The sequence below is a fragment of the Ralstonia sp. Ralssp135 genome (assembly GCF_047304345.1).
Classification (GTDB): Bacteria; Pseudomonadota; Gammaproteobacteria; order Burkholderiales; family Burkholderiaceae; genus Ralstonia; species Ralstonia chuxiongensis.
Map to the genome: position 1 here is coordinate 1 of NZ_JBGLYZ010000035.1, position 55,777 is coordinate 55,777.

A 55,777-nucleotide genomic window follows, 5' to 3' on the forward strand; every position below is an offset into this window, starting at 1 on the left:
CTCCACCTCCGGCAAGTCAATCCCAAAGTACTCCGCCAACAGCCCCCGCAACGCGCGCCGGTCTTCCAGTTCAAACCTGTGCGGCGTATTCCCGCGCCAGATCGTGGCATCCCGGTTCATCACCGTCACGCGCCCTTCGTCGGTCAATGACCGCATCAGGATGCGGTTCATGAACGGCGACGCCGGATACGTGCTCGTGTAGTGGTTCGCCATTTCGAAATCGATCGGGTAGTCCTGCTCCATCGTGGTAACCCAGGCGTCGACGGGCGTGTCGCTGCGTACCTGGGCGCGGAGTATCCAGCGATCTTCATCGCGCGCCATCCAGTGCAGTTCACCATCGATATTGGCTTGCGTGCCGTCCAGCGGCACAGGCACGCGAGGCGCCAGCCCGCCGAAACCCGGATCGATGACAAAGGTGCCCTCGGGCAGCGGCACCGTCAGGAACATGTGGGTGCGGGGCGCCTCGGGGCGCGGCGTCTGGATGATCACGCGCGACGAGTGGCGCGTGGGCTGAAAGCCAAGCCGCTCCAGCACGGCGGCAAACAACGTGGCGTGCTCAAAGCAGTAGCCGCCGCGGCGTGCGTGAACGAGCTTGTTCTGCAGGCTTTCCAGGTCGATGCGGATGCCGCGCCCGAGCAACACGTCGAGGTTCTCGAACGGAATGTGCCGCATGTGCGCGTGCACCAACTGCGCGAGCGTGTCGTAGCTGGGGCGGGTGCTGCCGCCCCACTGGATGCGGTTGAAGTAGGCATCCAGATTGAGTTGCGATGTCACGTGCTGTCTCCTTGTGCGCCGGGGGCGACGCAACGTCAGCCCTCTTTGCGGCGGCGGAATTGCTGTTCGGTTACGGTGCTGCCCCACTGCGTGCCGGCTTCTTCCTGCGTGAGTTGAAAGCCGAACGATTCGTAGAGGTGGCGGGCGGCATCCAGGCCCTTGAAGGTGTTGAGGTAGGTCTCGTCAAAGCGCTCATCGACAAAGCGCATGGCTTGCGACATGAGCTTACGGCCAACGCCGGTGCCACGTAGTGAATCATCCACGATGAACCAGCGCAGGTGTGCAACGCGCGTGTCCGGGTCGCCGTCAATGGCGAGGGATGCAAGGCTGCGGCCATTTTCCACGCATAGCCAGAGCGCCTTCTTGGCGTCGGGCAGGGATTGCGCAAAGTCGGCCAGCTCCTTGGCGACGCGGCGCTCGAAGAACACGCCAAACCCCCAGTGCTGCGCATAGAACCGGCCATGCAGGCTGGCGATATCGCCAATGCAGCCGGGCACGTAGCCTTGCACGATCTGGGGGCCGGCATCGGCGGGAGGTTGCGCCGGCTTGTGGTCGTTGTCATCAGCCAGCGCGCTGACGTATTGCGACAGCGAAGCGACGAGTCGTTGCTGATCTGCCGGCGTCAGGTGTCGCAGCGCATTGGAGACTTGGCTGGAAGCAAAGGCGTCGATCTTGCGCCGCAGTTGCTGGCCGTCTTTGGTGAGGTGCAGTTCGGAAGATCGGGCGTCGTCTGCGCAGGTGCGGCGTTCGACCAGCCCGGCGGATTCCAGCCGGGTGACCTGACGGCTGGTGCTGGATTTATCCAGCCGCAGGCGTTCGGCCAAGTCGCGTGCCTGGATGCCGGGCGTGCCGGCAATCTCCAGGATCGCGTGCACCGCAGACGGCGGCAGATCGCTTTCAGCCAGCGTGTTGCGCATGAAGCCGAGTTCGCGAACGAGCTTGCGCGAGATCTCCCGCAGTTCGCGGATGGTCTGCTCGCGTGATTGCGTGGGCGCTTCAATGAAATCCACACCGGCCTCGACTAGTTGTTTCGCGCAACCAATATAGTTGCACGAAACAACCTTTTCAAGACTCGGCGGTGCCGTGGCGGGCAGCGCCTAAGAGACTTGTCGCCGGTGCTCAGGCAAACGCAGGCCGACCGGCTCCATCCGACAGACGGAATACCGACACCGCGCGGCGCAGCGTCGTCGCCTGTTCTTCCAGCGATTGCGCTGCCGCTGCAGCCTGCTCGACCAACGCGGCGTTCTGCTGCGTGACTTCGTCCATCTGCGTGACGGCCTGGTTGACCTGCTCGATGCCCCGGCTTTGCTCGGCAGAGGCGGCGGCAATCTCGGCCACGATCTCCGATACGCGGCGGATGGCCTCTTTCACTTCGCTCATGGTCTCACCCACCGCAGCCGCCTGTTGCGAGCCCGCCTGCACCACGGCAACGGAATCGCCAATCAGCCCCTTGATCTCCTTGGCGGCAGAGGCCGAGCGTTGCGCAAGCGTGCGCACCTCGCTGGCAACGACGGCAAAGCCCCTGCCCTGCTCGCCAGCGCGCGCGGCTTCCACTGCGGCATTCAACGCGAGGATGTTGGTCTGGAAGGCGATGCCTTCAATCAGCCCCGTGATCTCGGAGATCTTGCCCGAGCTGGTGCTGATCTGGTCAATCGTGCCGACCATGGCCTGCACGGCCTCGTTGCCCGCCTGCGCGATGGTGCTGGCGCTGGCGGCCAAGCTGTCGGCCTGGGCGGCGTTCTCGGCGTTCTGTTTCACGGTCTCGGTCAACTGCGTCATGCTCGACGCGGTTTCCTCAAGCGATGCGGCCTGCTGTTCCGTGCGGGCAGACAGATCAATGTTGCCGGCTGCAATTTCCTTGGAAGCCACCGTCACGGATTCGGCCGATACCTTGATGCCGCGCACCGTCTCGGTCAACTGTCGATCCATCGAGCGCAGTGCGGCCAGCAGCTCACCAAACTCGCCCTGCGTGTCGATCACGATGTTGTTTTCCAACCGCCCGCCGGCAATGTGATTGGCAACGTCCACCGCGCGGCTCAGCGGGCGAGAGATCGCGCGCAGCAGATACCAGCACATGCCCACGCCCACCGCAAACCCAGCGCACACCAGCACAACAGCCATGGTGAAGATGGAGTGGTAGGTGGCTTCGCTGTCATCGACAGCCAACTTGGCCTGCTGCAGGTTGATGGCAATGTCCTTTGCGAGCAGGTCGCTCACGGCTTGTCCAGAACGGGCGTGGCGGTTGATGATTTGCGCGGCCACGTCGTGCTGGCCTGCCTGCAGCGCTTCAATCGCTTCGTTCGTGGCCGTGTTGAATTGCGGCAGGGCATCGTTGACCTTGCTGGCGACATCGCGTTCCTGTTCGCTCGTCACGCTGGCGGGGTAGTACTGCTTCCACGCGCCATTGATCTGATCCAGATCCGTGCGGATGGTGCGCACGGCCGCTGCAACTTGCGCGGCATCGTCAGTGAAGACCTGCGCGCGCCGCAGTTGCAGGCGTATGTCCAGCTGGGCCGTCCGAAGCTCGGCAAGCTGCGCGATGGGCAGCGTGTTGCTGGTATATGCGGCGTTAATGTTGGCGTTCAGGCGCATCAGGCCGCGTACCCCAAACACACCGGTGGCCAGCAGCAGCACCAGACACAGACCAAACGCCCCGAGCAACTTGAAGCGCACCGAATGCACGATAGACGGCATGATTTCCCCCCGACTTGTTTATCCGGAGGCACGTGCCCCGGATTTATGGATGTTCTACATCTGCATATCGGTAGGCCGCGAAATACCTTAAGTGCGTGAGTCAAAGCGCCCGCATCGCGCCCTGCATCGGTGCATGCATTGGCGGTTCGGGTGCATTGGGGGAGACATTCGAGGGTCGGTCCGTACGTGTGACGGACCGACTGCGAGCAGCACGAGCGCGCGTGCCTAGTTGAACGGCGGCATGGCGTGCGACCGCATGACGATGGCCGACGGCGCTGCGTCCTTGGTCGTTTCATTCGGGCGCCGCACAGGCTTGTGCGGGCTGGACGGCGGCACCGACACCCCGCGTTGCGCGCGCCCCAGAAAACGCTGCATGAGGCAGAACACGCACAGCAACACCCCAATGGCGATGCGCGCCCACCAGGAGCTGAGCGTGCCGTCAAAGGTGATCAATGACTGGATGACGCCCAGCAACAGCACGCCCACCACGCTGCCACTGATGAGGCCCACGCCGCCGGTAAGCAACGTGCCGCCGACCACGGTGGCGGCAATGGCGTCCAGCTCCATGCCCTGTGCATGCAGCCCGTAGCCGGAGAGCATGTAGAACGTGACCAGCACACCGCCCAGTGCCGAGCAGAAACCGCTGAGCACATAGACGAGGATGCGCGTGCGCGCCACCGGCAAGCCCATCAGCAAGGCGGAGCGTTCATTGCCGCCCAACGCATAGACCGTGCGCCCGAAGCGGCTGCAATGCGCGAGCCACGCCGCAGCGGCAAACACCACCAGCGCAATCACCACGCTGGGCGACACGTAGTTGCCGCCGCCCACCTGGATCTTGTATTGCGACAGCGTGGTGTAGATCGGGTCGGTAATGCTGATCGAATCAATGCTGATGAGGTAGCACAGCCCCCGCGCGAGGAACATGCCGCCCAGCGTGACGATAAACGGCTGGATGCGGAACACCTGGATCAGCACGCCCATCATCAAGCCGAACAGGCACCCGACAGCGAGCACCAGCGGCACCACCACGCCAATCGACCAGCCATGATGTTCGACCAGCGCGGCGGAAATCATGGTGGTCAGCGCCACCACCGCCCCCACAGACAGGTCGATGCCACCCGACAGAATGACGAACGTCATGCCGATGGCAACAACCATCAGAAACGCGTTGTCGATCAGCAGATTGAGAAACACCTGCACGCTGAAGAAGCCCGTGTAAGTCACAGACCCAAAGCCGAACAGCAGCGCAAACAGGAACAGCGTGACGTAGAACGGCAAGCGCCGTGGATTGACTCTCATGACTGCGCCCCTGCACGGCTTTGGCGTTGAAAGAACATGCCGCGAAACGCCTCCGATTGCGCCAGGCACACGGCAAACACCACCACGGCTTTCACGACGAGGTTGATCTCGGGCGGCACGCCCATCGAGTAGATCGCATAGGTGAGCGTCTGGATGATGAGCGCGCCGATCACGCTGCCCCACAGGCTGAACTTGCCGCCCACCAGCGAGGTACCGCCCAGCGTGACGGCAAGGATGGCGTCAAGCTCCAGCAGCAGCCCGGCGTTATTGCCGTCCGCGCTCTTGACGTTCGAACAGATGATGAGTCCGGCAATGCCGGCCATGGCACCGCAGAACCCGTAGATGCCAAACAGCAGCGCCTTGGTGTTGAGCCCCGCAAGCCGCGCGGCCACCGGGTTGATGCCGACGGCCTCGATAAACAGGCCCAGCGCCGTGCGATGCATCAACAACAGCAGCAGGCCCAGCACAGCGGCCGCGATGTACAGCCCGAACGGCAGCCCAAACAGATAGCCGTTGCCCACAAAGAAGAACGGCTCGTAGTAGACGGTGATGATCTGCCCGCCGGTAATGAGCTGCGCCACGCCGCGCCCGGCCACCATCAGGATCAGCGTGGCAATGATGGGCTGCATGCCTGCACCGGCCACCAGCAAGCCATTCCACAGGCCGCACACCAGCGCTGCGCCCACGGCAGCCAACAGCGCCAGCAGCAGCGGCACCTTGGTCACATACACGGGCAAGCCGTTCTGCACTACCAACGTGCCGCCGATGAGCGATGCGGCAATGGCACCGGAAATGGCCACCACCGCGCCCACTGAAATATCGATGCCGCCCACGGCAATCACCAGCGTCATGCCCAGGGATATGAGCATCAGCGGCGCGGCACGGTTGAGGATGTCGATCAGGCTGCCGTAGAGGTGTCCGCCGCGGATGTCGAGGTGAAAGAAATGCGGGTTGAACCACGCGTTGAGCAGACACAGCAGGAGGAGCGTCACGCACGGCCAGAACAATCGGTGGCCGGTGAGCGCTCGCAGGTTGGCGGAGTTCATGCGGCGCCTCCGGTGGTGGTGGACTGGGTGGTGGACCGGCTGGCGGGCACGTCGCCGCCGGCAATCACGTGGCACAGGTTGTCTTCGGTCACATCGGGGCCGGCAAGCTCGCCCACCTTCTTGCGATCGCGCAGGATGGCCAGCCGGTGGCTCACACGCAGCACTTCCGGCAGCTCGCTGGAAATGAACAGGATGGCCATGCCCTTGCGGCACTGCGCGGTCACCAGGTCCATGATGTCGAGCTTGGCGGCAATGTCGATGCCGCGCGTGGGCTCATCCAGGATCAGCATGGCCGGGTCGGTCGCCAGCCAGCGTGCGAGCACGGCTTTCTGCTGGTTGCCACCCGAGAGCTGGCCGATCGGCTTTTCAGCGTCGGGCGTCTTGATGCCCAGTTGGGCGATGTACTGGTCGGCAATTTCGCGCTGGCGCTTCTTGGGCAGATAGCGGAACAGCCCACGCTTGGCCTGCAGCGCGAGGATGATGTTCTCGCGAATTGACAGCTCGGCAATGATGCCCTCGGTCTTGCGGTCTTCCGGGCAGAAGCCGATGCCCTGCCGGATGGCGTCACGCGGGGAGCTGAACTGATGCGACTGGCCCTGCACGTTGATCGAGCCCGCATCGTTGCGATCCACGCCGAACAGCAGGCGCGCGGTCTCGGTGCGGCCCGAGCCCAGCAGGCCGCCCAGGCCCAGCACCTGCCCGGGGCGCACGTCCAGATCGAGCGGCTGCACGACGCCACGGCGGCCCATGCCGCGCGCGGTCAGGAACGCTGGCGCGGTGTCATCCACCGGCGGCACCTCGGTGCGCTCGAAGCGGCTTGCATCAATGTCGCGCCCGACCATCTTGTTGATCAATTGCAGTTGCGGCAGATCGCGCGCAGCGTATTCGCCTTCCAGCCGGCCGTTGCGCAGCACGGTAATGCGGTCGGCAATGGCGTAGGTCTGCTCCAGAAAATGCGTGACGAACAGCACGGCCATGCCGCGCGCCTTGAGCGTGCGAATGGCTGCAAACAGGCGCGCCACTTCGTCGTCGTCCAGGCTGGAGGTCGGTTCGTCCAGGATCAGGATGCGGGCTTCGGTGGATAGCGCGCGCGCAATTGCCACCATCTGCTGAATGGCCACCGGATACAGCGACAGCGGCAGCGTCACGTCAATGTGGATGTTCAGATCGGCCAGCAGCGCCTGCGCGGCGCGGTTGGTGGCGCGCCAGTCGATGCTGCCCATGCGCATGGGGAAGCGGCCGATGTGGATGTTCTCGGCCACGGTCAGGTTGGGGCAGAGATTGACCTCCTGATACACCGTGCTGATACCGAGCTTTTGCGCCTCCAGCGGCGAGCCCGGAGCGATGGGCTGACCGCCGAGCAGGATCTCGCCTGCATCGGGCGCCTCCACACCGGTCAACACCTTGATGAGCGTCGATTTGCCGGCGCCGTTCTGCCCCATCAAGGCATGCACTTCACCGGGAAACAAGCGGAAATCGACCCCGGCCAGCGCCTGCACGCCAGGAAAGTTCTTGGAGATGCCGCGCATGTGCAGCAACGCGCCACGGGCATCTGACGCGGCGGCATGATCAACGTGATCCGACATGGATGTCACCTGTTGATGGTGCATGCCGGCAAGGCGGAGTCACCCGCCCTGCCGGCATGCTCCAGTTCAGCAAAGGGCTTGCGAACGCAGCTCAGTACTCACTCAGTACTTGCGGTTCGGAAACTCCTTGGCCGCCACGTCCATCGGGAAGATGCCTTCCTTGGTGACGATGCGCTTGGGCACGGTCTTGCCCGCCAGCACGGCGCGCGCGGTATCCATCAGTTGCGGCCCGAGCAGCGGGCTGCATTCCACCGTGACGTTCAGCTTGCCGGCCATCATGGCTTCAAACGCGCCCTTCACGCCGTCGATGGAGATGATGGTGATGTCCTTGCCCGGCTTGAGGCCGGCCTCTTCAATGGCCTGGATGGCGCCAATCGCCATGTCGTCGTTATGCGCAAACAGCACGTTGATCTTCTTGCCCTCGGCCTTGAGGAAGGCTTCCATCACCTCCTTGCCCTTGGCGCGGGTGAAGTCGCCCGTTTGCGAGCGGATGATCTTGTAGTGCGGATCGGCCTTGATGATTTCCTCAAAGCCACGCTTGCGGTCGATCGCGGGCGCAGAGCCAACGGTGCCTTGCAGCTCGACGATGTTCACGTCGCCGCCCTTGGGCTTGACGTTCTCAAGCAGCCAGCGGCCCGCCTTGCGGCCTTCCTCGACGAAATCCGAACCGATGAAGGTGGTGTAGAGCGAGGGGTCCTTGCTGTCGATACCCCGGTCAGTGAGGATGACCGGAATCTTGGCGGCCTTGGCCTCTTGCAGCACGGTGTCCCAACCGGATTCCACCACTGGCGAGAACGCAATGATGTCGACCTTCTGCGCGATATACGAGCGGATCGCCTTGATCTGGTTTTCCTGCTTCTGCTGCGCGTCGGAGAACTTGAGGTTCACGCCCTGCGCCTTGGCCGTCGATTTGATGGATTCCGAATTGGCGGTGCGCCATTCGCTCTCTGCACCCACCTGGGCAAAGCCCATGGTGAACGACTTGTCAGCCGCGTGAGCCACTGTGGTAAAGCCCGTGACCAGCAGCACGCCGGCTGCGGCCAGGAAGGTCAACACGGTCCGTCTGGCGCTCGCAGCGCTCGTTTTTTCCATCGTTTGTCTCCGTTATGGTGGGACGCAGCCGGTGACTGCCCCCGGGGCTGCGCACGTCGTCTTTGCAACGCGGTACACGAGTCAAATCCGGCATGTGGCGCCCGTCTTCCCTTGCCGGTGATTCGTGGTGAGCCATGGTATTGACTGCCTGACATGACCGTCTAATGTTTTTTTGGGGGCCAACTGATATCGCTTTTGATATCAGACAGGGCGGTTGAACATCGTGCAGCGCACCAAAATCGCGCGCAGCGATGGCAGCCGCGCAGCCTGCTCAGCGAGATTCCGCCAGCGATGCCGCCACGTGCGAGAACGCCACGCGCTGGCGTCGGAAGTCATTGGGCGACAGGCCCTGGCGGCGGCGGAAGACCAGCGCAAAGTGGCTCGCGCTCTCAAAGCCCACCGCGGTTGCGATCTCCAGGACGGACATGCGCGTCTCGGTCAGCAGACGGCTGGCAAGTTGCAGGCGGCGCTCGGTCACGTACTGGTGCGGCGTGCGGCCGCTGGCTTCTTTGAAGCTGCGAGCGAAGTGATGCACGCTCAAGTCAGCAATGTCGGCCATGTCGCGCACGCTGATGGGCTGCGTCACGTTGGCTTCCACAAACTCCATCACGCGGCGCAGGACGTGCGCGGGTAGCGATGCGCGTGTGGCGATCTCCTTGTTGCGCTGCGCGCTGTCGCGGGCCTCTTCCAGATGCGTGCAGGCACGCACGATGATGCGCATGGCGCCACCCATCACCGTGTCGTTCATCCAGGCGCGATCGGTCTTGGATGAAGACAGGCTGCAGAAGACGATCCAGGTGGAGCGCGGCGTCATCTGATGGCGCAATGGTGCGCCCCACACGATGCCGCTATTCAGGTTGAAGCGCGCCAGGTCGGTAAAGAAGGTTTCGATGCGAGGGTCGGCACATACGCGCTCACGCAGGTAAGGGATGTCCCATGCCAGGGGCAAGCCGCAGTCCCCCTGCAGAGCGATGCGCGGGTCGATCTCGAAATGGCGCTGCTCCAGATAGCGCTCTTCCCACCCGGCGGGGGAATTGGTGTTGTAGAGCACGCGTTGCTCGCCCCGCTGCTTGCCCGCCTCGCCGATGTATTCCATCAGGCCAAACGAGAGCCACTCGAAGTCGACGTCGTGCATGGCTTGCCGCAATGTGTCAGCAAAGCCGGCGGAAAAATCTTGCAGGCGTGCGCCCTGGTCCATCACCCGTATCCGTTGTTTTCGTGCGCCGTCTGAGACGCGGCGCTCCGTACATCTGATGCCGGCCCACGTGCACGGCGCGCGGGTGGCCCAAAACAATCTCGCAACTATAGCGGCGGCGTATGCCAGAAACCGAGCATGCATATCGAAAAAGCTTCGTTCCGCTGCATACGTCTGCTTTTTACACTGGGCGCACTTGTTATGACGAGTTCCGTGCCCGATGACGACCTCTAATCTGCACCGCCAACCGGCCCTGCCGCTCTATGAGCGCATCAAGGGCGCGCTGCGCGAGGGCATTCTCAACGGCCACTACGCGCCGGCATCGTTGCTGCCCTCAGAAGCGGCTCTGGGCGCGCATTTCAACGCCAGCCGCATCACCGTGCGTCAGGCGTTGGCCGATCTGCAAAACGAAGGGCTGATCTTCCGCCGCCACGGAAAAGGCTCGTTTGTGAGCCAGCCAAAGGCGTTTCAGAACGTGACGGCGCTGCAGGGCTTTGCAGAGGCGATGTCGGCACAAGGTCACGCCATTCGCAACCGCGTGCTGAAGCTGCAAACGGTGCCTGCGCCAACCGATGTGGCGCAGGCGCTGCAACTGGCCCCCGATACGGCCGTCACGGAATTGCATCGCGTGCGGTTGCTGGATCAGGTGCCGGTGTCGCTTGAGGTGACGTGGCTGCCGGACGCACTTGGCAGCATCGTCGCCCGGGCGGACCTCGTCACGCGCGATGTGTTCCTTGTGCTGGAGCAGGACGCAGGTGTAGCGCTCGGCCACGCCACGCTGGCCCTCGATGCGGCGTTGGCTGACCACGTCACCGCCACCGCAATCGACACGGGCGCAGGCGCAGCGCTGCTGCGTGTGGAGCGCCTGACGCATGACGCACAAGGCACGCCCATCGACTTTGAACGCCTCTATTTTCGCGGCGACGCCTTCCAGTACCGGCTTCGGCTGGACCGGCACGTGGCGGCGCACGCGCAATCCATCCTCCCTTTGCAAGGCACCGTATGAACACGCTGGAACTGGAGTACGACCTCGTCGTCGTAGGCGGCGGCACGGCCGGCCCGATGGCGGCCATCAAGGCAAAAGAACGCAACCCCGCGCTGCGCGTGCTGCTGATCGACAAGGCGCACGTGAAACGCAGCGGCGCCATCTCGATGGGCATGGATGGGCTGAACAACGCGGTCATTCCGGGGCATGCCACGCCGGAGCAATACACGCGCGAAATCACGCTGGCCAACGATGGCATCGTCGATCAATCGGGCGTGTATGCCTATGCGCAGCACAGCTTTGCCACCATCGAGCAGCTCGACCGCTGGGGCGTGAAGTTCGAGAAAGACGAAACCGGCGACTACGCCGTCAAGAAGGTCCATCACATGGGCAGCTACGTGCTGCCGATGCCCGAGGGGCACGACATCAAGAAGGTGCTGTATCGGCAGCTCAAGCGTGCACGGGTGGAGATCACGAACCGCATTGTCGTCACGCGTGTGCTGACGGATGCCGATGGGGCGGCCTGCGGCGTGCTCGGTTTCGACTGCCGCACGGCAGATTTTCTCGTGGTGCGTGCAAAGGCCGTGGTGCTGAGTTGCGGTGCGGCTGGACGGCTTGGTTTGCCGTCGTCCGGCTACCTGATGGGCACGTACGAGAACCCGACGAACGCCGGCGATGGCTACGCGATGGCGTATCACGCGGGCGCAGAGCTTTCCAACCTGGAATGCTTCCAGATCAACCCGCTCATCAAGGATTACAACGGCCCCGCGTGTGCGTATGTGACCGGCCCGCTGGGCGGCTACACCGCCAACGCCCGCGGCGAGCGCTTCATCCAGTGCGACTACTGGAGCGGCCAGATGATGTGGGAGTTCTACCGGGAGCTGCAGGGCGGCAAGGGCCCGGTGTTTCTCAAGCTCGACCACCTGGCCGAAGAAACCATCCAGACCATCGAGACCATCCTGCACACCAACGAGCGCCCCAGCCGCGGCCGCTTCCATGCCGGACGCGGCACCGATTACCGCACGCAGATGGTGGAGATGCACATCTCTGAAATCGGCTTCTGCAGCGGGCACAGCGCGTCTGGCGTGTATGTGAATGCGCGAGCGGAAACCACCGTGCCGGGCCTTTACGCGGCGGGCGACATGGCCGCGGTGCCGCACAACTACATGCTCGGCGCGTTCACGTATGGCTGGTTTGCGGGGCAAAACGCGGCGGGCTACATCGCCGCCCGGCAAGCCGACGCCCGCATCGACGACGAACAGATCGCCCGCGAGCGCGCGCGCATCTTTGCGCCGCTGCAGCGCGATCATGGCCTGGCTCCCGCGCAGGTGGAATACAAGCTGCGCCGCATGGTGAACGATTACCTGCAGCCACCCAAGGTCACGCGCAAGATGGAGATCGGCCTGCGCCGCTTCGACGAAATTGCCGAAGACATCACGCACTTGCACGCGCGCAACCCGCACGAACTGATGCGCGCGATGGAAGTCAGCTTCATCCGTGATTGCGCAGAGATGGCCGTGCGCGCTTCGCTCTTCCGCACGGAAAGCCGCTGGGGCCTGTATCACCACCGCGTGGACTACCCCGAACGCGACGACGCCAACTGGTTCTGCCACACGCGCTTGTACAAAGACGCGCACGGCGCCATGGCCAGCCGCAAGCAGGCCATCGAACCGTACGTCATCCCTGTCGACGTGCTCGGCACCGATTCCTACGCGCACCTGCGCATTCCGAAGGCTGCATGACCATGCAACAGACGACCGTTCATTTCACCCACACCCCGCACGACATCACCTCGCGCAGCAGCGCGCCCGTCACCATCGACGAAGCCAAATGCATTGCCGACAAAGGCTGCACGGTGTGCGTCGACGTCTGCCCGCTCGACCTGCTCGCCATCGATCTGACCAAGGGCAAGGCCTTCATGCAATTCGACGAATGCTGGTACTGCATGCCCTGCGAGCAGGATTGCCCGACCGGCGCGGTGAAGGTCGATATCCCGTATCTGCTGCGTTGAGGTGACGATGACGACAACCCTCCTGGCGCGCCTGCACAACGCGGATGCCGCAACCCGCCGCGTTGCCCTCCTCCAGCTTGCCGATGCGGAAGACGCCGACGTCTTGCCCAACGCGATTGCGCTGCTTGCGCACGACCCCGCGCCGGAGGTCCGCCTGGAAGCCGCGCGCATCCTCGCGACGTGGGAGCAGCCGGATACGGTGGCCGCACTCGCCCGTGCGTTGGAAGACGCGGATGCCGCAGTGCGCGACGCCGCAGCACTCGGCCTTGGAGATTTGAAATCGCCCGACTCCGCGGCTGCGCTGTTGCCTTACGTAGACCACGCGAGCGCCTTTGTCCGCGCCGCCACGTTGCGTGGGCTTCGTGAGTTGCGCGTGCCCGAGAGCGAAGCGCCCGCACTGCACGCCTTGCAGGACGCCGACGCCGCCGTGCGCCGTGAGGCCGTAGCGGTGCTCGGCTGGCGCAAGCATGTGGGCGCATTGCCTGCGTTGGCGGAACGCGCGCGACATGACGCAGATGCCGAGGTGCGACGTGCCGCAGTGGGTGCCCTCGGCCTTGCCACCGATGCCGCCGTACTGCCCGCGCTGCTAGATGCGCTGCACGACACCGCCTGGCGCGTGCGCGAGGAAAGCGCAAGCACGCTCGGCAAACTGCGGGCGCTCGCACCTGACTCGCACGTCACGCAAGCGCTGGTCGAGGCGTTGGCCGATTCGTATTGGCAAGTCCGCCTGCAGGCGGCCCGCGCGCTTGGCCGGTGGCGCGCCGCGCATGCCGTCGATGCGCTCGCCGCGCTGCTCGCGCACCCGATCAGCAACCTGCGCAAGGAAGCTGCACTCGCGCTGGGAGAGATCGGCGAAGTCTCTGCCCTGCCCGCCCTACGCAGCGCAGAAACCGATAGCGACCCGGAAGTCGTCAAGGCCGTGCGAATCGCATTGGCACAGATCGAGGGCGCCCGTGCAGCCGCCTGAGCACATCGACAACGACATCGCACAAGGCCGGTTGCGCCTGCACTGGGCGGACGCGGTTGTCGCACTCGACCACGCTGCATTGCGCGAGGCGTGCCGCTGTGCGGAGTGCCAGTTCAAACGCCATCACGGCACGCCGATCAACGTGCCGGCCGACGTGCGCGTCACCACCGTCGCGCCCGCTGGTTACGGCGTGCAACTGGTGTTCAGCGATGGGCATGCGCGCGGCATTTATCCGTGGGCGTATCTGGCGGCGATTGCTGCAACTGCAGTGGCGGGCTGACGTTGGCGGGCTTGCATCCATCAGAAGTTGCCGAACCGGCCAATCCAGGCAGCGACGCCCTTGCTATGCCCCTTGATTGCCGCATCCAGTTCAGCACGCGTGAGCCCATTGGGCAGCGCGTCCGGCGCCAGATCCGTGGCGATCAGCAGGAAAACGTAGTGATGCATGCCAGTGCCCTTGGGCGGACACGGCCCGAGGTAGGCCGGCTTGCCGATGGCGTTCTGGCCCATGCGCAAGGCACCGCCGGTGCCGGCACCTTCCGGCAGGCTCGTCTGGGTCGCGGGAATGCCGTAGGCCATCCAGTGGTTCACGCCCAGGCCGCCCGCGCCCTGCGGGTCGGAGGCGATCAGCACGAGGCTGTTGGTGCCGGTGGGCACGTTGGACCAGTGCAGCGGCGGCGAGATGTTGTCTCCCGTGCAGTTGGCGTTGGCGGGGTTCTTGCCGGCGTATTTGCGGTCCATGACGCCGTTGTCGGCAAACGCGGGCGACTCGACGGTAAACGTGGTGTCAGCCTGCGCATACACATGCGGCACGGCCGACAGGCACGCCAGCGACAACAACGCGCGAAACAGGGTTGGCTTCAAGGCAGGTCTCCTGGCAGGAAGGGCGGCGAACGGGCACCACAATACGCGAATGCGCCGCCCGTGCGCGGGGCATCAACGCACAGATGGACGTCAGATTGCCGTGCGACAATACCGCGCCCCAGCGCAGCGTTTGCCGCGCGCTCTTGCCTGACCTGACCATAGGAGAACCGGACGCATGTTCGGCGATATCACGCGTTTTCTGCTCGACACGATCTTCTCGCTCTTTGGCGCGGCACTGCTGTTGCGCGCCTGGACGCAAGCGGTGCGGCTGTCACCGCGCAATCCGCTGTCGCAGGCGATCTTCCAGTTGACCGGCTGGCTGGTACACCCGCTGCGCCGCGTGATTCCGGCCACGGGCTATATCGATTGGTCGTCGCTGGTGGCGGCCTATGCCACGGCGCTTGTGTATTTGTTCCTGCTGCTGGCATCGGTGGGCGTGAGCCCGATGGCGCTCGTGCCGATGGGCTTTGTGGCGGCGCTCTTTACGGTGCTCAAGTGGGCGTTCAACGTGCTGGTGTGGGTGACCATTGCCTCGGCCGTGCTGTCATGGATGGGGCCGGCATCGCCCATGGGGGCGGTGCTCAACACGCTGGTCGACCCGCTGTTGCGCCCGATCCGCCGCGTGGTGCCGCCGCTGGGCGGCCGGCTCGATCTGTCTCCGCTGATCCTGCTGGTGATTGCGCAGGTGATCGTGATCGCGCTGTCGCATCTGTCGCTCTCGCCTTTGTTCATGTGAGCGCGGCACGCGCCTTGCTCGACTGAGGGATATGCCGGCCGCTGCATCTGGCCGGCCACTCAGGAGGACATCATGAACGCATGGAAAACAGCGCTGGTCTGCGCGATTGCCGTGCTGGCTCCCGCGCTCACGGCGTGTACGGCAGGCGGCGCAGTGGCAGGCGGTGTGGCCGGCCATGAAATCACGCATAGCACGGCCGGGACGATCGGGGGTGCCGCGGCAGGCGCCGTCATCGGGCACGAGCTGAGCAAGTAACCGAGTAATCAACACAGCGGCCGACCAGCCGCTTTTTTTTTAGGTTTGCGCAAACAAGGCGCGGTAGGCACTGGGTGACGTGTGATACGTCCGGCTGAAATGCTGCCGCAGCGATACCGCGCTGCCGAACCCCGCCAGTTGCGCAATCGCTTCGACCGGCTGGCGCGTGGTCTCCAGCATGCGCTGCGCATAGGCCAGACGCTGCCCGAGCAGCCATTGACCGACGGTGGTTCCAGTCAGTTCACGAAAGCGCCGCGTGAAATTGCGGCGGCTCATGGCCGCGCGCTCGGCCAGCGAGTCAAGCGAATGCGGCTCCGCCAGATTGGCCACCGTCCAGTTCAACAGGTCCGACAGGCGATCGCCGCCGGGCGCATCGTGCAGCGGTTGCTCGATGTATTGGGCCTGGCCGCCCTGCCGGTGAGGCGCCACCACCAGCCGCCGTGCAATCCGGTTGGCCACCTCCGCGCCATGCCAGCGGCGCACCAGGTGCAGGCAGCAATCCAGCCCGGCGGCAGTGCCTGCGGATGTCACCAGCCGGCCGTCAGCGGCGTCCAGATACAGCACATCAGGCACAAGCTTCACGCGCGGGTAGCGCTGTGAAAACGCATCGGCGGCGCTCCAGTGGGTGGTCGCCTCGTGGCCGTCGAGCACGCCAGCTTCAGCCAGCACAAACGCCCCCAGGCACAGGCCGACCACCGTGGCGCCGCGCGCGTAGGCATCGCGTACTGCATTCACCATGGCCGCCGGCGGCCGCTCCTTCGTGTCGCGCCATGACGGGACGATCAGCACGTCGGCGCGGGCAGCGTCTTCGAGTGTGAAATCGGTCTGCACGGCAAACCCGGCTGTGGTGCGCAGGCCGCCCTTCCTGGCCGGCTCCCCCGCACAGATGCGCAGGTTGTAGGACGGCAGCCCCGCCCAGATGCGGTCTTCAAACACGAGACACGGCACGGACAGGTGAAACGGGCTGATGTCGTTGAAGGCCAGAACGGCGATTTCCTGAGGATGCTGCGTTTGCATACGGGGCTCCGCGCTTTGGCCCGATTCTTTCGATAAACGTCTTCCGGGCCACTGTCGGGAAGGATAGACATTCGCGAAGATGCTGTCCACGGGCTCACGCAAATGCCCGATCCAACCGACCTTGAGGAGTCAGCCATGACCACGAACACCGCCCCGAAGCGCGCCCTGATCGTCATCGATGTGCAGAACGAATACTTCACCGGCGGCCTGCCGATCGAGTATCCGGACCCGCAGCAGACTGTGGCCAACGTTGGCGCCGCCATGGATGCGGCACGCGAGGCCGGCATTCCGGTGATCGTCGTGCAGCAGACTTCGCCGGCCAGCTCGCCGCTGTTTGCCATCGACACCGATGGTTGGCAACTGCACCCGGTGGTGGCATCGCGCCCGCACGATCACTATCTGCGCAAGCTCCTGCCCAGCGCCTATCCGGAGACGGACCTGGCGCAATGGCTGGAAGCACGCGGCATCGATACGCTGGCCGTGGTCGGCTACATGACGCACAACTGCGATGCGTCCACGATCAACCACGCCCTGCACAACGGCACGGCGGTGGAGTTCCTTCACGATGCATCAGGCGCCGTGCCGTATCAGAACCAAGCCGGCTTTGCGAGTGCGGAAGAGATCCACCGCGTGTTCAGCGTGGTGCTGCAATCGCGCTTCGCGGCGGTGATGTCGACTCAGGAATGGGTGCACAGCGTGAAGACCGGCGCGGTGCCGGTGCGCGACAACATCTACAAGTCGAATCAGCGGGCGCGCGGGCTGCTCAAGGACGGGGTGGCACAGCAGGCAGCGTGATGCTGCACGCGCAGGCCCAGCGCGGGTTGGTCCGTTGTTTTAATCACGGCCCGTCGCGCGAGACTCAACGGGTTGGAAGGTGAAATCTTCACCGCGCCTCATCACCCGGCCAATACCGGGAAAGTCGAGATGCGCGCCCGCGACGTAGTAGTCCGGGCGCGCTGTTCTTTCCAAGATCGCCTTGCGCGTAGCACATGCCTTGGGCTGGCTGTCATCAAGCTCCCAGGTCAGTTCAGGACGCCCGAATTGAATGGACGGAACGTGAATAATGTCGCCCCACACCAGGAGGTGCCCGGCACTGCTTCTGACTTCATAGACGGTGTGCCCTTGCGAATGCCCTGCGGCCCGCACGGCGGTAATCCGGTCGCTGACGATCAGCCCATCGTCAACCGGTGCCACACGATCGCGCAATGGCGCGAGCCGCCCGGTGATTTCCGATACCTCTTCCTTCGGGATCAGGATGCGTTCCGCCTTGGGAAATGCCTCCGAACCATCCGGAGCAATGAGCCCGTGCACATGGTCTTCATGCGTGTGCGTGACCGCTACCTGAGTGATGGTGTTTCTGTCGATGCCGCATTCCTGCAATCCGCTCAGGAGGCCGCCCATCGAATCGTCGAGTGCGTTCGATGCGCCGGTATCGATCAGCACAGACGTGCCCTTGTGGACGACCAGGAATGCGTTGACTGACAACCGCAGTTGGCCGTTCACGACGGGAACGCCGGCAGGCAGCGTGTCGAGGGGCTCGCCGGATGCCTGGCACAGCCGTGTCGTCGGCACGTCGATGTAGCCATCGCGCAGCGCGACGACCTGGAGATCGCCGAATTCAAAGGCAGCGTAGCGCTGGCCTTGCGAAATCAGTTTCATGCTGCCCATGCTTCGCCTCCCATTTGGTTATTTCTGAGAAATATATCTTCTATAGAAGATTTTCGCAAGAAAAAACGGCATTTCGGCTTGGACGTTCTTCCATCGTGGACATAATGTCAGCCTGGCGAGTTTGCGTCGGTAAGGCAAAGGAGGCGTGTTGGCAAAGCAGGATGAAGACTTGAGGCAACAAGATGACGACGAGGCGTCCTCGCGCGCCTTTGGTGCGCGCGTGCGCAAGCTGCGTGATGCTGCAGGGCTGACGCTGGAACAGGTTTCCCAACGCTCTGGCGTGAGCCGGGCGATGCTGTCCAAAGTGGAGCGCGGCGAAAAAAGCCCGACCATCGGGATTGCCGCCAAAATCGCCCACGGATTGCAGACCTCCTTGACGGAGCTGGCCGGGGGTGGTGCCTCAGAAGGCGCGGTGGTGCGGATGCGCAGGGCTGAGCGCCCCATCTTTCGTGACCCTGAAACCGGCTTTGAGCGGCACATCGTGTCACCAGCAACGGGCGGGGGGCGCGTCGAACTCCTCTATCACTACCTTCCGCCCGGCGTCTCAACCGGGATACTGCCCGGCTACCCTGCGGGGGCAGAAAAGCAGATCGTGGTAACCATCGGCAACCTGGTCGTGGAGTTCAAAAACACCAAGGAATACCTGGGACCCGGCGACTCGCTGTTCTTTGAGGCGAACGTGGAGCACGGCTTCGCCAATCAGACTGCGGAGCCTTGCGCGTATTTCATGGTCGTGTCGCGCCACGCGTGAGCAAGACTCTTAGCCGGCCACGCTTTCTTCGGCCGGCAAAAACCCGCGGAACGACACTTCCACCTGCTCCACCATCGACGCCGATGTGGCTTCGCGCAGGGCCGCCAGCAACGCATCGAACGCGCTTTCCACGGAGGCGCGGTCGGTGGCCTCGACCAGGCGCTGGCGGATCGGGTGCTCAGCCGAGCTGAACGTGCGCGCCGCAATGTCCATGAGATACATGCGCGCCGCCGCCAGCGAACGCTTGCGTGCCGGTGCGGCAGGCGCACCCGCCTTGGGCGCCGTAGATGCCTCGGGCTGCGGCTCGGCCACCTGAACGAAAACGGGCTCGCCGGCAACATCGGCTGCGCTCTGAATGAACCCAGCCTGCATCAGCTCGAACACGGCCTGCGCCTCCAGGCCGAGCTGACCGGCACGCACGGCAAGGTCCTCGCCCGTGGCGTGGCCATCCACCATGATCAGCAGCGCGCGGCTTGAGCGGCTGAGCGCGCCGTTGCGCGTGGCAATTTCACGGCGCCCCGCGTCTGTTTTTTCGAATCGTGCAGACAACACCTGCATGGCAGCCCCCTATCCTCGCCCGAAGATCGGCACAACATAGGGCGGCTTGTTTGCAGAATCGTGAAACCGGGGCGGCTTCCCCCCGATGGCACACGGCAAACGCTTGCACGCAGGTGGATGTCGGTAAATCCAAACACCCTCCCCCGAAGTGGGGCTGACAACGCGCACGCATCGTTGATACAGCGGGCGCCGACATGACCTGACGCCGCATCGCCGGCCCGCTATTGCCTGCGCGTTCTTCCAGCTCTACTATTCGTTGTTACCGGTACCAAAACCGCTTCACAAGCCTCCGGAAGCCACCCGCCGATTCCCCGCAGAGGGACCCCTGCTCCACATAACAACCGAGACGCCATGCCCGCCCAACCTCCACGCAGACTGCGCAGCCAGCTTTGGTTCGACGATCCGAGCCATGCAGACATGACTGCCCTCTATGTCGAACGCTTCATGAACTACGGCCTGACGCGCGAAGAACTGCAGTCGGGCCGGCCGATCATCGGCATTGCACAAACGGGGAACGACCTGGCGCCGTGCAACCGGCACCACCTGGAACTGGCGCAGCGTGTGAAGGCCGGCATACGCGACGCGGGCGGCATTCCGATGGAGTTTCCGGTTCACCCGCTTGCCGAGCAAAGCCGCCGCCCGACCGCCGCGCTCGATCGCAATCTCGCCTATCTCGGGCTGGTCGAGATCCTGCACGGCTTCCCGCTTGACGGCGTTGTGCTGACGACCGGCTGTGACAAGACCACGCCCGCCTGCCTGATGGCCGCCGCCACCGTCGACCTGCCGGCCATCGTCCTGTCTGGCGGGCCGATGCTGGACGGCTGGCACGAGGGCAAACGGGTCGGTTCCGGCACCGTCATCTGGCATGCGCGCAACCGGCTGGCCGCCGGCGACATCGACTACGAAGGCTTCATGGAGCTGACCACCGCGTCGTCGCCGTCGATCGGCCACTGCAACACGATGGGCACCGCGCTTTCGATGAACAGCCTGGCCGAAGCGCTGGGCATGTCGCTGCCCGGGTGCGCCAGCATTCCGGCGGCGTATCGGGAGCGTGGCCAGATGGCCTACGCCACCGGCAAGCGCATCGTCGACCTGGTGCACGAAGACATCCGCCCCTCGAAGATCATGACGCGCGCGGCGTTTGAAAACGCCATCATGGTGGCCTCGGCGCTTGGCGCGTCCACCAATTGCCCGCCTCACCTCATCGCCATTGCGCGCCACATGGGCCTGGAACTGAGCCTCGAAGACTGGCAGCGCCACGGAGAATCGGTTCCGCTTCTGGTGAACTGCATGCCGGCAGGCGAATACCTGGGTGAGAGCTTCCACCGCTCGGGCGGCGTGCCGGCCGTGTTGCGCCAGCTCAGCGCGGGCGGCTTGCTGCGGCGCGATTGCCCCACCGTGTCGGGCCGTACGATCGGCGCGATTGCCGATGCCGCCCCCGAAGCCGACCGCGATGTGATTTTTCCTGTGGACGGACCGCTCAAGCACCGCGCAGGGTTCATCGTGCTGTCGGGCAATTTCTTCGACAGCGCCATCATGAAGATGTCGGTGGTGGGCGAGGCATTCCGGCAGACCTACCTGAGCGAACCCGGCGCGGAAAACGTCTTCGAGACGCGAGCGATCGTCTTCGATGGCCCGGAGGATTATCACGCCCGCATCAACGATCCGGCCCTCGCCATTGACGAGCGCTGCATCCTCGTCATCCGTGGCTGCGGAACGGTCGGCTATCCGGGCAGTGCAGAGGTCGTCAACATGGCGCCGCCGGCCGCGCTCGTCAAGCAAGGAATCGAATCGCTGCCGTGCATGGGCGATGGCCGGCAGAGCGGCACCTCCGCAAGCCCATCCATCTTGAACATGTCTCCGGAGGCGGCTGTGGGTGGCGGCCTCGCGCTATTGCGCACGGGCGACCGCATCCGCGTGGACCTCAATGCGCGCAAGGTCGATGTCTTGGTCGACTCGGAAGAGCTTGAACGCCGCCGCGAAACCGCAACGTTCAGCGTGCCGCAGTCGCAAACGCCTTGGCAGGAAATCTATCGGAAGTTTGTCGGGCAGCTTTCAACGGGCGGATGCCTGGAGCCGGCAACGCTGTATCTGAACGTCATCGAGACGCGAGGCAATCCACGGCACTCGCATTGACGTATGAAGCTGCCGGCTATGCGCTCTCGCGCTCGACAACGCTGAAGTCGATGCGCGAGAGCTTGCGCGCACCCGTGGCCTCGCCAACGCCCAGCGCATCTAGCAAGACCTCGCCCGTGCGCAGCCCAATGCCATAGGCATCGACGGAAATCGTCGTGATGGTCGGGTGACAACACCACGCGACTTCAAAATTGCCGAAGCCCGCAACAGCGATATCGCCTGGCACCGTCAGGCCGCGCCGGTGGCATTCCATGATGGCGCCGAATGCGGACATGTCGCTCACGCACATCACGGCATCGGTGTCCGGCCAGGCTTCCAGCAACGCGGCCATCGCAGGGCCGCCGTGGCTCATGGTGATGGGGGAATCGCCCAGGCGGATCACGCGTGGCTCACCAAGGCCAAGCGCCTTGATTCCGCTCACGTATCCGCGCATGCGGTCCGTACCGCGCCGGTCTAGCTCGCTTGCGCCGCACAGGAAACCAATGCGCCGGTAGCCCCGGGCGTGCAGGTGGCGCAGCATCGCGAGCGACGCCTTGGCATTCGAAAATCCAACCGCCATGTCGATTGGGCGGTCGGGCAGATCCCACATCTCGACGATGGGGATGCCGGCTCGCTCCAGTAGCGCGCGCGTGCCTGCACTGTGGTGGCGCCCGGTCAATGCAATGCCGCGCGGCTGATGGCGCAGAAGCGACTTCACCAGCGCCTCTTCCTGGTCGAGGTGGTAATCGGTGTCGCCCAGCAGCAATTGCAGGCCATGCGGCGCAAGCGCATCCGTCAGCCCGCGCACGGTATCGGCAAAGTTAGAACTGGCCAGCGACGGCACCAAGGCAGCGACGAATTCCGACCGACCGCTGGACAGCATCCCGGCCGCGGCCGTGGCAACGTAACCGAGCGCATCGATGGCCTGTTGCACACGGGCACGGGTTGCAGTCGACACGCTGCCGCCTGCCAGCACCCGCGATACCGTCATCTTGGACACGCCGGCCGCGCGCGCAACATCGGCCATGCGAGGGGGGGTGGGGCCGGAGGTCATTGAGAAACGTCTACGCGCAAGGGGAAAGAGGAAAGAGGAGTGGCGATCATAGCGGAACCGGCCGCGACACAGACGAGCGCTACGCCTGCGCCAGCGCGCGGCCAATGCGGTCCGCCATGCCGGCAACACCGACAACGAGACGCTTTTCCCTGCGGGCGTCCAGTCGGCTGATGGGCACACTGGAACTCACGGCAACGTGCTTTCCCAGCGGCGTGACACCGACGAACGCCGCAAAGCAGGCCAGCCCCGCCACCACCTCCTCACGCTCCGTCGCCAGCCCCCGGACGCGAATACGCTCCAGCTCATCGAGCAAATCGGCCCGGCGCGTGGTGGTGCGCTCCGTCATGGCGGCTAGACGGGCAGGCAGGAGCGCGCGCACCGCTTCGTCATCCAGGCTGGCGAGAAGCGCCTTGCCCAGCGCGCAGCAATGCGCCGGCAAGCGCAGGCCGACATCCGATACCAGACGAACCGGCCGCGGCGCATCCTCCCGCGCGATGTACACGACTTCCGAGCCGTCGAGCACGGCAAGCTGGACGACTTCGTTGTGTGTGGCCACGAAGGCGGCGGATTCGCGCCGAAACGCTGCCAACAAGCTGTCGTGGCGGAAATAGGCGTTACCCAGCTCAAACAGGGTCAGGCCGATCAGATAGCCATCGGCCCGCTTTTCGATCCAGCGGCGCTTTTCCAGAGACTCCAGCAGCAGGTACAGCGTGCTTCTGGACATGCCCGTCGCCTGCGCCAACGCGGCTGGTCGCACGGGAGACGTCGCCGCGCAGAGTATTTCCAGCACGTCATGTATGCGCTTGAGTGCTGGCACCTCGTAATCTGTCTTCACTGGAAAGCTACTCCGCTCATGATTGGCTCGATTGTCCAACAGGTTGGAAATTACGTCACCGTGTTGGACACTCCGAACCGCCATCTCTACGATCACGCGGGTTCCTTGGCAACAAGGGTGTCCAATTTACGGAGTGCACATGACCGCCATCGCCAACTATTTGCCGCACGATCTGGAGCAGTCAACGCTAGTTGGTCGGGTCTGGCGTACGACCGGCAACGGCGCGGGGCCATCTGTCGTGGTGGTGCGCAACGGTGTCGTGTTCGACATCACGGAAGCCGTGCCAACGGTGGCAGATCTGTTCGAGCATCCTGACGCACTGGCCGTGGCCCGGCAGGCACCGGGGGAAAACCTGGGCCACGTCGAAACGCTTGTCGAACGCTCGCTGGCAGCCGATCGCGCGGGCACCGCGCCGACCCTGCTTGCGCCGAACGACCTCCAGGCAATCAAGGCCTGCGGTGTGACGTTCGCGGTCAGCCTGATCGAGCGCGTGATCGAAGAACAGGCTGGCGGCGATCCGGCCAAGGCCCGCGACGTGCGCGAGTCGATTGTGGGTGTGGTGGGCTCGGACCTCTCCAAGATCAAACCCGGCTCCGATGCTGCCATGCGGCTCAAGGAGGAACTGCAGCGCCGGGGCGCATGGTCGCAATACATGGAAGTCGGTATCGGCCCCGATGCGGAAGTGTTCTCCAAATCGCAGCCGATGTCGGCAGTCGGGTTCGGCGCCGACGTGGGCTTGCATCCGGCCTCGCGCTGGAACAACCCGGAGCCGGAGATCGTGCTTGCGGTCAGCAGCGCCGGCCATGCCGTCGGGGCAGCGCTCGGCAACGACGTGAACCTACGCGACATCGAAGGGCGCTCCGCATTGCTGCTGGGCAAATGCAAGGACAACAACGGCTCCTGCGCGATCGGCCCGTTTGTGCGCCTGTTTGACGAGCGCTTCACGATCGACACGATTCGCGCGACGCAGGTATCGCTGCGTGTTGAAGGCGCCGACGACGGCTTCACGCTCGACGGCTTAAGCCACATGAGCGAGATCAGCCGCGACCCGCTCGACCTCGTCACCCAGACCTGCGGACCGCATCATCAATACCCGGACGGCTTCATGCTGTTCCTCGGCACGATGTTCTCGCCGATCAAGGATCGCGACGCACCGGGTGCCGGCTTCACGCACCACCTCGGCGACCGCGTAACGATCAGCGCGCCTGCACTCGGCGCGCTCGTCAACACGGTGCGCCTGTCGACAGAGATCGCGCCGTGGACGTTCGGTGTCCGCGCCCTGTACCGCAACCTGGCAGCACGCGGGCTCGTCCGTCAGGATTGATCGGTCATCGCAGCGGAAAAGTTCACGGCAGAGTCCGTGGAAGGCCGCCCCTTGACCGGCGCGCGAAACGCGAACAATCCGCCGGCAAGCGACTCCTTCTGCAACGCCTCGTCCGACAGCCCCTTTCGGGCGGTGGTTGCATAGACCGTCTGCAAGTCATCGCCGCCAAATGCGAGCTTGGTGATGTTGGAACACGGAAAGTCGACGCGCCCGATGCATCGGCCGTCGGGCGAGAACCGCTCGATCCGTCCTCCGCCAAATAGCGCGACCCACACGCACCCTTCCTCGTCGACGGCCATACCGTCCGGGTGGCCGGTGCCCTCGATCGAGGTGAAGACGCGCTTGCGTTGCAGGCTGCCGTCGTCGCCAAGGTCGAAGGCATAGACCACACGCTGCAAGGTATCTGTGTGATACAGCGTGCGGCCGTCGGGGCTCGCGGTCGGGCCATTCGTGATCACGTAGCCTGAATCGCGCACGCTCAGCCGACCATCCGGACCGACGCGGTAGAGCTGCCCGCTGGGCTCGGACTCCCCATCGTCCATCGAGCCGAACCACAGCGCCCCGGTGCGATCGACAAAGCCGTCGTTCAGACGGTTTCCCGGCCGGTCGGTCTCGACCGGCAACACGCCACTGAAGGTGCCCGTTGCAAACGCGAACCGGTAGAGGCCGCCCTGCACGCCACAGATCCAATTGCCATCAACGCTGGGCAGCGCAAAGCCGATCTGACCGGGCGCGACCCAGCTGCGGCGCACAGCGGTATCGGGGTCATATCGGTAGAGCCGTCTGCCTTTGATATCGACAAAGACCACGCAGCGCGACGCCGCATGCCACACCGCGCCTTCCCCAAGCGTTGCGCCGACGCGCCAGACGCATTCCGGAATGATCGGCGCCGTCATCCGCCGTACCACCCGGCATCGACAAAGTACTCACGCGCCGTGCAGCGCGCGGCATCGTCCGATGCAAGAAACAGCGCCATGCGGGCTACGTGTTCCGGCTCGACACGCTCATGCAGGCATTGCTCGGCCAGCAGCTTGGCTTCGCTCTCAGGCGATTGCCAAAGTGCCATCTGCCTCGGCGTGCGGACCGCGCCGGGCACGATGCAATTGACGCGAATGCCGAATCCGCCAAGGTCGCGCGCGAGGCCGCGTGTCAGGCCTTCAATGCCAGCCTTGGCCGTCATGTAGATAGCGAGGTCCGGTTGGGCAAGGTGCCACGAGATGGACCCGAGGTTCAGGATCACACCACGCCCCAGCTTCTTCATGCCGGGCAGCACGGCTTGCGCGCAGAAGAACTGATGGCGCAGGTTCACCTCGATGCGGTTGTCCCAATAGGCTTGCGACACCGTTCCGATCTGATGGCGGTCATCATTTGCGGCGTTGTTGATCAGGACTTCGATGGGGCCGGATTCGGCTTCAATGCCTGAGAACGTGGCGTTCAGCGCATCGACATCGCGCAGATCGCAGTAGCGAAAGACCGGCGGATGCACGCACTCGCCCAGCGACGCCGCCAGCGCTTCTGAGTCCGCACGCGCAATATCCAGAAACGTAACGCGCGCCCCCTGTTTGGCAAAGCCTTCGACGATGGCAGCACCAATGCCGCTACCGCCGCCGGTAATCACAACGTTCTTGTTAACAAGGCTCGGATAAATCGCATAAGACATAGGAGATTCCAGTTACAGCAAAAAGAGATAAAGCCCGCAGCGCTGGTTCAGCGACGGCCGGAGCGCGAGATGACGTCCACCCAGACGGCCAGAACGAGGATGCCGCCCTTGACGATCATCTGCCAGTACGCGTCGACGTCGAGCATGGACATGCCGTTGTCGAGGCTGGCCATGACCAGCGCGCCGACCAGCGCACCGTAGACCGTGCCCGCGCCGCCGCGCATTGACGTGCCGCCGATAAAGCAGGCCGCGATAGCATCCAACTCGCCCATCGTCCCGGCGGACGGTGAGCCCGCAGCGAGCCGCGCCGTATTGACGATGCCGGCAAACGCGCACATCAGGCCCATGAGCCCGAAGATGGCCAGCTTCACGCGATCGGTATTGATGCCCGACAGGCGCGTGGCCTCCAGGTTCGAACCCACGGAGTAGATACGGCGCCCGAATACCGTCTGGCTGGCAATCCACGAAAAAATGCCCAGCAGCGCCAGAACGAGGAGAACCGGCACCGGGATGCCGCCATAGCTGTTGAGCGTGGCGACAAACGCAACGATGACCGCGCCCGCCGCAATCAACTTGGCGACGTCTTGCCATAGCGGTGCGACATCGAGTTCATAGCGGCGGTGCTCACGCCGCTGTCGGATCACCACGAAGATCAACAGGCAGAAGATCAGCACTGCCATCAGGTCACCCACCCGGCGCGGCAGGTAGCCCTGGCCGATCAGCACGAAGCTGTCCGACACCGGCGCAATCGTCGAGCCATGTGTGAGGCCGAGCAGAATGCCGCGATACGCGAGCATGCCGCCCAGACCAACGATGAAGGACGGAACGCCCCGGTAGGTTGACCACCATCCGTTGAACAAACCCATGGCCACGCCGAGCAACAGCACCACAGGCACCGTCGCCACAATTGGCCAACCCAGTCCTTGATCCAGGATGGCAGCCACGCCGCCAAGCAAGCCCAACAGCGAACCGACCGAGAGATCGATCTCGCCCGCGATGATGACGAACACCATCCCACAGGCCAGCATCCCCGTGATCGACATCTGCCGCAGCAGATTGGAGAGATTGCGTGCCGACGTAAACGCACCGTCGGTCAGCATCGAAAAGAACAGCCAGATCGCGGCCACGGCGATCAGCAACGCCAGGATCTTGTAGCGTGCGAAGAGTTGCCTCAGGCGCTGGGTTGCCTTGAGCGTGCTACGCGAAGGGTCCACCCCGCCGGCGGCTTGTGGGCTCGTCTGAGAAGTCATGCGTGGCCTACCTGATGAAAAGTGGATGCGTGCCGCACCGGTTGAATGGCTGCGGTCAGAATGTGTTCCTGCGTCAGCCCGTCGTTCACGAAGTCGCCACGCAGCTCGCCCTCGCCGATCACCAGCACGCGATCCGAAATGCCGAGCACTTCGGGCAGTTCCGATGAAATGACGATGATGGCCATGCCGCGTTTGGCCAGGTCACCGATGAGCTTGTAGATCTCGTACTTTGCTCCGACATCCACGCCGCGCGTCGGCTCGTCCAGAATCAGGACGCGCGGCTCGGTGAGCAGCATTCGCGTGAGGACGGCCTTTTGCTGATTGCCGCCCGACAGGCTGGCAATCGGCAGCATCGGATGCGCGGCACGTACGGCAAGCCGGCGCATCTCCTTGCGGATCGTGTCGAGTTCGGCCGCGCCGTCAATGCGGCCGAGACGCGAAAAACGCTGGAGGACGGCAAGCGTGATGTTGTGCCCGACGCTCATCAGCGAGACGATGCCGTGGCGTTTGCGGTCTTCCGGCACCATCGCAATGCCCGCACGAATGGCGTCAAGCGGCGCCCGGACTTTCAACGGTTTTCCGTCAAGTACGAGTTCCACCTCACTGGCGCCTTCATACGCGCCAAAAACCGCCTGCATCAGCTCGGTTCGCCCTGCCCCAACCAGCCCCGCCACGCCAAGAATTTCACCCCGCCGCACCGAGAAGGACACATCATCGACCCGCTTGCGAGTCGGGTTGTTCGCGTCGTAGCACGTCACATTGCGCGCCTCGAAAACAACCTCCCCGATGGGATGGGGTTCGCGCGGGAACAGTTGCGTAATCTCGCGCCCGACCATCTGCGCGATGATGCGGTCGGTGGTCAGGTCGTGCATCGGTGCGGTCGACACATGGCGGCCGTCACGGATGACGGTGACCGTGTCACACACCGCTTCCACCTCGTCGAGCTTATGCGAGATGTAGACACACGCAATGCCGCGCGCCTTCAGATCGCGCACGATATCGAGCAGGATGCGCGTTTCAGCCGCCGTAAGCGACGACGATGGCTCGTCCAGAATCAGCAGCTTCGCGCGCTTGTTGAGCGCCTTGGCGATCTCAATCAATTGCTGATGGCCGCCGCCGTAGTGCATCACGGGCAACGCGACATTGATGCCCCGGATGTTCAGGTCACGCAGCAGCTTGTCTGCGCCCTGGTACATGGCCGCGTAGTTCATGCGGCCGCCGGGCAGCGTGATCTCGTTGCCGAGATAGATGTTCTCAGCCACCGACAATTCCGGCACCAGCATCAGTTCCTGGTGGATGATGACGATGCCCGCCCGCTCGGTGTCGCGAATACCGCTCGCGTGGAGCGGCTGCCCCTCCCAGAGGATTTCGCCATCCCAGGTTCCGCTCGGGTAGACGCCGGAGAGCACCTTCATGAGCGTTGATTTTCCGGCGCCGTTCTCGCCGCACAGGCCGACACACTCGCCGGGCCTTACGACCAGGTTGATACCGTCGAGCGCCTTCACACCGTCAAACGTCTTGACGATGCCGCGCATCTGCAACAGAGGTTCAGACATGCCTCGTCCTTGAGGTACGAACGCGGCCGGCGACAAAGCGTTGGCTCGTCGCCGGCACGAAGTGGCCCTGGCTGCGCGACCTTATTGGCCGCCGCCGATCTGAGCCTGCGTGTAGAAGCCGTCTTTCACCACCAGGTTGACGTTGTCCTTCGTGAGTTGGGTGGGTTGCAGCAACACCGTGTCGACCTTCTTCTTGCCGTTGTCGTACTGCGCGTTGTACTTGGGCTTGTCACCCTTGGCGAGTGCCACCGAAAGCTGCGCCGCCTCAGTGGCAATCAGCTTGAGCGGCTTGTAGACCGTCATCGTCTGCGTGCCGGCAATCACGCGCTTGACGGCGGCAAGGTCTGCATCCTGCCCCGACACCGGCACTTTGCCGGCGAGCTTCTGTGCAGCCAGTGCCTGGATCGCGCCACCTGCCGTGCCGTCGTTGGATGCCACCACCGCATCGATCTTGTTGTTGTTCGCTGTCAGCGCGTTTTCGACAATACCCAGCGCAGCAGACGCGCTCCACTCGGGCACCCATTGCGAGCCCACGACCTTGATGTCGCCGCGGTCGATGGCCGGCTGCAGCACCTTCATCTGGCCTTGCCGCAGCATCTTCGCGTTGTTGTCGGTGGGGGCGCCACCAAGCAGGAAGTAGTTGCCCTTGGGGCGGACGTTGTAGACGCCCTGCGCTTGCAGCTCGCCCACCTTCTCGTTGTCGAAGGAGATATAGGCATCGACGTCGGCATCGAGAATCAGGCGGTCATACGACACCACCTTGATGCCGGCCTTCTTGGCTTCCGCCACCACGTTGGTCAGCGCCTTGGAGTTGAACGGCACGATGACGATCACGTCGACACCGCGCGAGATCAGGTTCTCGATCTGGGAGATCTGACGTTGCTCGCTGGCATCCGCCGATTGCACCGACACTTTCGCGCCCAGCTTTTCTGCGGCAGCGACAAAGTAGTCGCGGTCGCGCGACCAGCGCTCCACGCGCAGGTCATCAATACAAAAGCCAATCTCCGGATGCGCCTTGCTGGCATGCGCCAGAGGCGCCGCAATCGACAGGCTGGCGAGCACTGCACCGCAAAAGGCGGCCCTCAGAACACTACGGCGTTGGTTCGATTTCATGTCTCACTCCATCTTCTATTGTTGGTGGATACCCCTAGGCCGACGGTGCGCGTGGTGCGCCGCAATAGTGATCTCGCCCGGCTCGACGGCCATCGCATGGTGATGCGGCCGCTCAGCACGGGCAATTACGAAATTGCCCAACCGCCCTAACATTTCTTGCCACCCCGCCGCGATCGTCTGACAGCGCCCCACGTAGCCAATAGAATGTGCAAGCGCGCAGCACGCCCCAGCGCTGCAGCCGTTTGGCAACCCCTGCCACCGCGAGCGGCCCGAGCCACCATGCACCGTCAACCTTCCGATCCATCGCAGCACGCGCGCATTCATCGCATTGCGCTGCTGTTCAATGCCAACAAGGTGTATGACCGCGAGATCATCGCGGGCATTGGCGACTACATGCGCTCCACGCGCGTGACGTGGGACTTGTTTCTGGAAGAGGATTTCCGCTGCCGGCTGCCCGGCATCGAGCGCTTTGATGGCGACGGCATCATTGCGGATTTCGACGACCCCGCAGTCGCTGAAGCGCTGTGCGGTTGCCCGCTGCCTGTGGTGGCCGTCGGCTCATCGTATGAAGATGCAGCGCAATACCCGGCAAAGGAGCCCTATGTCGCAACGGACAACGGCAAGCTGGTCTCGCTGGCATACCGGCATCTGATCGAAGCCGGCCTGCAGCACTTTGCGCTGTACAGCCTGCCCCAGGCGCCAGAGAACCGCTGGGCACAGCAGCGCGAGCTCGCCTTTACCCGCTTGCGCCGGCAGGACAATCCCACCGCCCCGATTGAGCAAGAGATTTACCGGGGCCTCTCGACCAGCGCGCCGACCTGGCATCAGGCGATCGGTCAGTTGATTGAATGGCTGCGGGGCTTACCCAAGCCCATCGGCATCATTGCCGTGACCGATGCTCGGGCCCGGCACCTGCTGCAGGCATGCATGACGGCAGGGTTGGCCGTGCCAGAGGAAGTCGCCATCATTGGCATCGACAACGATCCGCTCACACGCACCTTGAGCCGCATCCCGTTGTCATCGGTCATTCAGGGCACGGTAGAGATGGGGCGCACCGCCGCACATCTGCTGCATCAGATGCTGGGCGGTGCCCGCTTGGCAGGCCGGCAGATTCTCGTGCCGCCGGTTGGCATCAATGTGCTGGCGTCGTCCCGCCACCAGCCGCTTTCCAGCCCGTATGTCATGCGCGCGCGCCACTTCATCCGGCAGTACGCCTGCCAGGGAATCAAGACCGAGCAGGTCGCGGACTACGTCGGTATCTCGCGGTCATCGCTCGAAGAACACTTTCGTCGTGAATTGAATTGCACCGTGCACCAGGAAATCCTTCGCCATAAGCTCGACGCCGCCAAGCACATGCTGGCCAGCCGTGATGTCGCAACCGCCGAGGTGGCGGTGCGCTGCGGCTTTACCTCACCGCAATACATGCACGCCGTATTCCGTCGTGAGCTGGATTGCACGCCGCGCGAATACCAGGAACGCACCATCACAGAGGGCCAATCATGAGCATCGCGCCAGCGCTGTCCGCACACGCGCCGCTCGACGGCACCGTCTCGTCAGCAACATGGGGGCACTTGCCGGACGGTGAACCGGTTCGACTGTTCACGCTGCGCAATGCCTCGGGCATGCGCGTTTCGATCAGCGACCTGGGGGCAACGCTCGTCTCCTGGCAAGCACCTGACCGCGGCGGGCGCCTGGGCGAGATTCTTCTGAACCACGCGACGCCTGCCGCCTACCTGGAATCGCCGGGCTATCTGGGCGGCTTGATCGGACGCTGGGCCAACCGGATTGCCGGCGCGCGCTTCACGCTCGACGGCATCGACTACGCGCTCGACCGCAATGAGGGCGGCAATCTGCTCCACGGCGGGGCGAGCGGGTTTCATCGGGCGCTATGGGAGGCTGAGGATGAGGACGGCGCATTGGTCCTGCGGCTCACGTCCCCAGAAGGCGATGCGGGATTCCCCGGCAATGTCGCCGTTCAGGTTCGCTATGCGCTTGACGACGATGGCACGTTGTCGATCGACTATGAAGCGCGGACCGATGCGCCCACGCCGATCAACCTGACAAGCCACGGGTATTTCAACCTGAGCGGCAAGCCCGGCACCGACATCAAGGGCCACATCCTGTCGATCGATGGCGACGCCTTTCTGGAAGTCGACGCCAAGCTGATCCCGACGCGAACAGCCAGCGTCGCGGGCACGGCATTCGATTTTCGCCAGGGGGCGCCCATCGGGGTACGGCTGGACTGGCCTAACGCGCAACTCGCGCAGGCCGGCGGGTTCGATCACTGCTTCGTACTGCGCAATACGGCGCCGGAGGGTCGCCCACATGTGCGCCCAGTCGCCCGGCTGTATGACCCGGGCAGCGGGCGCGAATTGACGGTGCTCACCGATCAGCGCGGGCTGCAGTTCTACTCGGGCCACAAGCTTGGGGGCACGCACGCGCTGCGCAGCGGCTTATGCCTGGAAGCGAGCGCGTTCCCGAACCAGGTCAACATGCCCGATGCGCAAGCGGTCATGTTCCGCCCCGGCCAGGTCTACCGCCAGCACACCGCATACCGCGTGTCGGTTGCTGAAGAGACCTGAGCCGCCAGACCTGAGCCGCTTTTCAGGCGCGCGGCTTGGATGTTCAATGCGCAGCTGCAGCTGCAGCCGCGCCGTGCATGACTTCGTGCGAGCCGCGAATGCCGTTGAACCATGCGTTGAGCACCACGGCCACCAGCGTGCCCATCACGATGCCGCTGTGGGTGATGGGGTGCATCCAGTCCGGAAAGTGGTGGAAGAACGCCGGCGCCAGCGTCGGCATCATGCCAAAGCCGACCGACACCGCGATGATCAGCAGGTTGTGGCGCTGCTGCTGGAAATCGACCATGCCCAGCATGCGGATGCCGGCTGCAGCCACCATGCCGAACATCACGATGCCCGCGCCGCCCAGCACGTATTGCGGCACAGACGCCACCACGTACGACAGCTTCGGAAACAGCCCCAGCACGATCAGCAGCAACCCGCCGGCGGCCGCCACATAGCGCGAACGCACGCCCGTGATCGACACCAGCCCGATGTTCTGCGAGAACGACGTATGCGGAAACGTGTTGAACACGCCCGCCACAACCGTCGCCAAGCCGTCGGCACGCAGGCCGTTGGTCAACTCGTTGCGCGAGATCGGCTTGCCCACCACGTGCGACAGCGCGAGAAACATGCCGGTTGATTCCACCAGCGTGATCACGATCACGATGCACATCGAGATGATGGCCGACAGCTCGAACTTCGGCATGCCGAAGTGGAACGGCGTCACCAGCGTCATCAGCGGCGCCATGCTCGCATCCGCCAGCGACACCTTGCCAAACGCCGCTGCCACCAGCGTGCCCGTCACGATGCCAAGCAGCACCGCGATATTGCACAGCAGTGCGTTACCGAACTTGGTCAGCAGCAGAATCGTCACCAGCACCAGCGCCGCAATGGCCAGGCCGAACGGATCGCCAAACGCCGGGTTCGGCACCATGTGGCGCACGCCGTCGACCACCTGCGGAATCATCTGCTGACCGCCTGCGGCCCAGTTGATGCCTACGCTCAACAGCGAAAAGCCGATCAGCATGATGACCGTGCCCGTTACCACGCGCGGGAACAGGCCAAGCAGCCGCCCCATCAGCGGCGCAATGGCAATGCCGAACACACCTGAAACGATGGACGCCCCGAAGATGCCGGGCAGCCCCATGCTGGGCTCCACGCCAATGGCGATCATGGGTGCAACCGCGGCAAACGTGACGCCCATCATCACCGGCAGACGGATCCCGAAGATCAGGAAACCGAGCGATTGGATAAGCGTGCCGATGCCAGCCGCAAACAGGTCGCAATTGACCAGATACGACAGATCGCTCTTCGACAGACCAAGCGCATTGCCGACAATCAGCGGCACGGCAATCGCACCGGCGTACATCACCAACAGGTGCTGCAGGCCAAGTGCAAACAGGCGGGGCAGCGGCAGACGCTCGTTGACGGGATCGACAGCGGCGTGAGCGATTGTTGACGAAGAAGGCGAGGGTTGGCCGGGGGATGGGCGCATTGTCTGTCTCCTGGGGCCGCCCCCGTGTCAATGCCGGGAGCGTGCTTTAGGCGGATGTGGCGGAGTCCATCCGCCGGCATTCATGCGGCGTGATGCCGCGTATTTGCCGGAATCTTGGAGGTGTGCCGTTTTCCTGTCAACAATTGCCACTGTTTTTTGTGTACATATTTTGCGTTCCGAAAGGTATGTGCGCCGGCATCCACCTCTTCACGCATCCAAGCCGTGGCCCCAAAGAAAAAGCGCGGCCGCGACATGAGTCGCTGGCCGCGCAGTAAAAATACCTGGCAGGTAAAGCTGGAACCGAGAGCCGCCAACAAGCCCAGTGAAACAGAAGGTTTTGTCAGTGGCGCTCAGCAGACCTCAGATCAGGTCGGCGTCGGCAGCCATGCGCGATCACGCAGGCGCGAGCGGATGCGGGCGATGGCCTGGCTGTGGATCTGGCACACGCGCGATTCCGACACGCCCATCACGGCGCCGATCTCACGCAGGTTCAGATCCTGCTCGTAGTAGAGGCTCATCATGAGCTTTTCGCGCTCGGGCAGCGCCTCGATGGCGGCGACAACCGATTCGCGCAGGTCGTGGTCCAGCAGTTGGTCCAGCGGCGTAGCGTCGTTCTCGGGTGCGCGGTTCTCGATGAAGGCGTCAGCGTCTTCGCGGTCGAAATCTTCGTAATACAGCAGCTGGCTGCCTTGCAGGTCGACCAGTTGCTTCTGGTATTCGGCCAGCGACATGCCCAGCGCTGCGGCAATCTCGGTTTCGGTGGGCGCGCGACCCTTCTGCTGCTGCAGCTTCTGGATCGCCTGCTCGATCGTGCGCGCGTTACGGCGCAGGCCGCGCGGCAGCCAGTCCGAGCCGCGCAGTTCGTCCAGGATCGCGCCGCGGATACGCTGGGCCGCGTAGAACTCGAATTGCACGCCCTGCGTTTCCTCGTAGCGCGACAGCGCATCGAGCAAGCCCATCATGCCAGCCTGGATCAGGTCGTCCAGCTCAACGCTGGCCGGCAACTTGACCATCATCTGGTTGGCAATGCGACGCACCAGCGGTGCGTACATGGCCATCTCGTCGGACTTGGTCTTGCGACCGGTTGCGGTGTACATATTCATGCCTGCCTTTGACGCTTCGTTCATGCTGCGCCTCAATAAACCAATTCGGCCGCGCGTGCGGTGGCGCGGGGCGTCGCAGTCGAAGTCGACATTGACGTGTCTTGCGCCGATTCATCCGCCGGCTGTGCCGGTGCCCGCGCCGACATGACCACCCGCGACGGCGCACTGCCATCACCGGCTTGGGCCTCGGCGCTGGCCCAGCTCAACATTTCTTCGGCAAGCTGGCGGAAGGCCATGGCCGAAGGCGATGCGGGAAACGCGCTCGCCACGGGCTTGCCGAGCGAGAGCGCAAGTTCTACGTGCCGGTCCTCTGGGAGGTAGCCGGCGAAATCGATACGGGTGTTCAGGTACTGGCCCACGGTGTTGGCCAGGTTGCTGAACACGCGCACTGCGGAATCCACCGAATGCGCGCCGCACACCACGGTGCGGATGCCAGCGCTGCCTTGCAGCACGGCGGTTTTCTTGAGCAGCGTGTACGCGCTCTTGATGCCTTCCGGACCATCGGTGAAGGTCAGCAGCACGTCGTCGCAGACTTCAGCCACGGTGCTCAGCGCCCGGGTGCCGAAATGCGCGGCCACGAGCGTCACATCCGCCGTCTCGTCGTACTGCTCGAGCACGCCGGGCATGGCGAGCATGGTCTGGGCGTTCACCACGGCCGTGTCGCGGCCCATGGCGGACAGCGCGATGCGCAGGTTGTCGACAAAGTCGTCGACCTGCTCTTGCCCACCGATCACCAGCACACGGCGGGCAGCGGCATGACCGAGCATGCGCCGCAGCCCTGCGGCTTGATCCTTGGCGAATGGCGTCGTCATGGTCGCCCCCTTGTCAGGCGAAATCGAAAGCGGCCAGGCCAGGTTCGCGGTTACGCGCAGCGCCTTGCGCCACGAGCAACGATTCATCCGAATCCAGCGTGAACGACGACTGCTCCGCACCAGCCCGGAACGAGCGATGGATCAGCAGCTTCTTGTTCGGCACCGCAATGTCCTCCGGCACACGCTGGCCGTACGACACGTAATGCAGCGGCAGGCGGCGGCGGATCATCACGTCCATCGCGTGGCCCACCGAGGCAGCCTCGTCGATCTTGGTCAGGATGCAGCCAGCCAGGTTGGCGTCGCGGTAGGCACCCACAACTTCATCGAGCGTCTTGCCGTTGCTTGCAGCGTTGAGCAGCAGCAGGCGCTTGATCGACGGGCCCACGGCATGCAGCATCGCCATCTGCTCGGACACGGCGCGGTCGCGCTGGCTCATGCCGATGGTGTCGATCAGCACAACGTGCTTCTCGCGCAGATCGTTCAGGGCCAGGCTCAGGTCTTGCGCGTCTTTCACGGCATGCACCGAGACGCCCAGGATCTTGCCGTAGATGCGCAGTTGTTCATGGCCACCGATCCGGTAGCTGTCGGTGGAGAGCAGTGCCACACGCGATGCGCCATGGCGCAGCACGAAGCGCGCGGCCAGCTTGGCGGTCGTGGTGGTCTTGCCCACGCCGGTCGGGCCCATCAGGGCAAACACGCCGCCCTGGTCGAGCAGGCTGTTTTCATCCGACACGGTGGTCAGGTTCTTTTCAATCGCGCGCTGCACGAAATCCAGCGCGCCTTCATACGAGTCGTGCTGCGGCATGTTCTCGAGCACGTAGCGCGTGAGCTGTGCCGAGAAGCCTGCGTTGAGCATGGTCTGGAACAGGCGCGTACGCACCGGGTCGCCCAGCTTGACGCCCAGCGAGGCCAGGCTCGACATGGCGTCGTTCAGCGTGCTCTTGAGCGTTTCGATCTCGCCGACCATGCGGCGGGTCATCACGTCGGTCTCGGCACGAATGCTTTCCTTCACGTCGGCCTGGATGGCCGAACGCTGCAGGCTCACGTCGTCACGCGGGGCTTCGGGCTTGACCATCGTGTCCTCCACGCGGACGAAAATGTCGGACGCCTTGCCTGCGTCGGCTTGCGCCTCGATGCGGGCCTTCACGGGCGCCTCGGCCTTCTGTTGTTCGGCGCGAAGGTTACGGGCCTGGGCTTCCACGCGCTCGGCAAAGTTGCGCAGCGAAACTGGGCGGTCATCCTGCTCACGCGCTTGTTCGCGACGTGCGGCAAAGCGGGCGGTCGATTCCATCTCCGGCTCGTCGTCTTCCACCGCGGTGCGGCGGGCGATGAACTGAGCGGTGCTGGCCAGGGCCTGCGCCGCAGATTGGGCAACCTCGGCATTGGCGCGGTCCAGCGACAAGCCGGCCAGCATGCGGGTGGAGGCTGCCAGTGCATCTTCTTCGCCAAACGCCACGTCGTCATCCACGCGCGTTTGCAGCGTGCGTCCGGCAGGCTTGGCCACCGGAGCAACCGGCGCTGCCGGTGCGTCTTCCTGTGCGGGGGCGCGGCGCGAAGCAATGAAGCGGTTACGCAGACGGGCCAGCGCGTTGGGCGCCGGAGCCTCGGCCTGCGGGGCCTCTTCGGCAGGTGCCTGGGCGGCAACGACGGCTGCGGTTGCAGCGGCAATCGGTGCGGGCTCAGGAATCGGCGCCGGGGCCATCGGACGGCGCTGTGCGGTCTTGGGCGCCGACGACTGCGCGTCGACCAGCGCATCCACGTGCGAGTCGGATGCCGCGATGATCTCGATGCCGCCCGGAATGGCGCGGTTCGACAGGATCAGAGCGCCATCGCCCAGTTGGTCGCGGACCTTGCGCAAAACGTCACGCGACGTCAGTCCGGTAAATCGATGCATTTTCATGCGCGGCCTCCAAGCATGGCGACAACCTTAATCGTTCGGTGATCTGGAATTTCTGCGTGCGAGAGCACGCGCAGGCTCGGTGCGGCACGCTTGAACAGGCGGGCAAGCATCGGGCGCAGTGCGGGCGGTACGAGCAAGACGCCCGTCTGACCCATCTGTTCGTGTTGCCGCGACGAGTCCGCAGCCGCTTGCATGAGCGAGTCGGCCAGTTGCGGTTCGATCGGGCCGGCGTTAGAGCCAACGACGCTTTGCAGCAAGATGTTCTCCAGATTCGGGTCAAGCGTGACGACCTGCATTTCGGTCTTGTTCGGGAAGAGCTGCTGGGCAATCGCCCGGCCCAGCGCCACACGCACGGCGGCGGTGAGTTCGGCGGGGTCTTGCGTCCTGCCTCCGTGTTCCGCCAGCGTCTCGACGATGGTGCGGATGTCGCGGATATGCAGGCCTTCGTCCAGCAGGTTCTGCAGCACCTTCTGCACGGTCGCGACGGGCAACAGCTTCGGCACAACGTCTTCGACCAGCTTCGGTGCTTCCTTGCCCAAATGATCGAGCAATTGCTGGACTTCCAAACGGCCGAGAAGCTCGGTGCTATGGGTGTAAATCAACTGATTGACGTGGGTGGCGATGACCGTGCTGCAATCAACCACGGTGTAGCCCTCAGCCTGCGCACGATCGCGCACATCAGCGTTGATCCACATGGCCGGCAAGCCAAAGGTCGGGTCCACGGTGGGCGTGCCGGGCAGTTGCGTGCCCAGGCGACCACCCAGGCCGCCATGACCGCCCAGGCCATCCTGGCCACCCGGGTTGATGGCGAGGAACTTGCCCTGCTGCACTTCGCCGTGGCCGATTTCCACGCCCTTGAGCGTGATGCGGTACGACGACGGGCCCAGCTCCAGGTTGTCGCGGATATGCACCACCGGCGCCAGGAAACCCATGTCCTGCGTGAACTTCTTGCGGATGCCCTTGATCCGGCGCAGCAGCTCGCCGTCCTGGCTCTTGTCCACCAGCGGGATCAGGCGGTAGCCGATTTCCAGGCCCAGCACGTCGACCCACGACACATCGTCCCAGCTCGCCTCGGGCGTATCCACCGGGGCAATGGCCTGCAGCACGGGTTCGACCTCGGGCACTTCGCGTTTCTTCTTGAGATACCAACCCAGATAGCCCAGGCCGCCGCCAAACAGGATGAACGGGAAGTGCGGCATGCCCGGTACCAGGCCCAGCAGGCCCAGCACGCCGGCGGTGGTCATCAGCACCGGCGGCATGGCAAACAGCTCGCTCGACAGTTGCTGACCGACGTCCTTGTCGGTGGAGACGCGGCTGACCATGATGCCCGCCGCGGTGGAGATCACCAGCGCGGGAATCTGCGCGACCAGGCCGTCGCCGATGGTCAGCAGCGTGTAGTTGGTGGCCGCGTGGCCGACGTCCATGCCGTGCTGGAGCACGCCCACGGCCAGGCCGCCGACGATGTTGATCAGCAGAATGGCGATACCCGCCACCGAATCCCCACGCACGAACTTGCTGGCACCGTCCATGGAGCCGAAGAATTCAGCTTCCTGGGCGATCTCCGTGCGGCGCCGCCGGGCTTCGTCTTCGCGGATCAGGCCGGCGTTCAGGTCGGCGTCAATCGCCATCTGCTTGCCGGGCATCGCATCCAGGGTGAAGCGCGCGCTGACCTCGGCAATGCGGCCCGCGCCCTTGCTGATCACCATGAAGTTGATGATCACCAGGATGACGAACAGCACGATGCCGACGGTGTAATTGCCGCCCACCAGGAAGTGGCCGAACGCCTCGATCACCTTGCCGGCGGCGTCGGGGCCGGTGTGGCCTTCCATCAGCACCACACGCGTGGAGGCCACGTTGAGCGACAGCCGCATCAGCGTGGTGATCAGCAGGATGCTCGGGAACGACGAGAAATCCAGCGGCTTGAGCGTGTGCATGCTGATCAGCAGCACGATGATCGACAGCGCGATGTTGAACGTGAACAGCAGATCGAGGATGAATGGCGGCAATGGCAGCACCATCATCGCCAGGATCAGGATGATGAGCACCGGGCCCGCGGCGGAGCGGTAGTCGCCCTTGCGCAGGATGTCGGTGACTCGGAGCAGTGCGGCGTTCATTGGCGGGGCGTGCAGCGGGGGGCTTTTCGATGGATGCCATCTTGCCGGGGGAACCGCCAAATCGAAGACGTGAGAAAGCCGCCCAAAAGGCGGCTTTTCTTTGAAATACCCTCCCACCGGGGGGTGTGGAAGCGGCCATTGGCGCCGTTTGGCCGCCGTTGCAAGCCAAGCGCCCCATGCACGGGCATCAAACCGCTACTCGCCGGGCAAAAAGTGTCGAGCCCGACGCTTTTTGCTCGATCAGTGGAGTTCGGAGCTCCATGCGTGAGGCTTTTTGCTCGGCGAATGGAGCTTGGAGCTCGACGCGTGAGGCTTTTTGCTCGGCGGTCCGAGCTCGGAGCTCGGCGCGTGAGGCTTTTTGCTCGGCGATCCGAGCTCTGAGCTCGACGCGTGAGGCTTTTTGCTCGGCGAATGGAGCTTGGAGCTCGACGCGCGAGGCTTTTTGCTCGGCGGGCGGAGCTTGGAGCTCGGCGCGTGGAGCTTTTTGCTCGGCGATCCGAGCTCTGAGCTCGACGTGTGAGGCTTTTTGCTCGGCGGTCCGACCTCTGAGCTCGACGCGTGGAGCTTTTTGCTCGGCCGATGGCGGTTTAAGCGTCTTCGGGCTCGTCGTCCGGGCCGGGCTGTGGCCCCGGGTCCATATCGGCAGGCACCGGCAAGTCGGTCGGGCGCACCGGCACACGGCCGCCCACCTGATGCAGGCGGCGCAGCTGGTAGACATAGGCGAGCACTTCGGCCACGGCAGCGTAGAGCGCTTCGGGAATCTGGTGACCGATCTCGGTATGGCGGTACAGCGCACGGGCCAGCGGGGGCGCTTCCAGGATGGGAATCTTGTGCTCCGTCCCCAGCTCGCGAATCTTGGCGGCCACCATGTCAGCGCCCTTGGCCAGCACGCGCGGCGCGCCGCCTTCCTTCTCGGAATAGCGCAGCGCCACGGCATAGTGCGTCGGGTTGGTGACGATCACGTCGGCCTTGGGCACGTCGGCCATCATGCGGCGCTGTGCGGCCTGGCGCTGCAGGTTGCGGATGCGGCCCTTGACGTGCGGATCTCCTTCAGACTCGCGGTGCTCCTTGCGCACCTCTTCCTTGGTCATGCGGTGCTTGCGCGCGTATTGCCACAAGGACAGCGGCACATCCACGGCCGCCACCAGCATCATCACCGCCGCCATGCAGAGGAAGGCCACGCCGGCCACGTGCAGGGTGTCGCGCATGGCCACGCCCAGGTCCTGCTGGGGGAGTTCGATCAGGTCACCCCGGTAATACCGGACCAGCAACCAGCCCACACCGGCAATCAGGAACAGTTTGATCAACAGGCGGGGCAGCTCGATCAGCCCCTCCAGTGAGAACATGCGCGTCAGCCCCTGCAGCTTGAACAGGCGCGAAATATCGGGTGCCAGCGGCTTGAACGAGATGGCCCCGCGTGTGAGCGCCAGCGGCGACAGCGCGGCGATCACCAGCATCAGCATCAGCCCGCCCAGCGCCATGGCCAGTGGCATGAATTGGCCGGTCACGTAATTCCACTGGTCCTGCCCGCTGGTGTAGTTGTAGCGGTGGAACTCCAGGCAGCGCGCCAGGAAAGATGACGCAGCCCGCACAATCGAATCGCCCATCACCCACAAACCGCCCGCCGATACCGCCGTGAGGGCGAACGAAGCCAGTTCCCGTGATCTGGGAACGTCGCCTTCCTCGCGCGCCTGCTCGAGGCGCCTCGGAGAGGCGGCTTCAGTTTTTTCGAGATCGCTTTCTTCGGACATGCCGGGCGTGCGAGGGGTGAATGGACGCTCGCATTATCCCGCCCCGGTCTGGCCATCGAAGCGCAAAGAAGACGCCTTGAAAGCACGCTTATCGGCAAAAAGCCGTCCCGAGCGGTGGCGGCGGGCCGACATTGCGCGGGACGGCTCCCCCGATGCCCCCTGACGCATGTGCACGTCGCCCGACAGTTGCCTGCGAGCCGCGCGGTGGCGATGGCCCCTCCCGAACCCGATCCGCTCGCATGAGCGAGCCGCCCGGTTTGCGGTCGTGCCCCCCCCATAGCCGCGCAAAATGCACCGCCCCCCTATATGGGGTCTGCCGCGCGAGCCATGCGGTGCGGCTCGACATCCTGCAACCGGTCCGCCGTGATATCCGCCGGATGCACCGCCACGCCGCCATTTCGCGCGATGAACCGTTGCGCATCCGCCAGATTCCGAAATGCGGGAAGATTGCCGCGCCGCATCGGTCCCAGAGCGGTCGACCCCGACACATAAACGGCCTGCAGTGCCGGAAGCCATCCACCGTCTCCCGTGGCATGCACGTAGCTGGCGGCAACTTCCGCGGCCTGTCGCCCAGGTGCGTAGCGCTGCAGGTTTCGCAGGTAGATGAACAGGGTCAGCGGTGAATCAAAGAAGTACGCATCGCCGTTGGCAAAAATGAGCTGCGCCGCCCACTCGGGAACGCGAGATGGAAACGCCCCACAGACGGGGCAACGCGCATTGACCGGAACCGGGCGAGGGGCATGTGGCTGCAATCCGGACCGCGGATCGTACGGCACAGCCGACGCGACAAAGCAGATCTCGTCAGGCAACTTCGGTTCGGCCCGCAGGGCTGCACGTCCCACAAACCACCAGAGAGACCCGAGCGTCCCAAGCAATACAGCCAGTGCCAACAGCGGACGGCGCGTTGTCATGACCCGCTCCATCCGCTCGCGCTGGTGCCACAGGCAATAACGGCACTGGACAGAAGAGGACTGCGGCGAATCACAACTGAAAGCTCCTCCGAAGGCAAGCAGGCGCTGCTTCCACACCCACAAAAACGGATCGACGGCGCTGCGGGAGAGGCATTGCCGAATCCCGTCGACAGTCGCATCGCCAGCCAACGCCAGGATGACGAGCATACCGGCGCTGCCCACCTTCTAAATTGATCGAGGACATGAATGACTCTTCTCTGTTTTAAATAGGCCCCTCTTCCGGTATTGGAATTTCCCATTTCTGCATAGCAAAAAATTATCCAAAAAAATACCCGACATTGCGTTGCGGGTAAAAAATGCATCTCCAATACTTGATTTCCATCAATTCTAGCCACGGGCATTTCGGTCAATTGATGCGAATCAATCTGTGTTGCAGGCGTAGCGCTACCATCGGCCGCTTCTGACACATGCGGTGAAATCTTGAACCGTTGCACTCTGCTCAACCGTGGAACCCTGCCGAGTATCGGGCTCGCCGGACTGGCGCACACGCTGCGCTGGACTGCCAGTCCGGCCGCGAGCACGCCGCCTGCCCGATATCGATATGCCTTCGAGGGCGACACGATGGGCACGACATATCACGTCCGGCTCGCGCTTGCCTCGCTTGACGACACGGCGCTGCTCGACGCGGCGCGCGCAGCTGTGGATGCGGCCGTACAGGCAGTCGACCAACGCATGTCGACGTATCGGGCGGACTCGGAACTGTCGCAACTGAACCGGTATGCGGGCGAGCGCCCCTTCGCGTTGTCCGCCGACACGATCAGCGTATTGCAGATTGCGCGATCTGTGAGCCTCGCAACGGATGGCGCGTTCGATGTCACCGCCGGGAGCTTCGTCAACCTGTGGGGCTTCGGGCCGGAAAAGGCACAACGTGTGGTAACGCCGCGCGAGCTGGCGATGCTCAAGAGCGCAGTCGGCACCGGCGCACTGGAAATCGATCCGCGCACGCGTACCGCCACGAAAGCCGACCCTCGCGTTTATACCGATCTATCGGCCATCGCAAAGGGTTTTGGTGTCGACCAGGCGGCCATCGCGCTCGACGCGCTGGGCATCGCCGATTACATGGTCGAGGTGGGTGGAGAGGTGCGCGCCAAGGGCCGGCGCCATGACGGGCGCGCGTGGCAAATCGGTATTGAAGAGCCCCAGCGGAGGCTACCGCGCCGTGCCCGATTCGTCGTGCCATTGCGCGATATGGCAATGGCAACGTCGGGCGATTACCGCATCTGCTTTGAGCATGACGGGCAGCATTACTCCCACGAGATCGATCCACGTACGGGCCGCCCAATCGCCAATGGCCTGACTTCCGTCACCGTGGCCGCGTCGCAGTGTGCGATTGCCGACGCATACGCTACGGCGCTGATTGTGTTGGGCCCCGAGCGCGGCGTCGAGGTTGCCGAGCAACTCGGGCTGGCCGCCTATTTCGTCCTGCGCGATGCCGAAGGCCGCCATCAAGACCGGATGACAACCGCGTTTGCTGCGCTGGGCGGTCGCCCTGCCACATCCACCTGATCCACACCGCAACCCGCACAAAGCGCAACGGCATCGTCACATTCATTCATATCCGAATAGCCTTATTAATAATAGGTTATTCAAATTTCCAATGGTCAATCGAATAGGGCTCATTGCAATTCAAATCGAATTGATGGGTTTCCCATGACTTTGATGGCTATCAATAGCAAATTCTTGCGGTTTGTTAATGTGGTTTCCAATTCTGAGGGAGCGTAAGAGATGAGCCAATCCAACAATGATTTTGAGAATCCGATTCCTGTGAGTCCGACACGACGCAGCTTTCTGAACCGGACGGCAGCGGGTCTGGTCGGCGTGGGCCTGTCCGCCGGCCTGGCAGCCTGCAACAAAGGCTCAGACAAGGATGCACCTGCGGCGGCGGCTCCGGCCGATGGCAAACCGGGCGCAGCCGGCAGCGTCGACTACAGCAAGTACGAAGTTCCGCCCGGCCAGTTGGACACGTACTACTCGTTCTCCAGCGGCGGCCACTCGGGTGAAGTTCGCATCTACGGTCTGCCTTCGGGACGCTGCTTCAAGCGCATCCCCGTCTTCAACATCGATTGTCTGGTGGGCTGGGGCATCACCAACGAATCGAAGAAGATCATGGGCACCAATCCGGACGGCACGCTCAAGTACTGGACCGGCGATACCCACCACGTGCATCCGTCCTATACCGACGGCACCTACGATGGGAAGTACATCTTCGTCAACGACAAGATCCACAGCCGGCTCGCCCGTGTGCGCATGGACACGATGGAATGCGACAAGATCGTCGAATTGCCGAACGTGCAGGGCTTCCACGGCGTCTTCCCGGACAAGCGGGACCCGGTGGATGACAAGATCAACCACACCACCCGCGTGTTCTGCGGCAACGAGTTCCATATTCCGCAGCCCAACGACGGCCGCGACCTGAACGACCCGAAGAAGTATTTCTGCCTGTTCACCTGCGTGGACGCGGAGACCCTCGAGCCCCGCTGGCAGGTCAAGGTCGACGGCAACATGGACTTGGTGGCAACGTCGTATGACGGCAAGCTCGCCGCTTCCAACCAGTACAACACCGAAGGCGGCGTGCATTACGAAGAGATGATGTCCGCCGAGCGCGACGCGTGCGTCTTCTTCAACATTGCCCGGATCGAAGCCGCCGTCAAAGCCGGCAAGTCCTTCACCATCGGCACTTCGAAAGTCCCTGTCGTCGACGGCACCAAAGCCGCCAACACCGACCCGAAGACTGCGCTCACATGCTATGTGCCAGTGCCCAAGAACCCGCACGGCGTGAATGCCAGCCCGGACGGCAAGTACTACGCCTGTTCCGGCAAGCTGTCACCGACGGCGACGCTCATCGAGCACGACCTGGTCTTGAAGTGGTTCAACGGCGAGCTCAAGGAACCGCGCGACTGCGTCGTCGCCGAACCCGAGATCGGGCTCGGGCCGCTGCACACCGGTTTTGACAATCGCGGCAACGCCTATACCACGCTGTTCCTCGACAGCCAGATCGTCAAATGGAACCTCGAAGCGGCGATCAAGGCGTTCAAGGGCGACAAGACCGCCGTGCCGGTGGTCGACCGCATCGACGTCAATTACCAGCCGGGCCACGGTTTCACCTCGATGGGCGAAACCAAGGAACCGGATGGCAAGTTCTTCATCTCGGACAACAAGTTCTCGAAAGACCGGTTCCTGCCGGTGGGCCCGCTCCACCCGGAAACGGCTCAGCTCATCGACATCTCGGGCGACAAGATGAAGCTCGTGGCAGACCATGCGGTCTATTCCGAGCCGCACGACTCGATCGTCATCCGCCGCGACATCATCAAGACGCGTCAGGTCTACAACATCGATGAATTCCCGAACGCGGTGAAAGACCCGAAGGAGTGCCGCGTCGAGCGCAAGGGCAAGCAGGTGACGGTCTACCTGACCTCGCAGGCACCTGCCTTTGGCTTGCGCGAGTTCACCGTGAAGAAGGGCGACGAAGTGACCATCATCCTCACCAACCTGGACAAGGTGGAGGATTTGACCCACGGCTTTGCCATCCCGAAATACAACATCAACTTCATCGTGAACCCGCAGGAAACCAAGTCGGTCACCTTCAAGGCCGACAAGCCCGGGGTCTACTGGTGCTACTGCACCAACTTCTGCCACGCGCTGCACCTGGAAATGCGCTCGCGCATGCTTGTTGAGGCATAAGGGAGAAGGCGGACGTATGAAACAACTGTTCTCACGATTGGCGGTGATTGCTGCCACTTGTGCGATGGACACGTCCGCACTGGCGGGCATCAGCGGCATGGCTTATGAGGCGCCGCTGCCCGCCGGTTTATCGACCGACCCGAACCTCTGCGCAATGGTGCCCTGCACGGACGTGCTGCCTGGCGCCAGCAGCTTCTCCCCGCGCAAGGGGCACCCTCCTTACGTAGAGGGCTATCGCGACGTTGCCGGCAAGCGCCAGCTGGTGGGCTATACGTTCCTGTCGACCGACATCGTGGACATGCCCGGCTATTCAGGCAAACCCATCATTACCCTGATGGGCATGGATGCGCACGGCGTGATCACGGGCGTCAAGGTCCTGCGACATTCCGAGCCGATCCTTCTGCTGGGCATTCCAGAAACACAACTGACGCACTTCACCTCGCAATACATCGGCAAGTTCGTCGGCGGGAGCATCGAGATCGGCAAATCCCACGCAGTGAGCGAGGGCACCGTCGAACTCGACGCGATCAGCGGTGCGACCGTGACGGTGATGTCCGAGAATCAGGTCATCCTGCGCAGCGGCAAGGCCGTGGCCGAGCAGGCCGGAATCATCGCGCCCAAACGGCGCGCCCAGGCGAAATTCACGCCGGTAAATCAGCCGCTGAGCTGGAAGGCACTGCTCGACCAGGGCGCCGTGCAGCGTCTGACCGTGCACCCTGAAGACGTTGGACTCCAAGCCAGCGGCCAGCCTTATGTGGACATGGTGTTCGGTGACGTCAGTGCGCCTGTCGTAGGACGCAGCATCCTGGGCGACGCGAATTACGCATCGCTCATGTCGAGCCTGAAACCCGGCGAACACGCGATCTTCATCGCGTCGAACGGCACCGAGAGTTTCAAAGGCTCGGGCTTCGTGCGCGGGGGCATCTTCGACCGCATCCAGGTCGCCCAGGACACCGACACCTTCACCTTCCGGGACCTCGATTACCAGAACCTCTACGGCATTCGCGCAACCGGTGCGCCGGAATATCGCGAATCCGGCATCTTCATCATCCGCAGCCCCGGATTTTCGTCGGCGTATCCGTGGAAGCTGGTGTTCCTGGCCAACAAGTTGGACGCGGAGACCGGCGCAAAGACGTTCACGAGCTTCGACCAGGAATACTGGCTCCCGGCGAATGAGCTCGTTGGGGGGCGGCCGCAGTACGATCGCCCCGCTGCGCCCTGGCTGCAGATCTGGAAGGCGCGTGCCGTCGAGATCGGGCTGTTCGTCCTCCTGTTGATCAGCGCAGGCGTGGTGTATGCGTCGCGAGACACGCTGGTCCGCCGGTCCAGGCGCAAGGACAAGCGCTGGGTCTCCTGGCCCAAGTACGCACTGTGGACCACGAGCATCGGCTTCGCTGGGTTCCATCTCATGGCGCAGCCGTCCATCACGCAGGTGCTGACATGGTTCCACGCCATTCTCTTCAAGTGGCGGTGGGATCTGTTCCTGTCCGATCCCTTCATCTTCCTGTTCTGGTGGTTCATCATCATCAGCGTGTTCTTCTGGGGCCGCGGCATGTTCTGCGGCTGGCTGTGTCCCTACGGCTCGATGAGTGAGATCCTCTACAAGGTGGGGGGCAAACTTGGCCTTGCGCGCTTCCAGTTCCAGTTGCCCAAGGCGCTGCACGACAAGCTCAAGTGGATCAAGTACGGCGTGTTTGCCGGTCTGCTCGGGATGTCGTTCTACTCGATGGGCACCGCCGAGAAGCTGGCGGAGATCGAGCCTTTCAAGACTACGTTCCTGGTCGGCGTGTGGAACCGGACGTGGCCCTTCGTCACGTTCTGGAGCGTGCTGGCTGTCGCCGCCCTGTTCATCGAGCGGCCATTCTGCAAATACCTGTGCCCGCTGGGTGCCTCGCTCGCAATCCCGTCCACGTTCCGGTGGTGGGGTCTGAAACGCAAGCAGGAATGCGGCCCATGCCGCGCCTGCGAGGCGGGCTGCGGATCGCAGGCGATCGGACGCGATGGCAAGATCGACCAGCGCGAATGCCTGCTGTGCCTGGATTGCATGGTCATGTATTACGACGATCATGCGTGCCCTCCGCTGGTCAAGGAGCGCAAGCACCGCACGAGCGCCGGATTGAAACTGACACCGATCGGCGCCGACGGCTACTACATTCCGATCCGGCCAGTGCCAAGCGCGCCGCACAAACCCGCTGCACCGGCGCCCGCTTCGCTGCCGCCGCCACCTGTGGGCATCCTCGCCCGGTTGCGTCGTGAACTGACTGATCACCTCTTCCCCTGGAACCGGCAATTTCTCGCCCACCCGTTGTTCTTCCGTGCCGCCGGCATTGGCCTGGCCGTGCTGGTCACCTGGGCGTGGCTGCTCGGTGCGGGCGGCAGGCTTGGCGCCGGCATCGTGCTCGGCTGGTGGTTGGCGTGGTCCGCCTACGAATGGGTCATGCGCATGGCGTGCAAGCCCTATGTGAAGGAAGGCGCCTGGTGGGGTTACAAGCTGCGTACCGCCTCCTGGGCCGACATGGCCGCCTATGTCGGCATGAAGAACCTGCTGATTGGCGCAGGACTCTTCCTTGCCATGAAGGGCGTGGGCGTGCTTCCGGCGCTGCAATCCTTACCCCAACTGAAATGGCTGTACTGAACCGGCTCCTCTGCGCGATCTCAGCACTGCTGGTCTGCACTGCGGCCTGCGGTGCGGAGATTCGCGTGCACGCCGGCAGTTCGATTTCGCAGGCGGTCACACTCGCGCATGCAGGGGACACCCTCATCATCGAGCGCGGTCGGTATCAAGGCCCGGTCCGGATCGACAAACCCCTGACCCTGGTGGGCATCGACCGCCCCACCATCAGCGGCGGCCTTGCCGGAGATGTGATCCGCGTCACGTCGCCGGACGTCACGATCGATGGCCTGATTGTCAGCGACAGCGGCGACGACCTCGGTGCGCAAAACGCCGGCATCTACATCCAGCCCGGCGCCGATCGCGCCACGGTCAGACACTGCGAGCTCACTTACAACCTGTTCGGCCTGTGGATTGAAGGCGTGAAGGATGTACGCATCGTGGGCAACGTGATTGCCGGCAAGCGCGATTACCCTTCCGCCCAGCGCGGCAACGGCATCCAGCTCTACAACACGACGGGTGCGCAGCTCGAAGGCAATGAGATCAGCTTTTCGCGTGACGGCATCTATGTCGATGTCTCGCACCACGCGCTGTTTCGTGCCAATCGCATCCACAACGTGCGCTATGGCACGCACTACATGAACTCCAACGACAACGTGTGGGAGGGCAACGAGTCCTACCACAACCGCGGCGGACTGGCGCTCATGATGACGCGCCGCCAGATCGTGCGTGGCAACCGCGCCTGGGGCAACACGGACCACGGCATCATGCTGCGCACCATCCAGGATTCAGTCATTGAAGACAACGTCGTGTCCGGAAACCTGCGCGGTTTCTTCGTCTACGACGCCGAATACAACGTGCTGAGCAACAACCTCGTCATCGGCAACACGGTCGGCATGCACGTATGGGCCGGGTCCATTCACAACAAAGTGGACGGTAACGATTTCATCGATAACCAGGAACAGGTGCGCTACGTTGCCACACACGACGAGCCCTGGGGCGGGCGTAGCGGCAACTATTGGAGCAACTATGCCGGGTGGGACCGCAACGGCGACGGCCATGGCGACGTGCCCTATCGCGCGAGCGATCTGATGGACCGGCTGTTGTGGCGCTTTCCGAGCGCCAAGCTGCTGCTCAATAGCCCCGCGGTACAGACGTTGAGGCTGATCTCGGAGCAATTCCCGCTGCTGCGCTCACCCAGTGTGGTCGATGCCAGCCCCCGCATGCGTCCACGGGGCAATGATTGGCGCGCGTGGGTGAACAAGCATGATTGAAGCGAGGCAACTGGTGAAGCGCTACGGCGAGATCGAAGCCGTGGCGGACGTGAGCCTGACGGTGCATCCCGGCGAGCTATTCGGCCTGATCGGCCACAACGGCGCGGGCAAGAGCACGCTGTTCAAGATGCTCCTTGGCCTGGAGGCGCCCACCGCAGGTGAAGTGCGCATTGGAGGTCAGCCCATGAGCAGTGGGGCCTTCCGGTCGGTGCGGCGCAACCTTGGCTATCTGCCGGAAAACGTGGTGTTCTATGACAACCTGACTGGCCAGGAAACACTGGAATTCTTCGCTGCGCTCAAGCGCGCGCCACGAACGGATTGCGCGCGCGTGCTGGAACGGGTGGGGTTGTCCCATGCCGCAGACCGCCGAGTGCGCGGATACTCCAAGGGCATGCGCCAGCGGCTCGGTTTTGCCCAGGCCCTGCTCGGCCAGCCCACACTCCTGTTTCTCGACGAGCCCACAAACGGCCTGGACCCGCAGGGGATTCGGGACTTCTATCGCACCCTGGGCGAACTGCAGGCGCAAGGCGTGACCATTGTGCTGACCTCGCACATCCTCTCGGAAATCCAGGAGCGGGTGGGTCGCCTGGCGATCATGAAAAATGGACGCCTGCACGCGCAGGGGACAGTGCAATCGTTACGCGAATCGATGGCCTTGCCGCTGTGGTTCGACCTACGGCTGACGGGCGGCCCAGAGCATGCCGAGCCCGCACTGCGGCGCGCGCTCGCGGCCGCGCCAGGATGCGAACTGCACATGAACGGATCACGCGCCACTGTGCTGTGCCCGCGGCCGGCGAAGATGCCATTGCTGCAATCGCTATCCACGCTCGGCGCAACACTTGCCGACCTGCAACTGCGCGAACCTTCGCTCGAAGACGTGCTCCTTGGCCAACCTGCATGAGGCCAGACATGCAATTGACACTCGAACCCCGGCAGATCGGGATCATCATCGCCAAGGAGTTCCACGACCGCATCCGCAACCGGTGGGTGCTGGCGGTAACCACCGTATTGACAGCCTTTGCGCTGGTGATCGCCTACTTCGGCGCGGCACAGCAAGGCGAAGTCGGGCTGCGCGGCATGGAAGTCACGATCGCCAGCCTGGTAAGCCTGGTGATCTATCTCGTACCGCTGATTGCGTTGATTCTCGGCTTTGATGCGATCGTGGGCGAGCGCGAACGCGGCTCGCTGGACCTGCTGCTTTCCATGCCGATCACCCGAGTCGAGCTGCTGCTCGGCAAATACCTCGGCTTGGCGGCCGCGCTTGCGTGCTCCACAGTCGTCGGCTTCGGGGTGGTCGGGATACTGTTGGCCGTCAAGCTGCCGCTCGCGGCCATGTATCACTACGCCGGCTTCATGCTCAGTTCGGTGCTGCTGGGCATGGCCTTCCTGAGCCTGGCCCTGTTGGTGTCCGTCATCGCCGCCGACCGCACGCGCGCAAGCGGTGTCGCCATCGCGCTGTGGTTCTTCTTCGTGCTGGTATTCGATCTGCTGCTTCTCGGGGCACTGATCGCCACGGGCGGAAAGCTGGGATCGGACGCCCTGCCCTACCTGATGCTGCTGAATCCGGCAGACATCTTCCGCATCCTCAATATCTTCAGCTTTGACGAAGTCCGCACACTCTACGGTCTGGCGACCGTGTTCCCCGAGCACATGGCCGACCCGCTCGTGCTCGGCTCGCTGATGGCCGCCTGGATCGTCGCTCCGCTCGCTGTGGCCGCATGGAAATTTCGCAAATGAAACGCGCACTGCAACCTTCCCTATCCGCCCTGCGCCGCCGCGCGCGCTCGGCTCTGTTCGCCACCGCAATCGTCCTGGCCGGCTGCCAAGGCGCCGCGTCCACGCCCGGTCCGATAGAACTCACACGCGATACGCCTTGCAGCCTCGATGGCATGACGGTGACTGACTTCCCCGGCCCGAAAGCGCAGATTCTGTATGACAAAGGCACCCCCGACGTCTTCTGCGACACCATCGAGCTTTTCTCGATCGTGCTGCGCCCCGAACAACAGCGGCACATGCTCGCCATGTACGTGCAAGACATGGCCAAGACAGACTGGAACACCCCGCGGGGCCACTGGATCGACGCCCGCACCGCGTTCTACGTCGTGGGATCGAAGGCGCGCGGATCGATGGGCGCCACGTTTGCGTCCTTCGCCACTCAGGCCGATGCCGACGCCTTCGCCACCCATCAAGGTGGCAAGGTTTACAAGTTCAACGAAATTACGCCCCAAATGGCACAGCTCGATGGTGGCGTATTGAAAGATCACCAGATGTAACCGCCCCAGAGAACACGAAATGATCAATTACTTTGCCAATCTTCCGCCCGATGATGCCGTTCAGATGGAGCAGCTCAGTCGCTTGTCCTACGAGTTGCGGGAAAGCCGGCGCAAGCTGCTCGAACCCTATGGGGTGAACGACGAGGGCGATCTGCTGGCGCGTATCGCGGCGGCAGACTTGCCGGAACACCCGGCCTATGAGCACTACCTCGGGTCACTCGCGCTTGCAACCGCCAAGCAAGACGTCACCGCTGAACTGAAGGCGCTACTGGCGCGCATGGGAGGCTGATCATGCAGCACCTCGATATCAAAGAGGCACTGGAGGCGCACTACGGTGCGGTGTTGTCGGAACCTCCTACGCTGTGCCAGGACGCCTTGATGGTCTCGCTCGACAACGGGGTTCTGCTCGAACTACGTTACCCCGCTCGGTCGGAATATGCGATCGCGTGGCGGTGGGGCGATGCGCAATTACGCATCGATACCGCACCGTTGCATCGCACGCTTGCCACCTTCCCTAACCATCTGCACGATGCTTCGGACGCGCTGCGCGAAGACCCCTTGACCAACCCGAACGAAGAACCCTGGGCCAACGTACGCGCCGTGATTGATGCCGTGCTGGTCGACCCGCTGTTACAGGCATAAACAAACGGCGCTCACCAGGAGCGCCGTCATGCCTGCCCGATTGCAAGTCCTTACGTCGCCTTCGACGTCATGTAATCCACCCCGGCCTTCACGTCTTCATCGCCAAGCGATGCGTTGCCGCCTTTTGCGGGCATCGTACCCTTGCTGCCCGAGAAGCCGTGCAGCGCATGGTCGTAGAGAGTGTCCTTGCCCTGCGCGATGCGAGGGGCCCAATCGTCCTTCGATTTGAACATCGGCGCGCCGCCGGCACCGGTGCCGTGACACATGGCGCAAGTGGACTTGTAGACCTTCTCCCCTTTCTCGACATCGCCGGCGCTGGCCTGGGTTGCCTGCGGCGCAGCGGGCGCTGCAGCCACAGTTGCGGGAGCCGCAGTGGAGGAGGCAGCGGAAGCAGCCTCCTCATTCTTGCTGCATGCCGTCAGCAAGGTGAACCCCACCAGGGCAGCAATGGTTATAGGTCGAATGAGCACGTCGATACCTCGAATCAAAAGGAGTGAGAACAGTGGCCCAAATAGGCCATGACCATGATAAGAATGAATGCCGACTCAGGCCTTGACGCCAGTCAGCGCAAGGCTTTGCGGGGCGTTGTAACGTGTCAACTCCCCTACGGCGGTCATGGAAATACCGGTGGGATATTGCTGCAGCTGGCACCTTCCTGACGCGCACTGGATCCGGTCTGGGCATGCCATCGCCACAGACGGTCACGGCGCCGCGCACGTCGTCATCGGCGTATCGCGAGCCGTCGGGCGTGCGCGACTACACCGCCGATGCGGCATTGCGCAGCGAATTTCATCGCTGGCTTGCACAACTTTGGGAAGAGAAGGACGCGCAGATCGACGCCATGCTGGCGCGCGCCGCACTGAAGAACCAATGAGGCGATTCGCTCCGTCGCAGTTGTCAACCTGAGGCTGACCGTACGGAGAGACGCCGCCCCCCGCATCTTGCGAGGGGCTGGCAATGCAGGGTTCAGAACCCGAGGCTTTCCAGCAGGTCGTCGACCTGTTCCTGGTTGGCGACCACGTCCGGATGGTCCGGATTGATCTGCGGGCCGTTGAGCAGCGTCGTCGCAACTTGCGCGGCTTCCACGCGCAGGTGTTCCGGCGCGTTGTCGAGCAGGATGCCCACGAGCTGGCTTTCGATCAGCTGAACGACGTCCAGCACCTTCTTGATCACCTGGCCGGTCAAGTCCTGGAAGTCCTGAGCCATCAGGATCTCCATGAGCTGCTGGTTCGTGTCGCGGGTCTTTTCCGGAACGCTGCGCAGGAAGCCGTTGGTCTGGCCGACGAGCGCACGAATCTCTTCGTCGCCCAGTTGGCGGTCCATCCACGACTGCCAGCGGTTGACCAGCGCCTCGGCGTCGGACTCCAGCGCGTCTTGCACGGGCCGCGCCGCGTCGATGGCGTTGAGCACGCGGGTGGCCGCCTGCTCGGTCATGTTGGCGATGTAGTTCAGGCGGTCGCGCGCGTCGGGAATGGCCGATGCGGCCTTCTCCACGCCCTTGTCCAGGCCCAGCTCGCGCATGCTTTCGCGCAGCATGCGAGTGAGGTGGCCGATGCGCTGGAGCATTTCCGGCATGTCACCGTGGTCTGCGCCTTCTGCGGCAGGTGCCTGGGCGCCATCGTGCATCTCGCTCATCACGCCCCCTTTTCGAGCTTCTCGAAAATCTTGCCCAGCTTTTCGTCCAGCGTGGCAGCCGTGAAGGGCTTGACCACGTAGCCGTTAGCACCTGCCTGGGCAGCGGCGATGATGTTTTCCTTCTTGGCCTCGGCCGTCACCATCAGCACCGGCAGCTTGCTGATGGCGGTGTTGGCGTCCGCACGGATGCTCTGCAGCATCTGCAGGCCATCCATGTTGGGCATGTTCCAGTCCGAGATCACGAAATCGAACCGGCCTTCCTTGACCTTGGCCAGGCCGGCGGCGCCGTCTTCGGCCTCGTCGACGTTGGCAAAACCGAGTTCCTTGAGCAGGTTACGCACGATCCGGCGCATCGTCGGGAAATCGTCGACGACGAGGAATCGGTACTGGCTCTTGTCCATGGACACAATCTCCGCAAACTTACTGAATTGGGGGGTTTCGGGCTTCCTTGGCAATCTTATCGGCGTCTGGGGCCGATTCTTGAGCGCTGGAATGGTGGGGGGGGGGGGGGGGGGGGGGGCCCCCCCCCCAAGGAGACCCAAAAAA

52 protein-coding genes are annotated in these 55,777 nt (G+C 63.6%); 23 read left to right on the plus strand and 29 right to left on the minus strand.

Translation table 11 applies throughout. From position 1 onward, the window contains the following. The 8 genes from ACCD03_RS20105 to ACCD03_RS20140 all read right to left on the minus strand — a co-directional run. Positions 1-774 (minus strand): arylamine N-acetyltransferase family protein (locus ACCD03_RS20105; RefSeq protein ID WP_413412671.1); only part of this gene is annotated, 774 nt, incomplete at its 3' end. 35 nt (positions 775-809) lie between these two features. Next, on the minus strand, positions 810-1,784 hold the full coding sequence (locus tag ACCD03_RS20110; protein ID WP_413412672.1) for a helix-turn-helix domain-containing GNAT family N-acetyltransferase: 975 nt from the start codon (positions 1,782-1,784) through the stop codon (positions 810-812). A gap of 109 nt (positions 1,785-1,893) precedes the next feature. Further along, positions 1,894-3,468 (minus strand): methyl-accepting chemotaxis protein, encoded by a 1,575-nt coding sequence (locus ACCD03_RS20115; protein WP_045201877.1) that lies wholly within the window; start codon positions 3,466-3,468, stop codon positions 1,894-1,896. Between the two features lie 225 nt (positions 3,469-3,693). Beyond that, positions 3,694-4,767, minus strand: coding sequence for a galactofuranose ABC transporter, permease protein YjfF (gene yjfF, locus ACCD03_RS20120; RefSeq protein ID WP_253534942.1), 1,074 nt, complete (start codon positions 4,765-4,767; stop codon positions 3,694-3,696). Continuing rightward, positions 4,764-5,813, minus strand: coding sequence for an ABC transporter permease (locus ACCD03_RS20125; RefSeq protein WP_045201880.1), 1,050 nt, complete (start codon positions 5,811-5,813; stop codon positions 4,764-4,766). The genes yjfF and ACCD03_RS20125 overlap by 4 nt, the downstream gene beginning before the upstream one ends. After that, positions 5,810-7,399 carry a sugar ABC transporter ATP-binding protein gene (locus ACCD03_RS20130; protein WP_413412673.1) on the minus strand — a complete coding sequence of 530 codons (1,590 nt, stop codon included), beginning with the start codon at positions 7,397-7,399 and terminating at the stop codon, positions 5,810-5,812. Before ACCD03_RS20130 ends, ACCD03_RS20125 begins: the two co-directional genes overlap by 4 nt. A gap of 102 nt (positions 7,400-7,501) precedes the next feature. Then, entirely contained in the window at positions 7,502-8,491 is a 990-nt protein-coding gene (locus ACCD03_RS20135; protein ID WP_045201882.1) for an ABC transporter substrate-binding protein, read from the minus strand. 271 nt (positions 8,492-8,762) lie between these two features. Beyond that, positions 8,763-9,689 (minus strand): helix-turn-helix domain-containing protein, encoded by a 927-nt coding sequence (locus tag ACCD03_RS20140; protein WP_413412674.1) that lies wholly within the window; start codon positions 9,687-9,689, stop codon positions 8,763-8,765. 217 nt (positions 9,690-9,906) lie between these two features. On the opposite strand from ACCD03_RS20140, the gene ACCD03_RS20145 reads away from it, so the two are divergent. From ACCD03_RS20145 to ACCD03_RS20165, 5 genes are read left to right on the plus strand one after another with little or no spacing between them, the layout of a single operon-like run. Further along, entirely contained in the window at positions 9,907-10,692 is a 786-nt protein-coding gene (locus tag ACCD03_RS20145; RefSeq protein ID WP_413412675.1) for a GntR family transcriptional regulator, read from the plus strand. Next, a complete protein-coding gene (locus tag ACCD03_RS20150; protein WP_413412676.1) occupies positions 10,689-12,413 on the plus strand; it encodes a fumarate reductase/succinate dehydrogenase flavoprotein subunit in 1,725 nt (574 codons plus the stop codon). Before ACCD03_RS20145 ends, ACCD03_RS20150 begins: the two co-directional genes overlap by 4 nt. A gap of 2 nt (positions 12,414-12,415) precedes the next feature. Then, the gene (locus ACCD03_RS20155) at positions 12,416-12,682 is read left to right on the plus strand and encodes a ferredoxin family protein (protein ID WP_004627681.1); all 267 of its coding nucleotides are present in this window, start codon (positions 12,416-12,418) and stop codon (positions 12,680-12,682) included. A gap of 7 nt (positions 12,683-12,689) precedes the next feature. Continuing rightward, a complete protein-coding gene (locus tag ACCD03_RS20160) occupies positions 12,690-13,649 on the plus strand; it encodes a HEAT repeat domain-containing protein (RefSeq protein WP_413412677.1) in 960 nt (319 codons plus the stop codon). Then, positions 13,636-13,929, plus strand: coding sequence for a DUF971 domain-containing protein (locus tag ACCD03_RS20165; protein WP_413412678.1), 294 nt, complete (start codon positions 13,636-13,638; stop codon positions 13,927-13,929). Before ACCD03_RS20160 ends, ACCD03_RS20165 begins: the two co-directional genes overlap by 14 nt. A gap of 20 nt (positions 13,930-13,949) precedes the next feature. On the opposite strand, the gene ACCD03_RS20170 is transcribed toward ACCD03_RS20165, so the two are convergent. After that, on the minus strand, positions 13,950-14,513 hold the full coding sequence (locus tag ACCD03_RS20170) for a YbhB/YbcL family Raf kinase inhibitor-like protein (RefSeq protein WP_316673373.1): 564 nt from the start codon (positions 14,511-14,513) through the stop codon (positions 13,950-13,952). 175 nt (positions 14,514-14,688) lie between these two features. Here ACCD03_RS20170 and ACCD03_RS20175 point away from each other — a divergent pair, with 175 nt between their 5' ends. Beyond that, positions 14,689-15,249 carry a YggT family protein gene (locus ACCD03_RS20175; protein WP_024978452.1) on the plus strand — a complete coding sequence of 187 codons (561 nt, stop codon included), beginning with the start codon at positions 14,689-14,691 and terminating at the stop codon, positions 15,247-15,249. A gap of 72 nt (positions 15,250-15,321) precedes the next feature. Further along, a complete protein-coding gene (locus ACCD03_RS20180) occupies positions 15,322-15,504 on the plus strand; it encodes a glycine zipper 2TM domain-containing protein (RefSeq protein ID WP_413412679.1) in 183 nt (60 codons plus the stop codon). A gap of 39 nt (positions 15,505-15,543) precedes the next feature. On the opposite strand, the gene ACCD03_RS20185 is transcribed toward ACCD03_RS20180, so the two are convergent. Then, the gene (locus ACCD03_RS20185) at positions 15,544-16,521 is read right to left on the minus strand and encodes a GlxA family transcriptional regulator (protein WP_413412680.1); all 978 of its coding nucleotides are present in this window, start codon (positions 16,519-16,521) and stop codon (positions 15,544-15,546) included. A gap of 135 nt (positions 16,522-16,656) precedes the next feature. Here ACCD03_RS20185 and ACCD03_RS20190 point away from each other — a divergent pair, with 135 nt between their 5' ends. After that, on the plus strand, positions 16,657-17,316 hold the full coding sequence (locus ACCD03_RS20190; protein WP_092972147.1) for a cysteine hydrolase family protein: 660 nt from the start codon (positions 16,657-16,659) through the stop codon (positions 17,314-17,316). A 39-nt stretch (positions 17,317-17,355) separates the two neighbouring features. Here the strand turns inward: ACCD03_RS20190 and ACCD03_RS20195 are convergent, their stop codons facing one another. Beyond that, a complete protein-coding gene (locus ACCD03_RS20195) occupies positions 17,356-18,180 on the minus strand; it encodes an MBL fold metallo-hydrolase (RefSeq protein ID WP_413412681.1) in 825 nt (274 codons plus the stop codon). Positions 18,181-18,337: 157 nt separating this feature from the next. Between ACCD03_RS20195 and ACCD03_RS20200 the strand changes: the two genes are divergently transcribed. After that, a complete protein-coding gene (locus tag ACCD03_RS20200; protein WP_316673360.1) occupies positions 18,338-18,940 on the plus strand; it encodes an XRE family transcriptional regulator in 603 nt (200 codons plus the stop codon). A 9-nt stretch (positions 18,941-18,949) separates the two neighbouring features. On the opposite strand, the gene ACCD03_RS20205 is transcribed toward ACCD03_RS20200, so the two are convergent. Further along, the gene (locus tag ACCD03_RS20205) at positions 18,950-19,498 is read right to left on the minus strand and encodes a hypothetical protein (protein ID WP_413412682.1); all 549 of its coding nucleotides are present in this window, start codon (positions 19,496-19,498) and stop codon (positions 18,950-18,952) included. A gap of 351 nt (positions 19,499-19,849) precedes the next feature. On the opposite strand from ACCD03_RS20205, the gene ACCD03_RS20210 reads away from it, so the two are divergent. Next, positions 19,850-21,634: an IlvD/Edd family dehydratase gene (locus tag ACCD03_RS20210; protein WP_413412683.1), complete on the plus strand. Its 1,785-nt coding sequence runs from the start codon at positions 19,850-19,852 to the stop codon at positions 21,632-21,634. A gap of 16 nt (positions 21,635-21,650) precedes the next feature. Here the strand turns inward: ACCD03_RS20210 and ACCD03_RS20215 are convergent, their stop codons facing one another. After that, positions 21,651-22,667 (minus strand): LacI family DNA-binding transcriptional regulator, encoded by a 1,017-nt coding sequence (locus tag ACCD03_RS20215; protein ID WP_413412684.1) that lies wholly within the window; start codon positions 22,665-22,667, stop codon positions 21,651-21,653. A gap of 79 nt (positions 22,668-22,746) precedes the next feature. Continuing rightward, positions 22,747-23,502: an IclR family transcriptional regulator gene (locus tag ACCD03_RS20220; RefSeq protein ID WP_413412685.1), complete on the minus strand. Its 756-nt coding sequence runs from the start codon at positions 23,500-23,502 to the stop codon at positions 22,747-22,749. A 139-nt stretch (positions 23,503-23,641) separates the two neighbouring features. Between ACCD03_RS20220 and ACCD03_RS20225 the strand changes: the two genes are divergently transcribed. Beyond that, positions 23,642-24,826 carry a fumarylacetoacetate hydrolase family protein gene (locus ACCD03_RS20225; RefSeq protein ID WP_413412686.1) on the plus strand — a complete coding sequence of 395 codons (1,185 nt, stop codon included), beginning with the start codon at positions 23,642-23,644 and terminating at the stop codon, positions 24,824-24,826. Here ACCD03_RS20225 and ACCD03_RS20230 read toward each other — a convergent pair. The 5 genes from ACCD03_RS20230 to xylF all read right to left on the minus strand — a co-directional run bounded on the left by ACCD03_RS20230 (position 24,817) and on the right by xylF (position 30,405). Next, positions 24,817-25,722 (minus strand): SMP-30/gluconolactonase/LRE family protein, encoded by a 906-nt coding sequence (locus tag ACCD03_RS20230; protein WP_413412687.1) that lies wholly within the window; start codon positions 25,720-25,722, stop codon positions 24,817-24,819. The two genes, ACCD03_RS20225 and ACCD03_RS20230, sit on opposite strands and share 10 nt — an antisense overlap. Beyond that, positions 25,719-26,486: an SDR family NAD(P)-dependent oxidoreductase gene (locus ACCD03_RS20235; protein WP_045201906.1), complete on the minus strand. Its 768-nt coding sequence runs from the start codon at positions 26,484-26,486 to the stop codon at positions 25,719-25,721. Before ACCD03_RS20235 ends, ACCD03_RS20230 begins: the two co-directional genes overlap by 4 nt. A 47-nt stretch (positions 26,487-26,533) precedes the next feature. Continuing rightward, positions 26,534-27,736 carry a sugar ABC transporter permease gene (locus ACCD03_RS20240; protein ID WP_253534993.1) on the minus strand — a complete coding sequence of 401 codons (1,203 nt, stop codon included), beginning with the start codon at positions 27,734-27,736 and terminating at the stop codon, positions 26,534-26,536. Next, complete coding sequence (gene xylG / locus ACCD03_RS20245; protein ID WP_253534996.1) at positions 27,733-29,292, minus strand: D-xylose ABC transporter ATP-binding protein; 1,560 nt, start codon at positions 29,290-29,292, stop codon at positions 27,733-27,735. Before xylG ends, ACCD03_RS20240 begins: the two co-directional genes overlap by 4 nt. A gap of 81 nt (positions 29,293-29,373) precedes the next feature. Further along, positions 29,374-30,405: a D-xylose ABC transporter substrate-binding protein gene (gene xylF, locus ACCD03_RS20250; protein ID WP_253535013.1), complete on the minus strand. Its 1,032-nt coding sequence runs from the start codon at positions 30,403-30,405 to the stop codon at positions 29,374-29,376. Positions 30,406-30,684: 279 nt separating this feature from the next. On the opposite strand from xylF, the gene ACCD03_RS20255 reads away from it, so the two are divergent. Both ACCD03_RS20255 and ACCD03_RS20260 read left to right on the plus strand, forming a co-directional pair. Continuing rightward, positions 30,685-31,908, plus strand: coding sequence for a XylR family transcriptional regulator (locus ACCD03_RS20255; protein WP_413412688.1), 1,224 nt, complete (start codon positions 30,685-30,687; stop codon positions 31,906-31,908). Further along, positions 31,905-32,987 (plus strand): aldose epimerase family protein, encoded by a 1,083-nt coding sequence (locus ACCD03_RS20260; protein ID WP_413412689.1) that lies wholly within the window; start codon positions 31,905-31,907, stop codon positions 32,985-32,987. Before ACCD03_RS20255 ends, ACCD03_RS20260 begins: the two co-directional genes overlap by 4 nt. A 43-nt stretch (positions 32,988-33,030) precedes the next feature. Here the strand turns inward: ACCD03_RS20260 and ACCD03_RS20265 are convergent, their stop codons facing one another. From ACCD03_RS20265 to ACCD03_RS20295, 7 genes are all read right to left on the minus strand, one after another. Further along, positions 33,031-34,464, minus strand: a complete 1,434-nt coding sequence (locus tag ACCD03_RS20265) for a nucleobase:cation symporter-2 family protein (RefSeq protein WP_413412690.1) — start codon at positions 34,462-34,464, stop codon at positions 33,031-33,033. A gap of 365 nt (positions 34,465-34,829) precedes the next feature. Continuing rightward, positions 34,830-35,591 carry an RNA polymerase sigma factor FliA gene (locus ACCD03_RS20270; RefSeq protein ID WP_045201919.1) on the minus strand — a complete coding sequence of 254 codons (762 nt, stop codon included), beginning with the start codon at positions 35,589-35,591 and terminating at the stop codon, positions 34,830-34,832. Between the two features lie 8 nt (positions 35,592-35,599). After that, complete coding sequence (locus ACCD03_RS20275) at positions 35,600-36,379, minus strand: MinD/ParA family protein (protein ID WP_253535025.1); 780 nt, start codon at positions 36,377-36,379, stop codon at positions 35,600-35,602. Positions 36,380-36,392: 13 nt separating this feature from the next. Then, entirely contained in the window at positions 36,393-38,279 is a 1,887-nt protein-coding gene (flhF, locus tag ACCD03_RS20280) for a flagellar biosynthesis protein FlhF (RefSeq protein WP_325652472.1), read from the minus strand. Beyond that, positions 38,276-40,393 carry a flagellar biosynthesis protein FlhA gene (gene flhA, locus ACCD03_RS20285; protein WP_045201923.1) on the minus strand — a complete coding sequence of 706 codons (2,118 nt, stop codon included), beginning with the start codon at positions 40,391-40,393 and terminating at the stop codon, positions 38,276-38,278. The genes flhF and flhA overlap by 4 nt, the downstream gene beginning before the upstream one ends. Positions 40,394-40,980: 587 nt before the next feature. After that, on the minus strand, positions 40,981-42,144 hold the full coding sequence (gene flhB, locus ACCD03_RS20290; protein WP_024978431.1) for a flagellar biosynthesis protein FlhB: 1,164 nt from the start codon (positions 42,142-42,144) through the stop codon (positions 40,981-40,983). A gap of 302 nt (positions 42,145-42,446) precedes the next feature. Next, on the minus strand, positions 42,447-43,262 hold the full coding sequence (locus ACCD03_RS20295) for a nitrous oxide reductase accessory protein NosL (RefSeq protein WP_413412691.1): 816 nt from the start codon (positions 43,260-43,262) through the stop codon (positions 42,447-42,449). Positions 43,263-43,535: 273 nt separating this feature from the next. Here ACCD03_RS20295 and ACCD03_RS20300 point away from each other — a divergent pair, with 273 nt between their 5' ends. From ACCD03_RS20300 to ACCD03_RS20340, 9 genes are all read left to right on the plus strand, one after another. Continuing rightward, entirely contained in the window at positions 43,536-44,621 is a 1,086-nt protein-coding gene (locus ACCD03_RS20300; RefSeq protein ID WP_413412692.1) for an FAD:protein FMN transferase, read from the plus strand. Positions 44,622-44,840: 219 nt separating this feature from the next. After that, positions 44,841-46,796, plus strand: a complete 1,956-nt coding sequence (nosZ, locus tag ACCD03_RS20305; protein ID WP_045201927.1) for a TAT-dependent nitrous-oxide reductase — start codon at positions 44,841-44,843, stop codon at positions 46,794-46,796. Between the two features lie 16 nt (positions 46,797-46,812). Next, positions 46,813-49,431: a 4Fe-4S binding protein gene (locus ACCD03_RS20310; protein WP_413412693.1), complete on the plus strand. Its 2,619-nt coding sequence runs from the start codon at positions 46,813-46,815 to the stop codon at positions 49,429-49,431. Continuing rightward, the gene (locus tag ACCD03_RS20315) at positions 49,419-50,681 is read left to right on the plus strand and encodes a nitrous oxide reductase family maturation protein NosD (protein ID WP_413412694.1); all 1,263 of its coding nucleotides are present in this window, start codon (positions 49,419-49,421) and stop codon (positions 50,679-50,681) included. The genes ACCD03_RS20310 and ACCD03_RS20315 overlap by 13 nt, the downstream gene beginning before the upstream one ends. Then, the gene (locus ACCD03_RS20320; RefSeq protein WP_413412695.1) at positions 50,674-51,582 is read left to right on the plus strand and encodes an ABC transporter ATP-binding protein; all 909 of its coding nucleotides are present in this window, start codon (positions 50,674-50,676) and stop codon (positions 51,580-51,582) included. The genes ACCD03_RS20315 and ACCD03_RS20320 overlap by 8 nt, the downstream gene beginning before the upstream one ends. A gap of 8 nt (positions 51,583-51,590) precedes the next feature. Beyond that, positions 51,591-52,418, plus strand: a complete 828-nt coding sequence (locus ACCD03_RS20325) for an ABC transporter permease (protein ID WP_045201932.1) — start codon at positions 51,591-51,593, stop codon at positions 52,416-52,418. Further along, on the plus strand, positions 52,415-52,954 hold the full coding sequence (locus ACCD03_RS20330) for a nitrous oxide reductase accessory protein NosL (protein WP_413412696.1): 540 nt from the start codon (positions 52,415-52,417) through the stop codon (positions 52,952-52,954). Before ACCD03_RS20325 ends, ACCD03_RS20330 begins: the two co-directional genes overlap by 4 nt. Positions 52,955-52,973: 19 nt before the next feature. Beyond that, positions 52,974-53,243 carry a hypothetical protein gene (locus tag ACCD03_RS20335; RefSeq protein ID WP_316673220.1) on the plus strand — a complete coding sequence of 90 codons (270 nt, stop codon included), beginning with the start codon at positions 52,974-52,976 and terminating at the stop codon, positions 53,241-53,243. Positions 53,244-53,245: 2 nt separating this feature from the next. After that, positions 53,246-53,596, plus strand: a complete 351-nt coding sequence (locus ACCD03_RS20340; RefSeq protein WP_413412697.1) for a hypothetical protein — start codon at positions 53,246-53,248, stop codon at positions 53,594-53,596. Between the two features lie 50 nt (positions 53,597-53,646). Here ACCD03_RS20340 and ACCD03_RS20345 read toward each other — a convergent pair whose 3' ends face one another. Next, positions 53,647-54,066 (minus strand): c-type cytochrome, encoded by a 420-nt coding sequence (locus ACCD03_RS20345; RefSeq protein ID WP_052672757.1) that lies wholly within the window; start codon positions 54,064-54,066, stop codon positions 53,647-53,649. Between the two features lie 212 nt (positions 54,067-54,278). Between ACCD03_RS20345 and ACCD03_RS20350 the strand changes: the two genes are divergently transcribed. Beyond that, positions 54,279-54,470 carry a hypothetical protein gene (locus tag ACCD03_RS20350; RefSeq protein WP_413412698.1) on the plus strand — a complete coding sequence of 64 codons (192 nt, stop codon included), beginning with the start codon at positions 54,279-54,281 and terminating at the stop codon, positions 54,468-54,470. Between the two features lie 92 nt (positions 54,471-54,562). On the opposite strand, the gene cheZ is transcribed toward ACCD03_RS20350, so the two are convergent. Next, positions 54,563-55,231: a protein phosphatase CheZ gene (gene cheZ, locus ACCD03_RS20355; RefSeq protein ID WP_092972198.1), complete on the minus strand. Its 669-nt coding sequence runs from the start codon at positions 55,229-55,231 to the stop codon at positions 54,563-54,565. Beyond that, a complete protein-coding gene (cheY, locus tag ACCD03_RS20360; RefSeq protein ID WP_004627759.1) occupies positions 55,231-55,632 on the minus strand; it encodes a chemotaxis response regulator CheY in 402 nt (133 codons plus the stop codon). The genes cheZ and cheY overlap by 1 nt, the downstream gene beginning before the upstream one ends. Positions 55,633-55,777 lie beyond the last annotated feature (145 nt).

Excerpts from the sequence above, each read along its gene's own strand:
- ACCD03_RS20115 (WP_045201877.1), bottom strand. The coding sequence starts at position 3,468 with ATGCCGTCTATCGTGCATTCGGTGCGCTTCAAGTTGCTCGGGGCGTTT.
- yjfF (WP_253534942.1), bottom strand. The coding sequence starts at position 4,767 with ATGAGAGTCAATCCACGGCGCTTGCCGTTCTACGTCACGCTGTTCCTG.
- ACCD03_RS20125 (WP_045201880.1), bottom strand. The coding sequence starts at position 5,813 with ATGAACTCCGCCAACCTGCGAGCGCTCACCGGCCACCGATTGTTCTGG.
- ACCD03_RS20130 (WP_413412673.1), bottom strand. The coding sequence starts at position 7,399 with ATGTCGGATCACGTTGATCATGCCGCCGCGTCAGATGCCCGTGGCGCG.
- ACCD03_RS20135 (WP_045201882.1), bottom strand. The coding sequence starts at position 8,491 with ATGGAAAAAACGAGCGCTGCGAGCGCCAGACGGACCGTGTTGACCTTC.
- ACCD03_RS20140 (WP_413412674.1), bottom strand. The coding sequence starts at position 9,689 with ATGGACCAGGGCGCACGCCTGCAAGATTTTTCCGCCGGCTTTGCTGAC.
- ACCD03_RS20145 (WP_413412675.1), top strand. The coding sequence starts at position 9,907 with ATGACGACCTCTAATCTGCACCGCCAACCGGCCCTGCCGCTCTATGAG.
- ACCD03_RS20150 (WP_413412676.1), top strand. The coding sequence starts at position 10,689 with ATGAACACGCTGGAACTGGAGTACGACCTCGTCGTCGTAGGCGGCGGC.
- ACCD03_RS20155 (WP_004627681.1), top strand. The coding sequence starts at position 12,416 with ATGCAACAGACGACCGTTCATTTCACCCACACCCCGCACGACATCACC.
- ACCD03_RS20160 (WP_413412677.1), top strand. The coding sequence starts at position 12,690 with ATGACGACAACCCTCCTGGCGCGCCTGCACAACGCGGATGCCGCAACC.
- ACCD03_RS20175 (WP_024978452.1), top strand. The coding sequence starts at position 14,689 with ATGTTCGGCGATATCACGCGTTTTCTGCTCGACACGATCTTCTCGCTC.
- ACCD03_RS20180 (WP_413412679.1), top strand. The coding sequence starts at position 15,322 with ATGAACGCATGGAAAACAGCGCTGGTCTGCGCGATTGCCGTGCTGGCT.
- ACCD03_RS20185 (WP_413412680.1), bottom strand. The coding sequence starts at position 16,521 with ATGCAAACGCAGCATCCTCAGGAAATCGCCGTTCTGGCCTTCAACGAC.
- ACCD03_RS20190 (WP_092972147.1), top strand. The coding sequence starts at position 16,657 with ATGACCACGAACACCGCCCCGAAGCGCGCCCTGATCGTCATCGATGTG.
- ACCD03_RS20195 (WP_413412681.1), bottom strand. The coding sequence starts at position 18,180 with ATGAAACTGATTTCGCAAGGCCAGCGCTACGCTGCCTTTGAATTCGGC.
- ACCD03_RS20205 (WP_413412682.1), bottom strand. The coding sequence starts at position 19,498 with ATGCAGGTGTTGTCTGCACGATTCGAAAAAACAGACGCGGGGCGCCGT.
- ACCD03_RS20210 (WP_413412683.1), top strand. The coding sequence starts at position 19,850 with ATGCCCGCCCAACCTCCACGCAGACTGCGCAGCCAGCTTTGGTTCGAC.
- ACCD03_RS20215 (WP_413412684.1), bottom strand. The coding sequence starts at position 22,667 with ATGACCTCCGGCCCCACCCCCCCTCGCATGGCCGATGTTGCGCGCGCG.
- ACCD03_RS20225 (WP_413412686.1), top strand. The coding sequence starts at position 23,642 with ATGACCGCCATCGCCAACTATTTGCCGCACGATCTGGAGCAGTCAACG.
- ACCD03_RS20230 (WP_413412687.1), bottom strand. The coding sequence starts at position 25,722 with ATGACGGCGCCGATCATTCCGGAATGCGTCTGGCGCGTCGGCGCAACG.
- ACCD03_RS20235 (WP_045201906.1), bottom strand. The coding sequence starts at position 26,486 with ATGTCTTATGCGATTTATCCGAGCCTTGTTAACAAGAACGTTGTGATT.
- ACCD03_RS20240 (WP_253534993.1), bottom strand. The coding sequence starts at position 27,736 with ATGACTTCTCAGACGAGCCCACAAGCCGCCGGCGGGGTGGACCCTTCG.
- xylG (WP_253534996.1), bottom strand. The coding sequence starts at position 29,292 with ATGTCTGAACCTCTGTTGCAGATGCGCGGCATCGTCAAGACGTTTGAC.
- xylF (WP_253535013.1), bottom strand. The coding sequence starts at position 30,405 with ATGAAATCGAACCAACGCCGTAGTGTTCTGAGGGCCGCCTTTTGCGGT.
- ACCD03_RS20255 (WP_413412688.1), top strand. The coding sequence starts at position 30,685 with ATGCACCGTCAACCTTCCGATCCATCGCAGCACGCGCGCATTCATCGC.
- ACCD03_RS20260 (WP_413412689.1), top strand. The coding sequence starts at position 31,905 with ATGAGCATCGCGCCAGCGCTGTCCGCACACGCGCCGCTCGACGGCACC.
- ACCD03_RS20265 (WP_413412690.1), bottom strand. The coding sequence starts at position 34,464 with ATGCGCCCATCCCCCGGCCAACCCTCGCCTTCTTCGTCAACAATCGCT.
- ACCD03_RS20270 (WP_045201919.1), bottom strand. The coding sequence starts at position 35,591 with ATGAACGAAGCGTCAAAGGCAGGCATGAATATGTACACCGCAACCGGT.
- ACCD03_RS20275 (WP_253535025.1), bottom strand. The coding sequence starts at position 36,379 with ATGACGACGCCATTCGCCAAGGATCAAGCCGCAGGGCTGCGGCGCATG.
- flhF (WP_325652472.1), bottom strand. The coding sequence starts at position 38,279 with ATGAAAATGCATCGATTTACCGGACTGACGTCGCGTGACGTTTTGCGC.
- flhA (WP_045201923.1), bottom strand. The coding sequence starts at position 40,393 with ATGAACGCCGCACTGCTCCGAGTCACCGACATCCTGCGCAAGGGCGAC.
- flhB (WP_024978431.1), bottom strand. The coding sequence starts at position 42,144 with ATGTCCGAAGAAAGCGATCTCGAAAAAACTGAAGCCGCCTCTCCGAGG.
- ACCD03_RS20295 (WP_413412691.1), bottom strand. The coding sequence starts at position 43,262 with ATGCTCGTCATCCTGGCGTTGGCTGGCGATGCGACTGTCGACGGGATT.
- nosZ (WP_045201927.1), top strand. The coding sequence starts at position 44,841 with ATGAGCCAATCCAACAATGATTTTGAGAATCCGATTCCTGTGAGTCCG.
- ACCD03_RS20310 (WP_413412693.1), top strand. The coding sequence starts at position 46,813 with ATGAAACAACTGTTCTCACGATTGGCGGTGATTGCTGCCACTTGTGCG.
- ACCD03_RS20315 (WP_413412694.1), top strand. The coding sequence starts at position 49,419 with ATGGCTGTACTGAACCGGCTCCTCTGCGCGATCTCAGCACTGCTGGTC.
- ACCD03_RS20320 (WP_413412695.1), top strand. The coding sequence starts at position 50,674 with ATGATTGAAGCGAGGCAACTGGTGAAGCGCTACGGCGAGATCGAAGCC.
- ACCD03_RS20325 (WP_045201932.1), top strand. The coding sequence starts at position 51,591 with ATGCAATTGACACTCGAACCCCGGCAGATCGGGATCATCATCGCCAAG.
- ACCD03_RS20330 (WP_413412696.1), top strand. The coding sequence starts at position 52,415 with ATGAAACGCGCACTGCAACCTTCCCTATCCGCCCTGCGCCGCCGCGCG.
- ACCD03_RS20335 (WP_316673220.1), top strand. The coding sequence starts at position 52,974 with ATGATCAATTACTTTGCCAATCTTCCGCCCGATGATGCCGTTCAGATG.
- ACCD03_RS20340 (WP_413412697.1), top strand. The coding sequence starts at position 53,246 with ATGCAGCACCTCGATATCAAAGAGGCACTGGAGGCGCACTACGGTGCG.
- ACCD03_RS20350 (WP_413412698.1), top strand. The coding sequence starts at position 54,279 with ATGCCATCGCCACAGACGGTCACGGCGCCGCGCACGTCGTCATCGGCG.
- cheZ (WP_092972198.1), bottom strand. The coding sequence starts at position 55,231 with ATGAGCGAGATGCACGATGGCGCCCAGGCACCTGCCGCAGAAGGCGCA.
- cheY (WP_004627759.1), bottom strand. The coding sequence starts at position 55,632 with ATGGACAAGAGCCAGTACCGATTCCTCGTCGTCGACGATTTCCCGACG.